Below are 56,463 nucleotides of genomic sequence, written 5' to 3'. Positions count from 1 at the left end.
ACAACGCTGCTGGTGGCTGAGCGTGAGCGCCGACTCTTTCAATTCTACCCGCACCGCCAGGGTATCCAGGTGCCCGGCGCGGCTTACCTGCAGTTGGTAGTGTGGCGACAGATGCTCAAACTGCATAATCTGCTCTTCCACCTGCGATGGGAACACGTTCACACCGCGAATGATCAGCATATCGTCGGAGCGGCCGGTGATTTTGCCCATGCGGCGCATATTGCGCGCGTCTCCCGGCAGCAGGCGGGTGAGATCCCGCGTGCGATAGCGGATCACCGGCAGCGCTTCTTTGGTCAGCGTGGTGAAAACCAGTTCGCCGTGCTCGCCGTCCGGTAGCGTAAGGCCATTGTCCGGGTTGATAATCTCCGGCAGGAAATGGTCTTCCCAGATGGTGGGGCCACCACCGCTTTCCGCGCACTCCATCGCCACGCCGGGGCCCATCACTTCGGAGAGGCCATAAATATCCAGTGCCTTAATCCCCATGCGCGTCTCAATCTCGTGGCGCAGCGCCTCAGTCCAAGGCTCGGCCCCAAACACCCCCAGGCGCAGCGAACAGTTCCGCGCGTCGCCGCCCATTTTGCGCTCCAGTTCATCGATCAGCGTCAGGCAGTAAGAAGGGGTCACCATGATCACGTCGGGTTTAAAATCCAGGATCAACTGCACCTGTTTCTCCGTTTGGCCGCCGGACATCGGGATCACCGTTGCGCCTAAGCGCTCTGCGCCATAGTGTGCTCCCAGCCCGCCGGTAAACAGGCCGTAACCGTAGGCAACGTGGATTTTATCTTTAGCGGTGGCCCCGGCAGAGCGCAGGCAGCGGGCGACAATATCCGCCCAGGTATCGATATCGCGCTGGGTATAGCCCACCACCGTAGGGCGACCGGTGGTGCCAGAAGAAGCATGAATGCGCACCACCTGTTCCATCGGCACGGCGAAGGTGTCGAACGGGTAGTTATCGCGCAGATCCTGTTTGGTGGTGTAAGGGAAGCGTGCCAGATCGCTTAACTGCCGCAGATCGCTGGGATGCACGCCCGCCTGATCGAACTTGCGTCGATACATCGGCACATTGTTGTAAGCATGGTGTAGGGTCCATTGCAGGCGTTCCAGTTGTAATGCTTCTATTTCGTCGCGTGAAGCAAACTCAATCGCGTCGAGTGGCCGTGGATTTGTAGTCATCTTTTTAGCCTCAGAAATTAGACACGTTCAATAATCATGGCAATACCCTGGCCGACGCCGATGCACATGGTGCACAGAGCGTAGCGGCCAGCTCGCCGTTCCAGTTCAAACAGCGCGGCCAGCGCCAGGCGCGCACCGCTCATACCCAATGGATGGCCGAGGGCGATGGCGCCACCGTTGGGGTTTACCTGCTCAGCATCGTCCGGCAGGCCAAGCTGGCGTAATACCGCCAGCGCCTGTGCGGCAAAGGCTTCGTTAAGTTCAATCACATCCATCTGTGCCAGGCTTAATCCGGCGATCTCCAGCACCTTGCGGGTGGCCGGCAGTGGGCCAATCCCCATCAGCCGGGGCTCAACGCCGCAGGTGGCGGTAGCGACAATGCGCGCCCGGGGGGTTAAACCCTGTTGCAGGGCCATGGCTTCGGAAGCGACGATCAGCGCGGCGGCGCCGTCGTTCACGCCAGAAGCATTACCGGCGGTAACGCTGCCCGGTTGGCGGAACGGGGGCCTTAGTTTTTGTAATTGCTCCAGCGTGGTTTCCGCGCGCGGGTGCTCGTCTTCGGCAAACTGGCTAATCACTCCCTTCTTGCTGGTGAGGCTAACCGGGATGATTTCCTGTGCCAGGATCCCTTTCTGTTGCGCCTGTGCGGTGCGTTGCTGGCTGCGTAAGGCAAAAGCGTCCTGATCGGCACGGCTGATAGCAAACTGTGCGGCAACGTTTTCGGCCGTTTCCGGCATGGAGTCGGTGCCGAAAGCGGCGTGCATCTGGGGATTCACAAAGCGCCAGCCAATGGTGGTGTCGAACAGTTGCGCCTGGCGGCTGAAGGCGCTGTCGGCTTTACCCATCACCAGCGGGGCGCGGGTCATCGACTCTGCACCACCGGCCAGCACCAGGCTGGCTTCTCCGGCTTTGATACTGCGCGCTGCCATCGCCAACGCATCCAACCCCGAACCGCACAGGCGGTTGAGGGTGGTGCCGGAAACGCTCAGCGGTAGCCCAGCCAGCAGCGCCGCCATGCGGGCCAGATTGCGGTTGTCTTCCCCCGCCTGATTGGCACAGCCGAGGATCACATCATCCACCCGCGACCAATCGACATGTGGGTAGCGCTCCAACAAGGCGCGCAGCGGCAGGGCGGCCAGATCGTCGGTACGTATATTGGCTAACGCGCCGCCATAACGGCCGATCGGTGTGCGCACGCCATCGCAGATAAAGGCCTGATTCATGGTTGCTCTCCTAAAATGCTGTGGCCCAGGCGATGGGCACGGCCACGGAACCAGGCAACGGTTTTACCCTGTTGATTGACGATCTCGACGTCATATAACCCGGTGGTTTTACCCTGATGGCGCACTTCTGCGCTGGCGGTGAGGCGATCGCCTGCCACTGCCGGGCGGATGAAATCGATGCTGCAGCCAGAAGCCACCGCCGCCAGCCCTTGGCTGTTACAGGCGTAGGCAAATGCGGTGTCCGCTAGGCTGAACAGTTGGCCGCCATGGCAGGTTTGGTGGCCGTTAAGCATTTGTGGGCCGACGATCATGCTGACCTGTGCGAAGCCAGCATCCACGGCGTCCACTTGCATACCCATCGCCTGGGCGCAGGTATCTTGTTTAAACATCTGTTCGGCGCAGCGCTGAGCCAGCGCGCGGGGAGTGTTGGCATTCATCAGCATTCGGCTCCTGAATAATTTGCGGCGTAGCGGCGCAATAACGGCATGGGGCGATAACGCGGCTCGGCGTAATAGCGTTGCAGGTTTTCCAGCGTGGCGAGAATGTGCGGCCAGCCGAGCTTTTCGCCCCAGGCCAGTGGCCCTTGCGGATAGTTGACGCCAAAGCGCAGGGCATTGTCGGTATCGGCAGCGTTGGCGACGCCTTTGTTCACCACGTCGAGCGCCTCATTGCTCAGCATGGCGACGGTGCGCATCACCAACAGGCCAGGGTAGTCCGGCAGGTGGATCACCTGTTTGCCCAGCGACTGCAGCAGGCGGATCACTTTGGCGGTTTGCGGCGCGCTGTTCTGCACCGCGCTGCTGATAGCGATAACCGGTGCGTGCTGATAGTTGACGGACAGATCGAACAACACCACGGGCGCTCCGATGTCTGCGGCAATCCGGCTGGCTGCCTGGCCATTAGTTAACATAAATGTAACATCATCGATGCGCGCTGTCGGGCTGGTCTGGCCAGGATGTTTGATCGCCACGGCATTTCCGGCCAAGAGCTGGGCAAATTCGGCCATGGTTGACCAGTCGCCGTGCAACGTTATTGAACGTGGCAGTTCCCCGCTTTCCTTGGTGGCAAAAGTGGGCTGCGGTGCGGGATGATCGTTGCCATAGCGGTAAAAGCCGCGCCCGCTTTTGCGGCCCAGGTGCCCGGCAGCCACCCGTTCCTGCTGCAGCAGCGAAGGGGTATAACGCCCATCCTGATAGAACGCATGGTAGATCGACTCGGTAACGGCGTAGTTAATGTCTTGCCCGATCAGATCCGTCAGTTGCAGCGGCCCCATGGCAAAACCCCCCGCGTCACGCAGCACGGCATCCAGCGTGGCCGGATCGGCCACCTGTTCTTCCAGCGCCCGCAGGGTTTCGCCATAGAATGGGCGAGCGACGCGGTTGACGATAAAGCCCGGCGTGGAACGGCAATGAACGCTGTGCTTCCCCCAGTGCTGTGCCAAAGCCTGCAGCGTGGCTAAGGTTGTGGCGCTGGTTTCCAGCCCGCTGACGATCTCCACAAGCTTCATCAAGGGAGCTGGGTTGAAGAAGTGCAACCCGGCCATGCGCTGCGGGTGCTGCAACGCGCTGGCAATGGCGGTGATAGACAGCGATGAGGTATTGCTGGCAAACAGCGCGTTCGGGGAGCAGATGGCTTCCAGATCGCGGAACAGGCTCTGTTTGATCGCCAGTTGCTCAGCTACCGCTTCTATCACCAAACCGCTGTCGGCCAGTTCGTTCAATGAGTTGGCCAACTGGATATTGCCCAGTAAAGCCTCTGTGCTGTGGGCATCGGCTTTGCCAGCCTCAACCCGTTGGCGCAGCCGCTGCCCGAGCAGCGCAAGTGCGCGAGCGGCAGCGGGCAGGGCGATATCAAACAGCTTAACCTGATGCCCTGCTGCGGCAGCGACCTGCGCAATACCGATCCCCATGGTGCCTGCGCCAATCACCGCCACTGACATTCCCGTGATATTCATGGTTATTTCCCGCTGAAATTCGGTGGGCGCTTGGCAAAGAAAGCGCTGACGCCTTCGCGATAGTCGGCGCTGCGGCCCCCCAGGCGCTGCAGATCACGCTCTAAATCCAACTGCTGGTCGAGCGTGTTGGTCGCCGAGCTGTAGAGTGCTTTCTTAATCAACCCCAGGCCATAAGTGGGCTGCGTTGCCAACTGTTTGGCCAGGCTTTGCGTGTGTTCGGCCAGTTCTGCGGCGGGCAGCACCTGCCAGATCATGCCCCAGGCCAACGCCTGTTGAGCGCTGATTTTATCGCCCAACAGCGCCATACCCATGGCGCGTGCATGCCCGGCCAAACGCGGCAGGAACCAACTGCCGCCGGAGTCTGGCACCAACCCCAGTTTGCAGAAAGACTGGATAAAGCTGGCATTGTCGGCGGCCACCACGATATCGCAGGTCAGCGCCAGCGCGGCACCCGCACCGGCCGCCACGCCATTGACTGCACAGACTACCGGTTTTGGCAGCGCGGTCAGGCGGCGGATCAGCGGATTGTAGAAACGTTCCACCGACAGGCCAAGATCCGGCGCGGCCTGTTCCACGCTGACGTTGCGATCGTTCAAATCCTGCCCGGCGCAGAAACCGCGCCCGGCACCGGTAATCAGCACGCAGCGCACGCGGTCGTCGCGTTCGGCCAGGGTCAGTGCTTCGCTGAGCTGATGGTGCATCTCATCGTTAAAACTGTTGAGCCGGTCTGGTCGGTTCAGGGTGATGGTGAATACCCCGGCATCGATGTGACTGAGAATTAATGCGTTTTCCATAAATCAGCGCCCTGTGTAATGCGGTGTGCGTTTTTCGAAGAAGGCAGCAATGCCTTCACGGCGATCGTCGGTAGCGGCCAGCGTGACAAACTGCTGGCGCTCCATCTGCAAGCCCTGGCTGAGGCCGATTTCCTGCGCCTGCTTCAGCGCCTGCTTGGCGGCGCGTAGCGCCAACGGGGCCTGCTGGCTGATGCGTTGGGCAATCTGTTGGCTGCGTTCCAGCGTCAGTGCATCAACACAGACTTCGCTCACCAGCCCGGCCTGCTGTGCGCTGCGGGCGTCGATCGCCTCGCCGGTCAGCACCATTTGATAGGCGCGGGACTTGCCCACACAGCGGATCAGGCGCTGCGTGCCGCCTGCACCGGGGATCAGGCCAAGGGTGATTTCCGGCAGGCCGAAACGGGCGCTTTCGCCGCAGATGACGATGTCGCAGGCCAGCGCCAGTTCACACCCGGCACCGAGCGCATAGCCGTTTACTGCCGCCAGCAGCGGTTTGCTGAATTGCGCCAGGCGCTGCCATAACACAGGGCGGCGATCGAGCAGGGCAGCGGCGACGTCCTGCTGTTGCAGTTCGCGCAGGTCGGCACCGGCGGCGAAGAAACGCGCGGCACCGGTGATCACCACGGCACCCACTTCCGCGTCGGCATCGGCCTGTTCCAGCAGGTAAACCAACTGTTCCAGGCATGGGGTGCTCAAGGCATTACGCGCTTCGGGGCGATGCAGCCGCAGCGTTACTACGCGCTGATGCTGTTCACGCAGGATCCAAGGGGTTTCCATGGCAGCTCCTAAACGTCAAAGTCCAGTACCACGCCTTCACCGCGTGGCCAGGACTGGCAGCTCAAGACGTAACCTGCCGCCAACTGATCCGGCTCCAGGCTGTAGTTGATCGCCATATCCACTTCACCGGCTTTCAGCTTGCATTTGCAGGTGGCGCAGACGCCGCCTTTACAGGCGTAGGGCAGATCGGCTCCTTGGCGTAAGGCGGCATCAAGAATGCTGTCATCTTCGGTGCCGACGTCGATCTTCAGGCGGCGGCCATCAAGCTGGATCTCCACCTGAGTGGCATTGCGATTGGCGCTGTTGGCCGGGCGGGCAACGATGCCGCTGGTGTTGAAGCGTTCGCTATGAATGCGTTCGGCAGGCATACCGGCCAGTTCCAGTACCGTATGCGCTTCGTCCATCATCACTTCTGGGCCGCAGATAAAGGCATGGTCGAAGTCGTTGAAGTCCAGCAGCGTTTTACCGATGGCGGCCAGATGTTCACGATCGATACGGCCGCTCAGCAGCGGGCTGTCGAGGCTTTCCTGGCTGAACAGGTACAAGGGCTGAAAGCGCTGCGGATAGCGGTTCTTCAGGTCCGACAGCTGTTCTTTGAACATCACCGAGCGGCTGGTGCGGTTGCCGTAGATCAGCGTGAAGTGGCTTTTCGGTTCTTGCTGCAGCGTGGCCTTGATAATCGACAGCATCGGCGTAATGCCGGAACCGGCGGCTATCGCCAGATAGTGGCCCTGTGTTTGGGGCTGTGGCTGGTAGCCGAAACGGCCTTGCGGCACCATCACGTCCAGTTCGTCGCCCACTTGCAGCCCGTGGTTGATAAAAGAAGAGAAACGCCCCTGGTGAATGGCTTTTACCCCAATCTGCAGCAGGCCTTCCTGCGGGGCACTACAGATGGAATAACAGCGGCGCAGCTCCTCGCCGTTAACCTTGGCTTTCAGCGTCAGGTGTTGGCCGGGGGTATAGCGGTAGTGAGATTTCAATTCATCCGGCACGTGCAGCGTGATGGCTACGGCATCCGGCGTTTCGCGTTCGATGGCTGCGACATTCAGGCGATGAAAGACCGTCATGGTTGCTCCTAAATACACTTGAAGTAGTCGAACGGTTCCCGGCATGCGCAGCAGCGATACAGCGCTTTGCAGGCGGTAGAACCGAACTCACTGATTTTTTCTGTCGTGGTGCTGCCGCAACGCGGGCATTGCACCGGGCCATGAACCAACGGTTTTTCACAGCTTTGCCCCTGCGGTGGCGCAACGCCGTATTCCCGCAGCCGCAGGCGGGCATCGGCATTCATCCAGTCGGTAGTCCAGGCCGGGCTGAGGCTGATCACGATCTTCACCGGGCTGAAACCGGCGGCGGTCAGCGTCTGTTCAATGGCGTTGAGCAGAAACTCGGTGGCCGGGCAACCGGAATAGGTCGGCGTAAAGGTGATGCGCCAACCGGTGCCGTCGTGCTCCACGTTGCGCACCATACCGAGATCGGTAATCGACAGTACCGGTAGCTCCGGATCGCTGATCTGCTGCAGGCAGTGCCAGATCTGCGGAATTTCTGTGGGCTGTAGCCGGGAGATATGCATGTTGGCCTCTACCAGTTACAGTTCGGGTAAGCGCGTTGCAGGAACTGCATTTCTGCCAGCATCAAACCGAGATGTTCACTGTGCTGCCCCTGCTTGCCGCCGTGGCGAAAAGCGGGTTCGGCAGGCAGCGCCAGCGTGGCCTGCTGCAAGGTGCCGTTCACCATCTCTTGCCACGGTGCCTGCAACTGGCGCGGATCGACGGCAATGCCCTGTTCGGCCAGTTCAAGCTCAATCGCATCGGCGTGGAACAGCTCGGCGGTGAAGCGCCACAGATCGTTTAATGATTGCTGGATTTTCTGGTGGCTGACTTCATTACCATCCCCCAGGCGGATCATCCAGCCGCGGCTGAAACGCAGGTGGTATTCGGCCTCTTTCAGCGATTTGGCGGCAATGGCGGCCAGTTGGCTGTCTTTGCTGTGGCTTAACTCACGGTGCAGCAGCACGTGGTAGGCATCCAACAGGAACTGACGCACCAGGGTGTCGTTGAAGCCGCCGTTGGGTTGCTCGGCCAGCAGCAAATTACGGAATTCGCGCTCGTCACGGCCAAATGCCAGGCGATCTTCGCTGTAGCTTGGCCCGGCCAATTGCGCTGCATAACCTAAAAAGTTGCGCGCCTGCCCCAGTAAGTCCAGGCCGATATTGGCCAGCGCCAGATCGATCTCCAGCTCTGGCGCATGGCCACACCAGGCACACAGGCGTTGAGCCAGGATCAGCGGTGTGTCGCCCTGGCGCAGGGCATAGGTGATTTTGGCATCGGTGATCGTTTTCATGGCCTGCCTCTACATGTTCTTGATGCCGTCGGGGATGGTGTAAAACGTCGGATGACGGTAAATCTTGTCATCGGACGGATCGAAGAAGGCATCGCGGTCTTCCGGCTGTGAGGCCACCAGATGGCAGGACTGCACCACCCAGATCGAGCAGCCTTCATTGCGGCGGGTGTAGGCATCACGGGCATTTTCCAACGCCATCTGGTCGTCTGCGGCATGCAGGCTGCCCACGTGTCGATGTGCCAGGCCCTGCTTGCTGCGGATAAACACTTCATACAGCGGCCATTCAGCGTGAGTCATTTCTCTCTCCTCGTTTAAGCAGCGTTTGCCGCACGTTTAGCGGCATGGGCCATCGCGCCATCCCGTACCCAACTGCCTTCATCCCAGGCACGGCGCTTGGCCTGCAGGCGCTCGTGGTTGCACTGCCCGCGGCCTTTGATGACGTCGTACAATTCGTTCCAGTCGATCTCGCCGCAGCGGTAATGGCCCGTGGCCTCATCCCAGGCGAGATCGGGGTCCGGTGCGCTCATCCCCAGAGCCTCTAGCTGCGGCACGGTGTTATCGATAAATTTCTGCCGCAGTTCGTCGTTGCTGTGGCGTTTGATCTTCCAGGCCATGCTCTGCGCGCTGTGGGGAGAATCGGCATCGCTCGGGCCAAACATCATCAGCACCGGCCACCAGAAACGGTTGATGGCATCCTGCAGCATGGCTCTTTGTTCTGCGCTACCTTGCGCCATCGCCATCACGGCTTCGTAGCCTTGACGCTGGTGGAAGCTCTCTTCTTTACAGATTTTCACCATCGCTCTGGCATAGGGGCCGTAAGACGCGCGGCACAGAGCGACCTGGTTGACGATGGCGGCCCCGTCCACCAGCCAGCCGATAACGCCAATGTCTGCCCAGTTCAGCGTCGGGTAGTTGAAGATGGAGGAGTATTTCATCTGCCCGGCGAGCATCTTTTGGTAGATATCCTGGCGCGAGCAGCCGAGGGTTTCCGCTGCGCTGTACAGGTAAAGGCCGTGTCCGGCTTCGTCCTGTACCTTCGCCAATAAAACCGCTTTGCGGCGCAGAGTAGGGGCGCGGGTCAGCCAGTTGGCTTCCGGCAGCATACCGATCACCTCGGAATGCGCGTGCTGGCCGATTTGGCGGATCAGGTTCTGGCGATAGGCATCCGGCATCCAGTCTTTAGCTTCAATCGAGGTATCTGCGGCAATTTTGTCGTCAAAATGCTGTTGATGTTGTGCTTCGGTTATCATGCTTGCCTCTGTTGATTCGTATTTTTTAGTTTAACCGTAAAAATGTGAATCACTTTACATAACCATGAAGTTACAAGTTGGTAACAATAAGATCAAATGGCATAGGTGCGGTTTTGCGATATCCATCACAAGGTTTGTTGTTAAATTATTGTTTTTAAATGATATTTAAATTATGCCGTTGCGAGCTATTTGGAGGGGAAGAGCGATTTTTCTCGGGGGTGTTTTATTTTTGTTAAATTTTAACTTGGCGGGGAGTGAAAAATATGTGATACGTAATTAAGCTTTGTTGAGTCTATTTATGAATTCTGGAGGAGCCAATGCAGCAGTTATACAGTTATCTCTCTGGCGGCTGGATGTACGGCCAAGGAAAAGCCCGTGAAATCCATCATGCTATCACCGGCGAACCTTTGTATCAGGTGTGTTCAGATGGGCTGCCGTTGGCGGCCAGCCTGAATTATGCGCGTGAAACGGGGGGTAAGGCATTGGCACAAATGACCTTCCAGCAGCGCGCCCAGATGATGAAAGCCGTAGCCAAACACCTGTTAGCGCACAAAGAGGCGCTGTATGACATTTCTTACCAGACCGGTGCCACGCGTAACGATAGTTGGGTGGACATTGAAGGGGGGATCGCGACGCTGTTCTCCTATGCCGGGTTGGCCGGGCGTGAATTGCCCGATGACACACTGTGGCCGGAAGATGAGTTGATCCCGCTTTCCAAGCAGGCGCAGTTTGCCGCGCGACATGTGCTGACCTCGCGCCCCGGTGTAGCGTTGCATATCAATGCGTTTAACTTCCCTTGCTGGGGCATGCTGGAAAAACTGGCGCCCACCTGGCTGGCGGGGATGCCCGCGATCATCAAACCGGCTACCGCAACGGCGCAACTGACCCAGGCGATGGTGAAGCTGATGATTGACAGCGGACTGGTGCCGGAAGGGGCTTTGCAACTGGTCTGCGGCGGCGTTGGCGATATGTTCGATCATCTCGATTATCAGGATGCCGTGACGTTCACCGGTTCGGCGCAAACTGGGCAAAAGCTGCGTTCTCACCCGCGCTTGCTGGAAAAATCTATCGCGTTCACCATGGAAGCTGATTCGCTTAACTGTTGCGTGCTGGGGGAAGATGTCACACCAGATATGCCGGAGTTTGCGCTGTTTATCAAAGAAGTCTGCCGTGAGATGACCAGCAAAGCCGGGCAGAAATGTACCGCCATCCGGCGCATTATCGTGCCCGCCGCACGTATCGCCGAGGTACAACAGGCGCTGCTGCAGCGCTTGGCGGGCGTGCAGATTGGCGATCCGCAACTGGAGCAGGTGCGCATGGGGGCGCTGGTCGATCAGGAGCAGCGCGACGATGTGCAGCAGAAAGTGGCGTTTCTGCTGCAAAATGGCTGTGAAGCCTTGTGTGGTGGCGCGTTGGATAAGCTGACGATTGCCGGTGAGCGTGCACAGGAAGGGGCGTTTTACCCAATTACATTGCTGTACTGTGCCGATCCCTTTGCCCATCAGGCAGTGCATGGCACCGAGGCATTTGGCCCGGTGGCAACGCTGATGCCTTATCAGAGTACCCAGCAGGCGATTGAATTGGCACTCTTGGGGCAAGGGAGCCTGGCTGGGTCGCTGATTACCGCCGATGAAGCGCTAGCAACCCGCTTTATCCGCGCTACGGCCTGTGCTCATGGCCGTATGCTGGTATTGGATCGCCATGCTGCGGCCGAATCCACCGGCCATGGTTCACCGCTGCCGCTGTTGGTACACGGTGGCCCAGGGCGGGCCGGCGGTGGCGAGGAGTTAGGCGGTTTACGCGCGGTAAAACACTATATGCAACGGACGGCGATCCAAGGTAGCCCGGCCATGTTGGCGGCAATTGGCCGTGAATGGGTGCGCGGTGCCAAGGTGATTGAGGAACAGGTGCATCCGTTCCGTAAATACTTCGAGCAGTTGCAGATTGGCGAAAGCCTGTTGACCGCCCGCCGTACCATTACCGAAGCCGATATCGTCAATTTTGCCTGCCTGAGTGGCGACCATTTCTATGCGCATATGGATAAGATCGGTGCCGCAGAATCGCTGTTTGGTGAGCGGGTTGCACATGGCTATTTCGTGGTATCGGCAGCGGCAGGGCTGTTTGTCGATCCCGGCGTCGGGCCAGTGATTGCCAACTACGGCATGGAAAATCTGCGTTTTATCGAACCGGTGAAGATCGGTGACACCATTCAGGTGCGGTTAACCTGCAAGAAGAAAATCCGTAAACCGCAAAAAACCGCAGAAGATCGTCCACACGGTGTGGTGGTGTGGGATGTGCAGGTGTTTAACCAGCACCAGCAGGCAGTGGCGTTATACAGCATTCTGACGCTGGTGGCACGGCAGGAAGGGGACTTTCCGGCGGTCGATGTGCCCTGATCCTGCTTGCGCTCACTGAACACGGTGCCTTTCATGTGAGAAAGGCACCGTTTTTGTGGTGCCGCTATTCAACGTTAATCATCCAGTTAACGCCAAATTGATCCGTCAGCATGCCAAAGCCTTTGGCCCAGAAGGTGGGCTGGAACGGCATATTAACGTTGCCACCATCTGCCAGGCGAGTGAATAAATCGCGGCCCTGGCTGACATCATCTAACTTGATCGACAGCGAATAACCTTTATGCGATAGGTCCCCGGGTTCCGCCGGGCAACTGTCTGACGCCATGATGACGTTGTTACCGACCTCCAGCCGTACATGCATGATGGCTTCCGGATCGACATTGGGTGGGCCATTTTGCTGGTCTGCCGCTGGCATATCCTTATAGCGCATCATTACAACGATTTTACCGCCCAGTTGCTGAGCATAGAAATTGATTGCCTGTTCACAGTTACCGGTGAAAAACAGATAGGGTTGAATCAACATGATAATAACCTCGGTTAACGGGGATCGCCCCGAGTGGGGCAGTGGCATCACTAAGTGTAGACGCCCGTAAGCGCGGTCAGGTAGGGCGGGTGAGCGAGAGCAGTCGAGAAGTGGGAGCCATCGTTCATTGAGGGAAATTAGGACGAAAAAACACCCGGTGAATGCTCACCGTAAAGAACAATCCTATCTGGATAGGATCACATAAACAGCAGTGCGGCAGAACCATCCCACACTGCGGCTAGTGCATAGATCACTACCAGAAACAGTATGAAAGATGTGTTACCCATGGCTCAATCCCCATCATCGAGTCCGATGCCCATAAAGCAAGTATAGCTTGTTATACCTGTTAGAAATGACAACAAGATGACATTAGCATAAATTTTGTACAACCAAAATCTGTCGTCGATAACTGAGTAAAGTGCTGATTTTTTACTATAGTAATAACATGCAGATACGAATTATTGCAGATACGCACCTGTTTAATTGGCTGCCTGGAGGTGCCGTTAGCGGGGAACACCAGTAGGCAAGGCTTGGCCTGTATTGGCCCTGTATGGCGTTTTGCCAGCGGCCTTCAGACTGCGTCACGTTAATGATATGAAATATTTGTGAATTGTTCCTAAATAACAGACAACCGATGGGTTAGTGTCGGTGCTAATGTTGGTTTGGTGATTGGTTTTTTTTTAGTCAGAAAATAAATCGGGAGAGTAAAAATGGGTATCATTTCCTGGATCATTTTTGGGTTAATCGCCGGTATTCTGGCTAAGTGGATCATGCCAGGCAAAGATGATGGCGGTTTTATCATGACCGTCATCTTGGGGATCGTCGGGGCGGTTGTCGGTGGCTATATCAGTACCTTCTTCGGTATGGGCCGAGTCGATGGTTTTAATCTGGGCAGCTTTGTGGTGGCCGTTGTTGGTGCTTTGGTGGTGCTGCTTATCTACAGAAAAGTCAGAAGCTAGCCAGATAGTGATTACAGGGTCGCTGTGGCGGCCCTTTTCTCTGCCCATTGGCCAGAAAGTGAATGTCGAAACTTATGCTGTTGATGTTCCCTGCAGACGGAGGCCCGCAGGGATTGGTTTTCAGGGCACCAAGACGATCTTGCCAATATGAACGCTGGACTCCATCAGCGCATGGGCCTGTGCGGCTTGTTCCAGTGGGAACGTCTTGAAAATCTGCGGTCTTAACGCACCGCGTTCCAATAATGGCCACACCTTTTGCTCTAATTCGGCGGCGATCTGCGCTTTATCTTCCACGCTGCGTGCCCGCAAGGTCGAACCGGTGTGGGTGAGGCGTTTAAGCAGCAATGGCATCAGATTAAGTTCTTTGATCACACCGTGCTGGGTTCCGATCTGCACAATACGGCCATCCATTGCGGCGGCCTGATAATTCTTGGCGACATAATCACCGGCAATCAGATCGACAATCACGTTCGCGCCTTTGCCATCGGTGGCGCGTTTCGTTTGCTCAACGAAATCTTCGCTATGGTAATTAATGGCTACGTCGGCTCCGAGCGCCAGACTGGCCTGGCGCTTCTCCTCCGAACCTACCGTGGTGATGACGTGCGCACCGAACGCTTTCGCCAACATGGTGGCCACTGTGCCGATCCCGGAAGTCCCGCCATGAATCAGTACCGTTTCCCCGGCTTGCAGATGGCCGCGTTGAAAGACATTCACCCAAACGGTGAAGAAGGTTTCTGGGATAGCGGCGGCCTCAATCATACTGAAACCCCTCGGCACCGGTAACGCATTGCTCTCATGTACTTTGCAATATTGCGCATAGCCGCCCCCGGCGATCAACGCACAAACCTGATCGCCAGCTGCGTAGCGCTGCACTCCGCTGCCGACCGCAATCACATCCCCTGCTACCTCCAGCCCTGGAATATCAGTGGCACCCGGTGGTGGCGCATATTGCCCGCGGCGCTGCATGACATCTGGGCGGTTGACCCCGGCTGCGGCAACTTTCACCAATATTTCACCGGGTGCCAGCGCAGGGAGCGAGCGCTCTGCGAGCACGAGAACCTCTGGCCCACCGGGCTGGCTGATTTCGATAACTTTCATGGTATTAGGCAGTGGTGCACTGGTTGACATGCCATTCTCCTTGTATGGGGAATCGGGAAGATGCCCGATTCAGGGATACACCTGCGGAACGGTATTATTTTATAGGAATAACCGCTGCGGTATGTAGGAGATAGGGCGGAGCTACCCAAAGAGGGGCTGCGTCAGTCGTTCGGCGGAATGCGAAAACCTTTTAATGAGATGATAAAGTGTTCTTTCCCCTTGGAAATTTTGGCACCTTGATCACACCACAAGCTGGCGAGCTGGAAGAAATCGTCGCTGTCAATGTTATAGGCCAGCTCGATTTTTTTTGCGCTCCCTGAGCGGATCAGGGTTTCTGCTTCTTGATGATTGGCTGCTTTAACCATGGTCATAAACGGAATCCTTGGTGTTAACCGAATGAGGATAATCGCTGATTATCTTATGGTGGTATTGTGACGTTCTTGTGATGGAAACATGACACCAAACTAAAGTGTGCGCTAGCGCAAGGGGGTATCAGCTCTGTTGCTGCAACAGCCTTCATCCACACTATTGCCAAGGAAAGTGCCTATAATTCCGACTGATGGGAGCAAATACTGTGCAGTCGCCCCGGTTTCTGCTCTTGTAAGGCAAAAAAGAGTTGCTATTCAACGCCGGTCATGAGGTAATGCTTACCGGCCTGTGGTACAGACCTATTTATGCACGACATTTTGAGTAAAGTAGTTCAAATTTAAAGCGTTATCCTAGATAGCTCTTCTCTGACGAATTTCCTTTCTAGTGCCTCCATAAGTAACTGATGACCGGCTATAACATGCCCATGGCGGCTTAAATTTATTATTGAAGGAATTAGACATGTCTAACATGATCAAAGGTCAAGTGAAGTGGTTTAACGAATCTAAAGGTTTCGGTTTCATCACTCCTGCAGACGGCAGCAAAGATGTATTCGTACACTTCTCTGCTATCCAGGATCAAGGTTTCAAGACCCTGGCTGAAGGCCAGAACGTACAGTTCTCTATCGAGAACGGTGCTAAAGGTCCGTCAGCGGCTAACGTTACCGCTATCTAATCGGCATTGCTGATTGATAAAAACCCGCCAAGGCGGGTTTTTTTGTGCCTGTAATTTGCTGGGCAGAATGTCAGAACAGTGAGAATCGTGTGGCGGTGCTCTGCTAAGCTTTAACGGTTTAGAATAACTGCTTGGGTGGGGCGCAACCCGAAGAAGTGTGCTTACGGTGTTTCTCTTCTTATTCTGCCATGCGCTGATAATCGCGACAAATGATGAGGTAAATCATGAAGGTTAACGATCTAGTGACGGTGAAAACCGACGGTGGCCCACGCCGTGAAGGCGTTGTGTTGGCAGTAGAGGTATTTAATGAAGGCACCATGTATCTGGTGGCATTGGAGGATTATCCTGCCGGTATATGGTTCTTCAATGAGATCGACAGTCGTGATGGGACTTTCGTTGAATTGCGTTCCGCAGAACAGAAATAACTCCCCGGTTCATGGCCAATTTTTAGCTGAAAGACACCATCTTGGCGGATATCGGCATTAGCAATTAAACGGGAATACCCGTTGCGACAGGACAAAACGTGTCGATGCGAACAGGTATTTCGGTTTCGCTGGAGAAAGACTCCAGTAGAGCGCTTGTTTGGCCTCACAGTGAAACAACCTGTGAGATTGTGGCGCGAGTTAGGTCAGCGGTTGTTAACGAATATGCCATTGGTCAGTGTGTCGGTTAAGCGAACAACATGATAAATAATCTGTTTGTTGTGCGTTTTGATTTTTCTTTTGATATTGCCCTTATGGGAAGAGACCGTTTTTGCTTTGATCTGCATCTGATCGGAGATTTGAATGGTTCCCTGGCCGGACATCCACATGCGTAACATATTGGACTCGGTCTGGCTGAGTGTCACCGGAGTTTGGTCGAGTGAGTTTTTTTCAAGGCGGGCTGTTTTTTTCTCAAGGTAGTGAGTGAGCAGCCGACTCATTGTTTCTGGCTTGATGGACTTTGACGAGATGATAACGTTTTTACGTACGTATAAATAATCGTCGAAATGGACATTGGTGATCGCCATGAAGATAAAGAATAACGTATCAGGGTGCTGAGAAATAACCCGTTTTATTCTTTCCGTCGCATCTGCTTCATGTATAAAGCAATCTTCATTCAAAAAAACCAGGTTCGGCTTAAGCTTGGTACATTTTTCATTCAAACAATCGATATCGGTGACAGCACTAATATGGCGTTTTTTCATACCATGTGCGGCCAGATAATCCGTCAGTCCTAGTTTAGTATAACTACATGAATCCATGATAATTGTTGGCATTTGAAACTCCCCACTTAAACCCGTTTACTGCGGTAGTAATAAGAAAAGCCTGATTTTCAAGGCTGAAAAGGTACAAAAAAATTGCATTTTATGAACGCCAAGTTCTATCAATAAAACTAACACTACTCAATGCCTTTTCTGACTAAATTTTTTAATCCTAACAATCCATCAGTTTAGCTTAAGTTGGATTATTATACCTGCTGGTTGAATCATCATTGGTAATCACACCATATACCACTTAATTGGTTGGTTCAGTGTCGTTAACTTGTTCTAGCTTAGCACAAGGCCTGTTTATGCCGTTGTAGGATAACTATTAAACAGTACTTAAACATTAACTTTCATTTTGTATTTGCTTGTTTTTTGATCGTCATGTGTGGGTTGCCTGTATCATTAATTTGAATTTAACATTCAAATTCAATTCGTTGCATAAATTAATTGGTTTTGTTGATGATGATAATCATTTGGATAATTTCCCGCCAAGCAAGAAGGGGACGGATTGAAGTTATGATTTTTTCTTTATTAACATATAGTTAATTTGTTTTTATCCTGCGGCCCATCGGCTTTTTCAATGGTGATACCGCATTCAGCATAGCACTTTACCTGATTATTGTAGGTGTACGTTGGCTGTAACAGAAAGGAGCGGGTGAAATAGAAAATCAGATTTTTCTTAACAATTTACAGGCTGTAGGACTGAGCGTGCTTGTGAACTGCTGCACGATAGCGGTATGGCTAAACGCTGGGTAATACGCCGTTACGCTATCACAACGGCGTCATTTCGCCCGACGGTTAAATAGCTTCTGACCGGCAGGTACGCATTGATTCTAATGCCAAGATGATATCCCGCTCCTCGGTCATCCAGTTTACCAGTGCAGCACGAATGCCAGGCTGACCGGCATAGTGAGTGGGTGTACAGCGCACTACTCCATGCTGATCCAGACGTGCGAGAAAACGGTCACGCGCGGCTTCTGCTTCACCTTCAATCTCTGTCAAGGCAAAGCACAGGATGTTCAGGTTGACCGGGGCCAGCAGGCGGAATCCTTTACTGGCCGCTAACCCCTCCCCCAAACGGCGTGCTAGTGTGACGTTTCGCTCCACAATCTCCCGCATGCCGTTGCGGCCGTAAGCCTTCAATGCCATCCATAATGGCAGAGCGCGAAAACGCCGTGAGTTCTCTGGCGTCAGGTGCAGATAGTTATCTGGGCGCAAGGTCGGGGCTTCCAGATAAACTGAGTGATTCTGGAATACCTGCATTTGCAGCGCCAAATGACGGGTGAACTGAATCGCGCTGTCATAGGGGACGTTCATCCATTTGTGCGCATCGACGGTGATCGAGTCGGCTTGTTGCCAGCCTTGCAGCAAGTGTTCATAGCGGGTGGAACAGGCGGCCACGCCGCCGAATGCGGCATCTACATGCAGCCAGAATGGATAGCGTTCGCGTAACGCCAGCAAACCAGGCAGATCGTCGAAGGTGGCGGTGTTCACCGTACCGGCGCTGGCTAATACCATCGTCGGTCTGCCCTGCGTCGCGGCAAGATGCTGTTCCAAAGCGGTGATGTCGATCGCTTCCGAGTTGGCCTGCTGAGAGATGCTTTGCAATGCATCACGCCCGATACCGAGCATGCTGAGTGATTTCACACTGCTGGAGTGTGCATTGGCTGAAAGTACCTGAATTGGGCCCAAGGCTGCCAGCCCTTGCTGTGCCACATCAATTCCGCGCTGCAGCCCAAGCCATTGGCGGCCGATAGCGATACCGACAAAATTGGCCATAGTGGCTCCGCTGACAAAGCTACCGCTGAAATCAGCCGGCAGATGCAAGAGTGCTTTGAGTTGCTCAATCGTGGCCAACTCGATGGCTGCAGCAATGGTATCATGGCTGAGTTGGCTGTTCTGGTCTGTAATACTAACCAGCCAGTCGGCTGCCAAGGCCGCCGGGGTGTTACCGCCGGTGACAAAGCCAAAGTAGCGTGGTCCGGCGCTAGCGGAGAGCCCGGTGGCATAACGCTGCCAAAAATCGTCCAGAGCTGCTAGCGCTCCGTGGCCTTCTTCCCGCAGTATTTTATCCTCGGCGTTAAGCTGTTGTGCGGCCAATGGCGGGCATACTGGGCGCTGCTGCAGCCCTGCGAGAAACCCTTTTGCCAACTGATTGGTGTGGTCAAGTATGCCAGGAAGATCGTCAAGATCCTGTTGCAAACGCGGGTGCATGTATTTTTCCTTAGTGCCAATAAGTTAGGATGACAGGATAGAGGATTTGCATTGGCATCGATATCGATGAAAAATAGCCTTTTTGGATAATAAAGCTAACCAGAAATGAACGATCGTCTGCCTATTCATCTTTTACCAACGTTTATTATTGCTGCTCGGCTGGAGAATCTGCGCGCAACCGCGCAACAGATACACCTGACTCATGGCGCCGTCAGCCAACAGATTCAGCAACTCGAACAGGCCATTGGCTGTCCGTTATTTGAGCGTAATGGGCGTGGGGTGCGGCTGAATGCTGCCGGTCGTGAACTGCTGGCCGTGGCTGAGCCCGCGTTGGTAGCCTTGCAGCAAGGTATCAGCCGCGTCAGACGGATTGCGGCAAGCCAGACGTTGCGCATCAGCGTACTGCCTTCTTTTGCCCATTATTGGTTATTGCCTCGATTGGCAGAGTTCCATCGTGCTTGCCCTGGGATTCGGTTGGATATTGACGCTACCCTGGTCGTACAGGATTTGGCTCGTAAAGGTTTTGATGCGGCGATTCGCCTGGGGCAGGGAACATGGCCAGGTGTGCAAGCACAGCGAATTGCCACAGGTGAAGTGGTGCCGGTTGCCACCCCGGCGTTGGCCTTGCAGTGGCAGCAGGCTTTTGCCCGTGCTGAGGCCACGCTTCCCCTGCTTGAACATGATGTCACGCCTTGGCGTACCTGGTTTCAGGCACAAGGGTATGCCAGCGGTGGTCAGCAAGTGGCGCTATTTAATGATGCAGGTTTGCTGATCCGCGCTGCTGAACAGGGGTTTGGCATTGCCTTGGTGAAAGCGGTGCTGGTCGGCGACTTGATTGCTGAGGGCCGGTTGGTGCCGTTAGCAGCGGCACAGCGTTTGGGGAATGACGATACTTATCTGGTGTGGCCGCAGGCCACGGGTTTGCAACCTGCGGTTGAAGCACTACTGCATTGGTTACAGCAACAACTCGGGTGAATCAGGGGGGCTTACCTTTCTGTCACGCAAATTATTTAGGGGAGATTATTACCGACATAATTAAATAACGAGGATATTCAGTTTAGTATTCGTTTAATAAATTAGTCTTTACTTCATAGGGCCATATAACTATACTTCAGCCAAAATTTCAGCGGAGAAAATCAATTGGACAGTTGTAGTAGCAGCGAAATAATTAAGGCAAGCTGACCGATCTCCTTCTGATTTGTTGCTTGCCGAACACGGCGGGCAGCACCCTCTCTCGTTATTGCGAGTTGTGCCAACCCGAACATCATTGTTGTACCTGAGGCTGAATGGCTTCGGGAGATTTGATTCGGATATTATTATGGTCTTTCATCGCTACAACCTTTTCCCTCCAGGCATTCAACGCTAATCCGCTGATTTATTGTCAGCGCAATCTTGCGTGTGCTTAACAGCACATGATTCACCCTCCTGCTGTTTATTAAGGGGAAGATCATGGCTATGACTCCTTTTGTCTTAAATTTATTACTGGCGATGAGCCTGGGCGCAATTATTGGGGCCGAGCGGCAATGGCGGCAACGTATGGCCGGCTTACGTACCAATGCGTTAGTGGCGACTGGTGCTGCGGTATTTATCCTGAGTTCGTTTACCACGGAACCCTCTAGTGCTGGGCGTATCGCTGCGCAAATTGTTTCCGGGATCGGCTTTCTTGGCGCTGGCGTCATTATGCGTGAAGGTCTCAATATTCGTGGGTTGAATACGGCGGCGACACTGTGGTGCTCTGCGGCGATCGGCGTGTTGTGCGGCCTAGGGCAACATTGGGAGGCCGTACTGGCGACGCTGGTGATCCTGTGTGCCAACATCCTGCTACGTGAAGCGGCGCAGCGTATTAATCTGCAACCGCAACAACAGGCGGTTGATCTGGAATTACGCTACCGCATCATGGTGACCTGTGGCGAACAGGATGAAATATTGGTACGCACGTTAATTCTGCAAGCGTTGAACGGCGTTGCATTACGTTTGCAATCGCTGCGCAGTGCCGATATTGCCATTCCTGGTCAGTTAGAAGTGTGTGCGGAAATTATCGCCAATCCCGTTGCACAGAAAGATATTGAAAGTATTGTCTGCCGCGTCAGTCTGGAAAGAAGCGTCAGTGCGGTGCATTGGCGAGTCGCTTCTGAATTGCCGGTTTAATTATTATCAACATTCACCTACTTGGTGATAAGGAGCCGTTATGGACGAGCACCCCGGAGCGTTTATTATTCTGCGTTGTTAGCGCAATAATAATGACGTTAACAACGCTAATTCAATAAATTCCACCTTGCGCATGTTCACCTGTTAATCCGGGCGGGATCCCCCTGTGCGCAGAGTAAAATAAGAGAATAGCGTCATGACCTATATTAAAGAAAAAGCACGCCGCCGTGATAAAAGCAGCGCGCCCTATGCCATCGCTCTTGAGGCAAAGAACAGCCTCGATCAGACGTTGGCAAATTTAAACTGTAGCCGCATTGGATTAACCCAGGAAGATGCACAAGAACGTTTGCAACACTTTGGCACCAATCAGGTTGCTCATGAGAAGGCCCCCCATGCGTTGGTGCAGTTAATCAGCGCATTTAATAACCCGTTTATTTTTGTTCTGATGGTGTTGGCGGGGATCAGTTTCTTTACCGACTATTGGCTTCCGGCCCGGCACGGTGAAGAAACTGAGCTCACCGGCGTGATCATTATTCTGGTGATGGTGACGTTGAGCGGTTTGCTGCGTTTCTGGCAGGAATATCGTACCAACAAAGCTGCCGAATCGCTGAAATCGATGGTACGTACGACCGCGACGGTGCTGCGCCGCAGCAGTTTCAGCGCTCAGGCGTTGGCGGTGGAAATCCCGATCCGGGAACTGGTCCCGGGCGACATTATCCAACTTTCCGCTGGGGATATGGTGCCTGCGGATGTGCGGTTGCTCAGTTCCCGTGACTTGTTTATCAGCCAGGCCATCTTGACCGGTGAAGCGATCCCGATCGAGAAATATGACGCGCTGGGTAACGTTAGTCAGAAATCGACTGAAATCGATGCCTCCAGCGAAAGCGAGTTGCTTGAACTGTCGAATATTTGCCTGATGGGAACCAACGTGGCCAGCGGCACCGCCTCGGCGGTAGTGGTCGCGACCGGGGGCCGCACCTACTTTGGTTCTCTGGCCAAGTCGATTGTCGGTTCCCGCTCACAAACCGCGTTTGATCGGGGGGTGAACAGCGTCAGTTGGCTGCTGATCCGCTTTATGCTGGTGATGGTGCCCATCGTCCTGCTGATCAATGGCTTCACCAAGGGCGACTGGACGGAGGCCGCGCTGTTTGCATTAGCGGTGGCCGTTGGCCTGACGCCAGAAATGCTGCCAATGATTGTCAGTTCCAACCTGGCCAAAGGCGCGATCGCCATGGCGCGCCGCAAAGTGGTGGTCAAGCGTCTGAATGCCATTCAGAACTTTGGCGCGATGGATGTGCTTTGTACCGATAAAACCGGTACCTTGACGCAGGATCGTATCATCCTAGAGCATCATCTGGATGTGAACGGTAACAAAGACAGCCACGTACTGCATCTGGCCTGGTTGAACAGTTTCCATCAAAGCGGAATGAAAAACCTGATGGATCAGGCAGTGATCCGTTTTGGGCGTGGCAAACCGGGCGTTGAGGCACTCGGGCGTTATAGCAAGGTGGATGAACTGCCGTTTGATTTTGTACGCCGTCGCCTGTCGATTGTGGTGCAGGATGAAGAGCAGCGCCAGTTGCTGATTTGTAAAGGTGCCGTGGAAGAGATGCTGGCAATTGCTACCCACATGCGCGAAGGGCAGCAGGTACGGGAGATTGATGACGCGCGCCGTGCTGCTTTGCAGGCACTGGCCTGCCAGTACAACGAAGATGGTTTCCGTGTGCTGGTGCTGGCCACGCGCGATCTGGGGCAGGAAGGCTGCACGCTGCCACTCAGCGTGGCGGATGAGCGCGATCTGGTGATTGAAGGGCTGCTGACCTTCCTCGATCCGCCGAAGGAAAGTGCGCAGGAAGCGATTGCGGCATTGCAGGAAAATGGCGTAGCGGTGAAAGTGCTGACCGGTGATAACCCGGTGATCACCTGCAAAATTTGTCGTGACGTTGGCTTGGAACCTGGAGAGCCGCTCTCTGGTTTGGAAATCGAACAGATGGATGATGTACTGCTGGCACGTGAAGTGGAGCAGCGCACGGTATTCACTAAACTGACGCCATTGCAGAAATCACGTGTGCTGAAGATGCTGCAGGCCAACGGCCATACGGTTGGTTTCCTGGGGGATGGCATCAATGATGCTCCGGCGTTGCGCGATGCTGACGTAGGGATTTCCGTTGATACCGGCACCGATATTGCCAAAGAATCGGCCGATATCATTTTGCTGGAAAAGAACCTGATGGTGCTGGAAGAAGGGGTCATCAAAGGGCGCGAAACCTTCGGCAATATCATCAAATACCTGAATATGACCGCCAGTTCCAATTTCGGTAACGTGTTCTCTGTTCTGGTTGCCAGTGCCTTTATTCCTTTTCTGCCGATGCTGGCGATCCACCTGCTGTTACAGAACCTGATGTATGACATTTCCCAATTGTCGCTGCCGTGGGACAAGATGGACAAAGAGTTCCTGCGTAAACCGCGCAAATGGGATGCCAAAAACATTGGCCGCTTTATGCTGTGGATTGGGCCGACATCGTCTATTTTCGATATCACCACCTATGCCCTGATGTGGTTCGTATTTGCCGCCAACAGTGTGGAACATCAGGCGTTGTTCCAGTCTGGCTGGTTTATCGAAGGGCTGTTATCACAAACGCTGGTGGTGCATATGCTGCGAACCCAGAAGATCCCATTCATCCAGAGCACGGCCGCGTTGCCAGTGTTGCTGACCACCGGGATTATCATGGCGCTCGGTATTTATATTCCGTTCTCGCCGCTCGGCGCTTGGGTTGGCTTACAGCCACTGCCGTGGGAATACTTCCCTTGGTTGGCAGCAACCTTGGTCAGTTACTGCGTCGTGGCGCAACTGATGAAGCGTTTCTACATTCGCCGTTTCGGGGAGTGGCTATAATAATTTCTTGATCATCAGCCCCAGCATGATGGTCAGCGTAAAAGAAAACAGCGTACCGAGTAGCACATACTCGGTACGCATTTTATCCCCAGTTTGCCGCAGATCGCCAAAACGGAAAATGGACTTGGCTGCCAGCAGAAAACCGATGGCGGGAATCTGCCCAATCAGCACAAACGTCAGGAGCAGCGTCCTCTCCAGATAACCAATCTGTTTACCCGCCCGCAGCAGTGAGTCGTTATCAGCTTTGGCACTGAGCGGCATTTGTGGTGCCCAGTGCGCCAGCAACTGCCCGATCAGAATGCCCATGGGCATATAAATCAGCAGGTAGGCCAGTAAAGTCAGGCTGAGTTGCCAACCGGACGCCTGTTGCCATATGACATATAGCAATTCTCCAGCATGCGGGCTGAGATACAGCCACAGGCAAAGGATAACGGCCATATGTAACCCCTGATCCAGCAAGAGACTGTTCACTGAGCTTATCCGAGTGAACCAGGTCACTTTCATCAAGTCGATCAGGTAATGGCTGATGCTGATTATCAGCAGTGCGCTCAACACGTTTAGGGCCGATAATCCGCTATGCATTAAGCCAAATAGGGAGAGAGCAAAAGCTGCCAGCACGCCATGCAGCAGGGCATGTAACAGTAGAAAACGCGAACGGCGGCGATTCTGGGCCTTATCCTGCACCCAACTGAGTGGTTGCAGAGGAAAATCGGCAACCAGATGGACGACCAGCATCCAGATCAACAGTGAGGCATAGGTTAAATCCGTCATGAGGTGATCCTGTTTATTGCCGTGATAAATCGCATCATCTCGTCAAAGGCTGCCCGTTTTAAGGTGGCAGAGACCGTTGAGGTCGCTTTCTGCAACGCTGCGGCTACGCTTTTGTTGGTGCCGGTAAACATCCTGGCCTGGACGATCTTGGCTTCAGACTGTGACAAACGGCCGATGACATGATCTAACATCGGCAGCAGATCGCTGACAATGCCGTTGATTTTTTCATTGTCGGTTTTCAGAGCCAGATAGCAATTTTTTGCCATGTTATCCAGCGAGTTGCCGGAATTAAGGAATGCGCTGCCATAACCGGTGTTTTTTGCCTGTTGGGTACCCAATCCTATGGCTAAACGAGCATCCCAATGAGCTGCATTGGCTGCCCGTAGTGCGATGCGGATATACACAGCCAAGAGTAATCCCTGCTCTGGCGTAGAGACGATCTGGAAACTGTCACCGCGAAAGATATCGTATTGTTGTAGGCGCTTGGCTTGTTGTAACTCGGAGAGCAACTTATCGAGATGTGCAATATAGCTGGCCGTATCAACCTGCTGTGAATTTGCCAAATCGCCGGTGATGACGCTGATTTTTGCCTTCATTTTTTTGGCCAACATGGGAGGACGGTGTCATAGTAAATTCGCATCCAAAGACGAATTTGTCAAATATTCGTATCCAGATACGAATATCATAAAAATTCGCACCTGGATGCGAATTTTGATGAGCGGTTGCTAAAAGCCAGGCGAGCCTTTTAATGTTGATTTAACTAAACAGGGCTATAGTAGGCGTAGGTTACATATTGAGATGAAAGGGGGAAGCATGAACCGGAAGTTTGCACCGAGTCAGATCTTTTTCCATTGGGTAATCTTCATTTTGGTCGTGCTCACTTATGCTGTGATGGAACTGAAAGGGATTGCCCCCAAGGGCAGTAATCTCAGGGAGTGGATGAAAACGCTGCATTACACCTTTGGGGTCACGATATTGTTCCTGATGTTAATTCGGGTTGTCCTCAAGTTTGCCTATAAAGATCCAGAGATAATCCCAACGCCTCCACGCTGGCAGATTCGTCTGGCCAAAGCGACCCATGGCATTCTTTACCTGATGTTCATCAGCCTGCCCTTGTTGGGGGGCTTGTCGCTGTATTACGGCAATGTGGAATGGTCATTTTTCTCATATCCTATGCCGATTGCGGGCCAGCCGAATGCTGACGTACAACATAATCTGAAAGAGCTCCATGAGCTGATTGCCGATGTTGGGTACTTTATTGTCGGTATTCATGCGGTTGGGGCACTGTTTCATCACTATATTATGCTGGATAACACCTTGATCAGAATGATGCCGGGCAAAAAACGGCATCCATAAAGGCACTGTGGGTTTGATGCGTGGAAGAGGCAGGCATGTGATCTGCAGAACATCTTTGGTTAATTGTTGCCTATATGTTACGTAAATGAACTATTGTTTTCTCTCATTTTGCCAACCAGCAGCGCGTTTCCCCAGAACGGAGCGCCGGGAGAGAAAAGATGAATCAGCGGGAATTAGAAGGCACCATCGTCACCGATTTTTCTAAACGTATGAGTTACGGTGATTACCTGTGCCTGGATCGGTTACTGGTCTGCCAACAACCTCTTTCCAACCCTCAGCATCATGATGAGATGCTGTTTATCGTGCAGCATCAAACGTCGGAATTATGGATGAAATTGATGCTGCACGAATTGCAGGCCGCGCGGCTTCTGGTTCAGCAGGATCAACTTAGCCATTGTTTTAAGATTCTGGCCAGGGTAAAGCAGATCCAGCGCCTGTTGTTTGAGCAGTGGGCGGTATTAGAAACGTTGACACCCTCGGAGTATGCAGAGTTTCGTGAGGTACTTGGCAGTTCTTCTGGCTTTCAATCCCATCAGTATCGTTCAATCGAGTTTTTGCTGGGTAACAAGAATGCGGCGATGTTGGCGGTTTTCAGCGCTGATGCAGAAAAACATGCGGCGTTAAAAATGCTGCTGGAAGCCCCTAGCTTGTACGACGAATTCCTGCTTTACCTTTCCCGCCATGGTTTACCCATTCCACAGGCGAGCATTGAGCGTGACTGGACGCAGCCATACCAGCGCAACCCGGATTTGTTGCCAGTGTTCAAGCTGATCTACAACAATCCTCAAACCTATTGGGAAGCCTACGAAATGGCAGAGAAACTGGTGGATATTGAAGAAAGCTTCCAGCTGTGGCGCTTCCGCCATATGAAAACGGTGGAAAGAATCATCGGGTTCAAATCAGGAACCGGGGGCTCCAGCGGCGTCAGCTTCTTAAAAAAGGCTTTGGAACTGACCTTTTTTCCCGAACTGTTGGACGTACGTACCGAGATTGGCATCTAGTCCGTTAATGAAAGGGGCGCCTGCCGGAGCCGTGCGCCCTAACCGGATTATTACTCGTTGCCGACGCGGATCACCAGCTTGCCGAAGTTTTTCCCCTGCAGCAGACCAAAGAATGCCTGAGGCGCGTTTTCCAGCCCATCGACGATATCCTCGCGGAATTTGATTTTACCTTGGCTAACCCATTCCCCCATTTGCTGCAAAAACTCACCAAAACGCGGGGCATAGTCATCGAAGATGATAAAGCCCTGCATCTTGATGCGCTTGCGCAGAATCAGGCTTTGCAGCAAAGGTAAGCGATCTGGGCCTGCAGGTAATTCGGTGGCATTGTATTGGGCGATGATGCCACAGACCGGGATACGTGCCTTGGTGTTTAGCAATGGAATAACCGCATCGAATACCGCACCACCCACGTTTTCATAGTAAACGTCAATACCTTGCGGGCAGGCGGCGGCCAGTTTTGCTGCAAACTGAGGGGCGCGGTGGTCGATACAGGCGTCAAAACCCAGCTCATTGACAACGTAACGGCATTTTTCTTCCCCACCGGCAACGCCTACCACGCGGCAGCCTTTTAGTTTGGCGATCTGCCCAACCACCGAACCTACGGCACCGCTGGCGGCGGCAACCACAACCGTTTCCCCCGCTTGTGGCTGGCCAATATCCAGCAGCCCCATGTAAGCGGTAAATCCTGGCATACCTAAAACGCCAAGCAGCCGGGAAGGGTGGTCCAGCTTGGAGCCCAGATTGCGCAACCCTTGGCCATCCGACAGCGTGTACTCTTGCCAACCCTCGTAGCCCAACACCCAATCGCCGGTTTTGAAGTCAAGATGCAGTGATGAAACGACGCGGGATAGGGTGCCCCCGACCATAACCTGCCCGATTTGCACCGGTGCTGCATATGAAGGAGCATCACTCATACGGCCACGCATATAAGGATCAAGCGAAAGGTAGACGGTACGTAACAATAACTGGCCTACCTTAGGCTGGGGGATCTCGACAGTTTCCAAGCGGAAATTTTCAGCCAGTGGCTCGCCATGTGGGCGAGAGGCCAAAACGAAACGGCGGCTATAATGCGGTTGCTGGGACATCGGATTCTCCTGAACGGCAGGGTGAGTAATCTAGTCTACCCAATATGTGGCATGAGAAAATAACGTTATGTGCGCATAGGCATATGGCAGACAGACAACTTTCATTCTAAAGAAAAATAATAAACGTGTATTTTTCATGTCACTTAATGAGCGATTCTTTACATCGCTCATTAAGTGAGTTGAATATCAATTTTATCAGGGGGTAATATTTTCAGATAAGTGATTTCCATTGGGAATTATTTATTGTGGCAGGATGATTCTGATCATTTGACGTGGCTTAATTTACATTATGAAATAAGCGTTAGCCAAGCCTGGCCTGGAAAACGTAAACGTAAGTCAGCGGAAATGATACGGCGATTGCCCGTTCGTCATAGTGGTATGATCAATACATCAATGCTGCTGGTATTAATAAAACGCGCAGCGGAGCAGGTCACTTTGTTCAGCATACTGTCACTGTGGTTGCCGCAAATAACCAGATCAAAGGGTTGCCGCTGATTGGCATAAGTCAGGCAGTCGCCCAGCTCACCGTGGATAATACGGGTATTGCTGATGGGGTAATCGGTGCGCGAGCGCAGCTCTTCCATAAACAGCAATGTCTCTTCTTCCATCAAGGCACGCAGATCGCCGAGCATTGGGCCAGCGAAGTTATTATAGATCTCGGGGTTGGCGATCATACTCACCAGTGTGATTTGGCCATTGTAGGGGCGCACAATAGAAACGGCTTTTTCTACCAGCCGGTGACTGTCTGCCGCCACTGCTACTGCAACTAAAACGTTGTAGTACCCCATATTCCACTCCTGTAGCTTGATGATTTGCTAAAAGGGTAGAGCTTTGGCAACCCAATAAATGTGTTTCGTATCACGCGCGGCAGCAAATCTTGAGCTAGGCAAGGGGATCAGCCATAAAAGATAAAAAAGAAGCGCGCGCGTAATCGTGGGGGAGTTAAAGAACCTGTGCCCACAGTGACTTCGGTACTTTTCCTAGGTCGAACAGCTTTCCTGACACCAATTCTGCGCGGCGATGATCGGCTGCGCGGTACATGTTACTCATTTCGCCATCGTTGGTGATGGAGTAATTAAGCTTGTCATAGACTTTTTCTAAGCTGTCCAAACTGGAGCATTTACGGAATGTCATCAGATAATCGATGGTATTGGTCATGGTTGAAATGTAGCCTGTTAATTATTTTAAACCAGTAAGAGAAACATCACCTGTTTACGGGGTAACCGCGAACTGAGATGCACCGCCGGACACAAACGAAGGAAAAGAACAAACGAATCACGCGACAACAAAATAAACCCAATGGCGTTGTGAGCGCATAGGGAATGATAATATGTGCTAGCCATATCGGCAATATTCCTGAGCGTGCAAAGCATTAATTAGGGATATTCTTAGGGGGAGAGCTTGGGAAACTATTTTCTTTGCCATTTTGAACAGGTGCAATACTCAGGCAGGATGAGGTTTTCGGAGGTAACGGCTTGTGCACTTTGCTTATCCGTATCGCGATATCTCGCGGGCCTGCAGTTACTATATTTGTTGGTGTAAGCATCTGGTCTGATGACTTTAGCTGCCAAACACTCTTTGCGGTTCAATTTTTCTCCTGAATAACGGTTTGAACGCGACGCTTCTGTCATTGAAACGATTATCTCAGCGCGAAGTTACAGTAAATTATCTCATTACCGGAATGAAAATCATCTGCGTTAAGGCGAGCCATCGAATAACAACAGGTGAATTATTTACTGAGAAGGTGAGAGGTGTGGCTAGAATAAGGTGAGAAATACCCAAGTTAGGGGCTGAGTGAAAGGCCACTTTCTCTATGCCGCCTCCTTCTTAAAATAAAGTAGAGTATTAGGGGGGGCGCGCTTGGAATAACACTATGCCACGTAGGCGATCAGGTAATTAAATAAAAATAATGTTTTAATCATTTGTGACGATAACCATTCTAGTCTTTTTCTATTGGGGATTTTTCTGATGTCAGCAATGGTACTTTTCATTGTTTTTGAAACATCATGTTACGTTTGTTTTGTTGTTAAAAGTCATAAAGAACGGTTGGAACTCTTTAGTCAAAAATTAAAACAGCGTTCTTTTTTCGATTATTAAGTCAATTCTGAAATGTTAAAACCCTATAGTTTACATGTGTTATTTTATCTTCATGAGGATTTTTTAGTCTAACTGGTTGTTAATAATTAATTTATTGTGAATTTGCAGATTTTTGTTCTGTTATTTGGCTTTGGTGATGCATTTGTTCGAATTGATCTAAAAAAGTGTGTTTTTAAGCGAATAAACATTATTTTTAAGACTCTTTCTTACTTGTGGTTACTTTTTGAACTATAATGAATCAAAAAACAGTCACACATCCTGATGCTTTTCTTAAATATTTTTTATTTTTGTGACTTGCGTAGCACTTTTTTTAAAATAGCCTGTAGCTCTCGTTGTGTATGCTAAAGGTTCAGAGGTAGAGTTATATTGATATCCGGAATAATCCTAACAATTTGTAAAATAGTTTTATGGCGAAAGTGTCATAAAGCGGGGTTGCTGTATATCTAGAGCGATTGGTTCATATACGTACCAAATACTGAGTAACGCGGCCCTAATGGAGTAAGGCTTCAGCATTGTCATGGTTGACATGAAGAGATCTGTTTGCCAACTTCGGGAATAAACCCAAATCACGGGCGATAAGTTTATCACCCAGCGTATGTTTTTAAACATAGTCTGTCGGGATGGGGAATATGGGTACGTCTGAACTACTTAAACATATTTATGATATCAACTTGTCATATTTGCTTTTGGCGCAACGTTTGATAAATGACGAGAAGGCGTCTGCTATGTTCCGCTTGGGGATCGACGAAACTATGGCTGATGCCTTGTCGCAACTCACGTTGCCACAAATGGTCAAATTGGCAGAAACCAATCAATTAGTCTGCCATTTCCGCTTCAACGATCACAATACTATTGAACGTTTGACCAAAGAGTCCCGCGTGGACGATCTGCAGCAAATCCATACCGGGATTTTGCTATCAAGCCATTTACTGCAAGAGCTATCGGGTAAGAACGGTAGTGCGACAAAGAAAAGGGCCTGATGATGAGCGATAAAAGTATTGTGCAGGAAGCGAAAGATATTCAACTCGCAATGGAGTTGATCTCTTTGGGGGCTCGTTTGCAGATGCTGGAAAGCGAAACGCAACTCAGCCGTGGGCGTTTAATCAAACTTTATAAGGAGTTACGTGGCAGCCCACCGCCTAAAGGCATGCTGCCGTTTTCTACTGACTGGTTTATGACGTGGGAACAGAACATCCATTCATCCATGTTTTACAACGCCTATCGTTTCCTACTGAACAGCGGGCAATGCCGGGGTGTGGAAGCAGTGATCAAGGCTTATCGCCTGTACCTGGAACAGTGTCCGGAGCAGCCAGGTAAAGCGCCATTGTTGGCCTTGACCCGCGCCTGGACGCTGGTTCGTTTCGTCGACAGCGGCATGTTGCAGCTTTCCGCCTGTAATTGCTGCCATGGCACCTTTATTACTCATGCTTACCAACCACTTAACAGCTTTGTTTGCAGCTTATGCCAACCACCTTCCCGTGCAGTAAAAAAACGTAAACTTTCGCCGCAACTGGCCGATATTATTCCTCAACTGCTGGACGAGCAGGTTAAACGCGCAGTTTGAGTCTGCAGTAATGCCGATTTACTGAAACCAAAAACAGACAGTAAAACGCAGGAGCCCGGCACACCGGGGCCATGGAGTGGCCCGTGCTGTGTTTTATGTTATTCCTCCGCGCTGACCCCAGCTTCCATCCACATTGTGAATTTAAGGAATACGTGTGTTAGTTATTTTGGGTTATCTCGTGGTCTTGGGTGCGGTATTTGGTGGCTATATGATCGTTGGTGGCCATCTTGGCGCCCTCTATCAGCCAGCAGAATTCCTGATTATCGGTGGGGCGGGTATTGGCGCATTTATCGTCGGTAACAACGGTAAGGCGATCAAGTCCACGCTGCGTGCCATTCCCAAACTGATGCATCGTTCTAAATACAGCAAAGAGCTGTATATGGATCTGATGGCATTGCTGTATCGGTTATTGGCCAAATCCCGCCAGCAAGGCATGTTATCCCTCGAATTTGATATCGATAACCCACAGGAAAGTGAAATTTTCTCTAATTATCCGCGCATCCTTGCCGATAACCATTTGGTGGAATTTATTACCGACTATTTACGGCTGATGGTGAGCGGCAACATGAACGCATTTGAGATTGAAGCGTTGATGGACGAAGAGATTGAAACCTTTGAACAAGAGAGCGAAGTGCCTGCGGGCAGCCTGGCGATGGTTGGCGACTCGTTACCGGCCTTTGGCATTGTGGCTGCCGTGATGGGCGTTGTCCATGCGCTGGCTTCGGCCGATCGCCCGGCGGCTGAATTGGGTGCGCTGATCGCCAACGCCATGGTAGGAACCTTCCTCGGGATTCTGCTGGCCTATGGGTTTATCTCGCCGCTGGCCACGCTGTTGCGCCAGAAAAGTGCTGAAACCACCAAAATGATGCAGTGCATCAAAGTGACATTGTTGTCGAGCCTGAACGGTTATGCCCCGCAGATTGCGGTCGAGTTCGGCCGTAAGACACTGTACACCACCGAACGGCCTTCGTTTGTTGAACTGGAAGAACATGTGCGCCGGGTGAAAGCGCCGGCTGCGCAGGCGGCGGAAGAGCAAGACGCATGAAGCAAAACCACCCGGTGATTCTGGTCAGAAAGCGCAAAGCCCAGCATGCCGCTCATCATGGGGGTTCCTGGAAGATTGCTTACGCTGATTTTATGACGGCGATGATGGCGTTTTTCCTGGTGATGTGGCTGTTGGCGATTGCCAGCCCGCAGGAGCTGACGCAGATTGCCGAATATTTTCGCACGCCGCTGAAAGTGGCGCTGACCAACGGTAACAAAAGCAGTGCTGAGAGCAGCCCGATCCCAGGTGGCGGTGACGATCCCACTCAACAGGACGGATTGGTGAGAAAAAAGGCGGAGTCGTCTGAGGAACGAGCGGAAGAGCTGCGCTTGAACAAGCTGCGCGATAAGCTGAATGAACTGATTGAGTCCGATCCACGCCTGAAGGCGCTGCGCCCGCATTTGCTGATCAACATGATGGACGAAGGGCTGCGTATCCAAATTATCGACAGCCAGAACCGGCCGATGTTCAAGTCTGGCAGTGCGCAGGTGGAAAGCTATATGCGCGATATTCTGCGTGCCATTGCTCCGGTGCTGAACGACTTGCCGAACCGGATCAGCCTGGCGGGGCATACTGACGATCTGCCTTATGCCACAGGCGAACGCTATTACAGTAACTGGGAACTGTCAGCCGATCGCGCCAATGCCTCACGGCGGGAACTGATCGGTGGCGGCTTGGCGGAAGGAAAGGTGCTGCGAGTGGTCGGCATGGCGTCCACCATGAGCCTGAAGCAGCACGGTGCTGAAGACGCCATTAACCGGCGTATCACGATCCTGGTCTTGAACAAAGAAACCCAGCAGGGCATAGAACACGAAAATGCGGAGAGCAATGCGATGGAAATCGGCCAGCCTGAAGGCGTGCGGCAGTTGCTGCCGCAGGCGGCGGTAGCGACAGTGGAACCGGTGGCCCCGCCAGCAGTGGAGCCCGCGGCAGGCCCGACCCCGGTAGCGCTTCCGGCCACGCCGGCAGCTCGCCCGGCGCAGCCCAGCCCAACCACGGCGATTCCGGCGGCCCCTTCCGCCACTTTACCGACTAACAGTGACTCGCAAGCCGAGGTGACCCCGTGAGCATGGACATTAGTGCTTTTTATCAGACCTTTTTTGATGAAGCCGACGAGTTGCTGGCCGATATGGAGCAACATCTGCTGGAGTTGGACCCGTTGGCTCCAGATATTGAGCCGCTGAATGCAATTTTTCGCGCTGCGCACTCAATCAAAGGCGGTGCAGCCACTTTCGGTTTCTCCGTACTGCAGGAAACTACCCACCTGCTGGAGAATCTGCTGGATGGTGCCCGGCGTCAGGAAATGAGCTTAAGCACCGAGATTATCAACCTGTTTCTGGAAACCAAAGACATTATGCAGGAGCAACTGGACGCCTACAAAACGTCGCAACAACCTGATACCGAGAGCTTTGAGTATATTTGTCAGGCACTGCGGCAACTGGCTTTGGAAGCACAGCAGCAGGGTACGCCCGCAGCGGCTCCAGCCATAGAAACCCCCATCGTGGAGTCAACTGCGGCGAGCGACGAGGGAATGTGTATCCGCCTGAGCGGCCTGAAACCGAGCGAAATTCCGCTGATGCTGGAAGAGCTGGGTAATCTGGGGGAAGTCCAGAATCCGCAGCAGAGCGAAAATAGCCTGGAAGTGACGTTGCTGACCTCAGCCAGCGAAGAGGCGATCAGCGCAGTGCTGTGTTTTGTGCTGGAACCGGAACAGATCGCATTCACCGCGCCCGCGCAGCCAGCCGCCCCGCTCAACGAAGCGCAGCCGGAAGCACCGCCTGCCAGCGTACCCCAGACCGTTGCGGCAGAAGTACCGAAAGCCCGTGCCAAGGCCAGTGAATCCAGCAGCATTCGCGTGGCGGTAGAAAAGGTCGATCAACTGATCAATCTGGTGGGCGAACTGGTGATCACCCAGTCGATGCTGGCACAGCGTTCTGGCTTGCTGGATCCGGTGAATCATGGCGACCTGCTCAACAGCATGAGCCAGCTGGAGCGCAACGCCCGCGATCTGCAGGAGTCGGTAATGTCGATCCGCATGATGCCGATGGAGTATGTGTTCAGCCGTTTTCCGCGTCTGGTGCGCGATCTGGCCAGCAAGCTAGGTAAGCAGGTGGAACTGACCCTGCAAGGCAGCTCTACCGAATTAGATAAAAGCCTGATTGAACGCATTATCGATCCCCTGACGCATCTGGTGCGTAACAGCCTGGATCATGGCATTGAAGAACCGGCCATGCGCCTGGCGGCGGGCAAACCCGCGGTGGGTAATCTGATCCTGTCGGCAGAACATCAGGGGGGCAATATCTGCATTGAGGTCACCGATGACGGCGCGGGTTTGAATCGCCAGAAAATCCTCGCGAAAGCCGCTTCTCAGGGGCTGACGGTGAGTGACAGCATGAGTGATGAAGAGGTAGGGATGTTGATCTTCGCACCGGGTTTCTCCACCGCCGAGCAGGTGACCGACGTTTCTGGCCGTGGCGTTGGGATGGACGTGGTGAAGCGAAATATTCAGGAGATGGGCGGCCATGTTGAGATTCATTTTCAGGCAGGCAAGGGCACCTCGATCCGTATTCTGCTGCCGTTGACGCTGGCGATCCTCGACGGCATGTCGGTCAAGGTTAATGAAGAGGTCTTTATTCTGCCGCTGAATGCGGTGATGGAGTCGCTGCAGCCGCAGGAGGAAGACTTACATCCACTGGCCGGTGGGGAACGCGTGCTGCAGGTGCGCGGAGAATATCTGCCGTTGGTAGAACTGTACCGGGTGTTCGACGTTGCCGGGGCAAAAAGCGAAGCCACGCAGGGGATTGTGGTGATCCTGCAAAGCGCGGGCCGCCGCTATGCGCTGCTGGTGGATCAGTTGATCGGCCAACATCAGGTGGTGGTGAAAAACCTGGAAAGCAATTACCGCAAAGTGCCGGGGATCTCCGCCGCCACCATCCTGGGTGATGGCAGCGTCGCGCTGATTGTCGATGTATCAGCGTTGCAGACCTTGAACCGTGAACAGCGTCTGACGGACGTGGCCGCATAACGATTAACGGGTTTTATTAAGGGGGATCATATGGCAGGACTGGCAGCCGTCAGCAAACTGGCTGGCGAAACGGTAGGTCAGGAGTTCCTGATCTTTACCTTGGGTAATGAAGAGTACGGTATTGATATCCTCAAGGTGCAGGAGATCCGCGGTTACGATCAGGTAACGCGTATCGCCAATACCCCAACGTTTATCAAAGGGGTGACCAACTTGCGCGGTGTGATCGTGCCGATTATCGATCTGCGCGTGAAGTTTGCCCAGCAAGGGGTGTCTTATGATGAAAACACCGTGGTGATCGTGCTGAACTTTGGGCAGCGAGTCGTGGGGATCGTGGTGGATGGCGTTTCTGACGTCCTGTCGTTGACCACCGAGCAGATCCGCCCGGCCCCCGAATTTGCGGTAACATTGGACACCGAATACCTCACTGGCCTGGGGGCGCTTGGCGAGCGCATGCTGATCCTGGTGGATATCGAAAAGCTGCTGAGCAGCGAAGAGATGTCGCTGATGGATAACGTAGCGAAAAGTGCCTAAACACAATCGAATACCAGAGCGCAGCCTGCTGCGCTCCGTCTCCAGCCCCGCAAATTAGTTTCCCTTCGCCATAAAGTTCCCTGCAACTGCGCCGATAACGTTGAAAGTTAACGTAGATAACGTTGGTCTGTGCCAGTTTTAATAAGGGTAAACATGTTTAATCGTATGAGGGTAGTTACCAGCCTGTTGCTGGTATTAGTGCTATTTGGCGCCTTGCAATTGATTTCCGGCGGGCTGTTTTTCTCCTCGCTTAAAAATGACAAAGAAAACTTCACCGTATTACAGACGATCCGACAGCAACAGTCCGAACTGAACGCAAGTTGGGTGAACCTGCTGCAAACGCGCAATACCCTCAACCGTGCCGGCATCCGTTACATGATGGATGCCAGCAAGATCGGCAGCGGTGCCAGCGTCAATGAACTGTTGGCCGCAGCGAAAAACACGCTGACCGTGGCGGAGCAGCATTATGTGGCCTATGAAAAAATCCCGCAGGATACCCGCCAGGATGCGCAGGCGGCAGAAAAACTCAAGCAGAACTACGGCATTCTGCATGATGCCCTGTCCGATCTGATCCAACTGCTGGGTTCCGGCAAAATCAACGAGTTCTTCGATCAGCCCACCCAGAGTTATCAGGATGGGTTTGAGCAGGTTTATAACACCTATCTCCGGCAGAACGACCAGCTCTACCTGAACGCCGTCGAAGACAGCCACCGCTCTTTCAGCTTCGCCATCTGGACGCTGCTCATCATGCTGATCGTCGTGCTGGCGGTGATTGTCCTGGTCTGGCTCGGTATTCACCATATCCTGATCCGCCCACTGAATCGCATGATTGCGCATATCAAACAGATTGCCGCAGGCGATCTGACGCAGCCGATCGACGTTATCGGCCGTAACGAAATGGCGGTTCTGGCGGCCAGCCTGAAACATATGCAGGGTGAACTGATCGAAACCGTCGGCGGTGTGCGTCAGGGGGCCGATGCGATCTACAGCGGCGCTTCCGAGATCGCTGCCGGTAATAACGATCTTTCTTCACGCACAGAACAGCAGGCCGCCTCGTTGGAGGAAACGGCCGCCAGCATGGAGCAACTGACCGCCACGGTGAAACAGAACGCCGAAAATGCCCGTCAGGCGAGCCAGTTGGCGCTGAGTGCGTCTGAAACCGCGCAGAAGGGTGGCAAGGTGGTGGCCAACGTGGTGCAAACCATGCAGGACATTGCCGGCAGTTCGCAGAAAATTGCCGACATTACCAGCGTGATCGACGGTATTGCTTTCCAGACCAATATTCTGGCACTGAATGCCGCAGTGGAGGCCGCTCGCGCCGGTGAGCAGGGCCGTGGCTTTGCCGTGGTGGCCGGGGAAGTGCGCAATCTGGCCAGCCGCAGTGCGCAGGCGGCCAAAGAGATCAAAGGCCTGATCGAAGACTCCGTCAGCCGTGTGGACATGGGCTCTGTTTTGGTGGAAAGCGCCGGTGAAACCATGGGCGATATCGTCAATGCCGTCACCCGTGTGACCGACATCATGGGCGAGATTGCCTCGGCTTCTGATGAGCAGAGCCGCGGTATCGATCAGGTCGGGCAGGCGGTGGCCGAAATGGATCGCGTAACTCAGCAGAACGCCTCGCTGGTGGAAGAGTCCGCTTCGGCAGCGGCGGCGTTGGAACAGCAGGCCAGCCTGCTGACCCAGTCGGTGGCGGTATTCCGCTTAAAGGCCGAGGGCCAGGGGGAGTTCAACGCCCCTGTTACGGGGAAAGCCGTTACTCCAGTTGTTAATCATAAAAAAACCAACGCCAGCGATCTGCAGGAGAACTGGGCAACGTTCTAACCGGCAATGGGCAGCGGCATCTCCACCGGCAGGCCGCGCCCTTTTTTCCGTCGTGAGCCGGTCGACGACCGGCTGTCAGGAGGCTTAGCGTGTTTAACCGAATCCGTATCTCTACCAGTCTGTTTCTGTTACTGCTGACGTTTTGCTTGATGCAACTGATCAGCACGGGCTTGTCGTATACCGCTTCCCGCTCTGATCACCATAATCTGAACCTTATCAGCCAGGGCAGCCAACAGCGCGATGCACTCAGCCTGAGCTGGGTCTCGCTATTACAGGCCCGTAATACCCTCAACCGCGCCGGGACTCGTGCCGCGCTGAAAGTGCCCCAGGAGCAGGTCAATGCGCTGATGGGCAGCGCGCGCAGCTCATTGCTGAAAGCCGATCTCTATTTCAATCAGTTTCTCGCCTTGCCCAGTGAGCAACAACAGCTGACGGCAAGCACCAAAGCCAGCTATGAGCGGCTACGCGGCGCTCTGCGTGAATTGATCGGGTTTCTGGAAAAGGGCGATCTGCAGGCGTTTATGGATCAACCAACGCAAAAGACCCAAGACCTGTTTGAAGCCGACGTTATCCAGTACCTGCAACGCGTTAACGAGAATATCAACCAGGCCAATGCGGCCAATCAGCTTTCCTTTACGCTGGCCGGTTGGCTGGTATGTGGTGCCGTCCTGATGCTGATCGTGGTAACGGGCAGTGCCATGTGGTGGCTGCGCAATATGCTGATCGGGCCACTGGGTATTATGCGCAGCCATTTCGAGCGGATCGCCAGTGGCGATCTGGCAACGCCGGTTAAGGTGGTGGGCCGTAACGAGATCAGCCAACTGTTTGCCAGCCTGCAACGCATGCAGAACTCGCTGATTGGCACCGTAGGCGCGGTGCGTGAAGGGGCGGAATCGATCCTGATTGGGCTGCAGGATATCTCGGAAGGCAATAACGATCTCTCTTCACGCACGGAGCAGCAGGCCGCTTCGCTGGAGGAAACCGCGGCCAGCATGGAGCAGTTAACCGCCACGGTGAAACAGAATGCCGATAACGCACGCCAGGCCTCGTTGCTGGCGCGTGAAGCCTCTGCTACCGCGGTTAAAGGTGGAGCACTGGCGGGTGATGTGGTTACCACCATGCACGATATTGCCAGCAGTTCGCAAAAAATCGGCGCAATTACCAGCGTGATCGACGGAATTGCCTTCCAGACCAATATTCTGGCACTGAACGCCGCCGTCGAAGCTGCCCGTGCCGGTGAGCAGGGGCGCGGCTTTGCCGTGGTGGCCGGTGAGGTACCCAATCTGGCCAGCCGCAGTGCGCAAGCGGCCAAAGAGATTAAAGGGTTGATCGACGAATCGGTGGATCGGGTGAAGCAGGGATCGATGTTGGTGGAAAGCTCCGGCACCACCATGCAAGACATCGTGCACTCCGTGACGCGAGTAACCGACATCATGGGCGAAATCGCCTCAGCCTCAGACGAGCAAAGCCGTGGTATCGAGCAGGTTTCGCAGGCGGTGACCCAGATGGATCAGGTCACGCAGCAGAATGCTGCGTTGGTCGAAGAAGCGGCTTCGGCAGCGGTGGCTCTGGAGGATCAGGCTATTACGCTGGCGGACGCGGTATCGGTGTTCCGGTTGGCGGACGATAACGTGACGCTGCCAGAAAATCGTAACAACGGCGTGTCGCCAATAAAAGAGGGCTCAGCAGATTGTCAAATCGCATAAATCGTATGAATTCCCCAGGTGCCAGGGTATGAAAAATACGCTTCCAGTCCCTAACCGAGAACCGACGTCGATACTGGCGCAGATGGTGCAACGGTTGCCGCTGTCGGATGTGCATTTCCGGCGCATCAGCCAGTTGATCTACCAGCGTGCTGGCATCGTGCTGGCGGAACATAAGCGCGAAATGGTTTACAATCGCCTGGTCCGCCGCTTGCGCCTGCTCGATCTGCAAGGGTTTGGTGATTACCTGGCATTGCTGGAAAGCGACCCGAACAGCGCCGAATGGCAGGCTTTTATCAATGCTCTGACCACCAACCTGACGGCCTTTTTCCGCGAGGCGCACCATTTCCCTATTCTGGCTGAACATGCGCGTTCCCGGCCAAACGGTTACAGCGTATGGAGCACCGCCGCCTCTACCGGGGAGGAACCCTATTCGATCGCCATGACCTTGAACGACGCGCTGGGATCGCGGGCTACGGGCACCTTGGTGTGGGCCAGCGATATTGATACCCAGGTGCTGGAAAAAGCTGAAGCAGGGGTTTACCGCCAGGAGGATCTGCGCACCCTGACGCCAGAACAGCTGCAACGCTATTTTCTGCGCGGCACCGGGCCGCATCATGGGTTGGTGCGGGTGCGGCCTGAACTGGTGGCGCAGGTGCATTACCAGCCGCTGAATCTGCTGGCAGCAGAATGGGAATTACCGGGGCCGTTCGACGCCATCTTTTGCCGTAACGTCATGATCTACTTCGATAAGGCGACACAAGAGCGCATTCTGCGCCGCTTTGTGCCGCTGCTTAAGCCAGGGGGGCTGCTGTTTGCCGGGCATTCCGAGAACTTCAGCCAGCTCAGCCGGGATTTCTACTTGCGTGGGCAGACCGTATATGGCCTGACCAAGGAGAGGTAATGAATAAAATCAGCGTATTAAGCGTAGATGACTCGGCCCTGATGCGGCAGCTCATGACCGAAATTGTCAACAGCCATCCCGACATGGAGATGGTGGCGACCGCGCCAGACCCGCTGGTGGCGCGCGATCTGATCAAAAAATTCAACCCGCAGGTGCTGACGCTGGACGTTGAAATGCCGCGCATGGACGGGTTGGATTTTCTTGAAAAGCTGATGCGCCTGCGCCCGATGCCGGTGGTGATGGTGTCCTCGCTGACCGGTAAAGGTTCAGAGATTACCCTGCGCGCGCTGGAACTGGGGGCGATTGATTTTGTCACCAAACCCCAGTTGGGGATCCGCGAAGGCATGCTGGCTTATAGCGAATTGATTGCCGAGAAGATCCGCACGGCGGCGAAAGCCCGCCTGCCGCAGCGCTCCTCCACCCCGGCACCGGAGATCCTCAGCCATACGCCGCTGTTGAGCAGTGAAAAGCTGATTGCCATCGGGGCATCCACCGGTGGCACCGAAGCCATTCGTCAGGTGCTGCAACCGTTACCGGCCACCAGCCCGGCGTTGCTGATCACCCAGCATATGCCACCGGGTTTTACCCGCTCGTTTGCCGAACGGCTTAACAAGCTGTGCCAGATCACGGTGAAGGAGGCTGAAAACGGTGAGCGGGTGCTGCCGGGCCATGCCTATATCGCACCGGGCGATCGCCACTTGGAGTTGGTGCGCAGCGGGGCCAACTATCAGGTCAAGTTGCACGACGGCGCGCCGGTTAACCGCCATCGTCCTTCGGTGGATGTTTTGTTTCACTCGGTGGCGCAGTTTGCCGGGCGCAATGCGGTAGGCGTGATTCTCACCGGAATGGGGAATGACGGTGCGGCAGGAATGCTGGAGATGCACCGTGCCGGGGCTTATACCCTGGCGCAAAACGAAGCCAGTTGCGTGGTGTTTGGCATGCCACGTGAGGCGATCGCCACCGGAGGCGTCAACGAGGTGGTGGAACTGGAGCGCATGAGTCAACGCATGCTGGCGCAGATCGTTGGGGGCCAGGCGTTACGCATCTGATGCGGGTGAATGATAAAGATATATACCGCCCTGTAATTTGAAGTACGGCGGGCATAAATGGTTAAAACCTTAGGAGTGAGTATGGCAGATAAAAATCTCAGATTTCTGGTGGTGGATGACTTTTCCACCATGCGACGCATTGTCAGAAATTTGCTGAAAGAGTTGGGTTTTAACAACGTGGAAGAAGCGGAAGACGGAGCAGACGCGTTGAATAAACTCCGTGCGGGTGGTTTCGATTTCGTGGTGTCGGATTGGAATATGCCGAACATGGATGGCCTCGAATTGCTGCAAACGATCCGCGCTGACGGCACATTGGCATCGATGCCGGTATTGATGGTGACGGCAGAAGCCAAGAAAGAGAACATCATTGCTGCGGCCCAGGCGGGAGCCAGTGGTTATGTGGTGAAACCCTTTACGGCGGCGACACTGGAAGAGAAGCTCAACAAGATTTTTGAAAAACTGGGTATGTAAAAGGAGAGGGCAATGAGAGACATTCCAATGCCTGCCAGCGATGCAGCGACAGCGGGTGAGATCATCTTCCGTATCGGCCAACTGACCCGCATGCTGCGTGACAGCATGCGGGAACTGGGGCTCGATCAGGCGATCGCCCAGGCGGCTGAGGCGATCCCGGATGCGCGTGACCGTCTTGACTACGTTGTCACCATGACGGCGCATGCGGCGGAGCGTGCGCTCAACTGCGTAGAGGCGGCTCAACCGCGTCAGGCAGAGCTGGAGTCAGAGGCCAAAGCGCTGAAAGGGCGCTGGGACGCCTGGTTTGCCGATCCGATTGAGTTGGCCGATGCCCGTTCATTGGTCAGCGACACGCGCCAGTATCTGGATCGGGTGCCGGAGCATACCGCCTTCACCAACGCCCAGTTGCTGGAAATCATGATGGCGCAGGATTTTCAGGATCTGACCGGCCAGGTGATCAAACGCATGATGGACGTGGTGCAGGAGATTGAAAAACAACTGCTGATGGTATTGATGGAAAATATCCCTGAGCAGCCAGCCAAAGAGAAAAGGCCGAACGACAACCTGCTCAATGGCCCGCAGCTCGATCAGCATGGCGTTGGGGTGATCGCTAATCAGGCGCAGGTGGATGACCTGCTCGATAGCCTCGGGTTCTGATGCCATACGCTTGCCCGGCTGTGGGGCGCGGTCACTGCGCGTGACAGCCGGGCTTATCACCCATGCCGCAAATAACCGGCCTTTTCCCCCGTTGTTCCTGCAATGAAATCAGCATTTTTTTGCCATGCTGATGGCAATTTTATTCCTTTGCGCTAAACAGGAACCCTTTCCTTGGCTGAAGACAGCGATCTGGAAAAAAGCGAAGCCCCTACACCTCACCGCTTGGAAAAAGCCCGTGAGGAAGGCCAGATTGCGCGATCGCGCGAACTGACCTCGATACTGATGCTGATCGCCGGGCTAGCCATTCTCTGGGTGGCCGGGAGCCACATTGCTCAGCAACTGGCGCGTATGCTGAGTGAAGGATTGCATTTCGACCATAACATGGTCAGCAATGACAAACAGATGCTGCGGCAGTTTGCCATGCTGCTGCGTCAGGCGATGTGGGCGCTGATGCCGATGATGGCCGGCTTGGTATTGGTGGCGCTGGCCGCCCCGATGCTGCTGGGGGGCGTGGCCTTCAACGTCAAATTTGATGTGAAGCGCATGAACCCGATCGCCGGGCTTAAACGCATGTTCTCCACCCAGGTGTTGGCGGAACTGCTGAAAGCGATCCTGAAAGCGTTCCTGGTGGGGTGGGTGGCCGGCCTGTATCTGTGGCACAACTGGGCGGCGATGCTGCATCTGGTGACCCAGCAGCCGCTCGAGGCACTGGGCAATGCGCTGCAGATCGTCATCTTTTGCGGCATGTTGATCGTGCTCGGCCTGGTGCCGATGGTAGCGTTCGATGTGTTCTATCAGCTCTGGAGCCATTTCAAGAAGTTGAAGATGACCAAACAGGAGATCCGCGACGAATACAAACAGCAGGAAGGCGATCCGCATGTGAAAGGGCGGATCCGCCAACAGCAGCGGGCGATGGCGCGCCGCCGCATGATGGCCGATGTGCCGAAGGCCGATGTGATCGTTACCAACCCGACGCATTACGCGGTGGCGTTGCAGTACAACGATAAAAAAATGAGTGCCCCCAAAGTCTTGGCAAAAGGTGCCGGCGACGTGGCTCTGCGCATTCGTGAACTGGGGGATCAACACCGTATTCCCTTACTGGAAGCACCGCCATTGGCCCGTGCGTTGTATCGCCACAGCGAGATTGGGCAAGCGATTCCAACCACCCTGTATGCCGCCGTGGCCGAGGTGCTGGCCTGGGTTTACCAGCTACGCCGCTGGCAGCGCGAGGGTGGCTTGATCCCGAAAAAACCTGAACGTTTACCGGTGCCGGAAGCACTGGATTTTGGCTTGAGAGAGTAACCATGATGGCTAATTTGGCCTCCCTGCTTCGTTTGCCGGGTAATGTTAAAGATACACAGTGGCAGGTGCTGGCCGGCCCGATACTGATCCTGATGATTTTGTCGATGATGGTGCTGCCATTACCGGCGTTTATCCTCGACCTGTTGTTTACCTTCAATATCGCCCTGTCGATTATGGTGCTGCTGGTGGCGATGTTCACCCAGCGCACGCTGGAGTTTGCCGCTTTCCCCACCATCCTGCTGTTCTCTACTTTGTTGCGCCTGTCGCTGAACGTGGCATCGACGCGCATCATTCTGCTGGAAGGGCACACCGGCTCGGCGGCGGCGGGGCGGGTGGTTGAGGCCTTTGGCCACTTCCTGGTTGGCGGTAATTTTGCCATCGGCATCGTGGTGTTCATTATCCTGGTGCTGATTAACTTTATGGTGATCACCAAGGGGGCCGGGCGTATTGCGGAAGTGGGCGCCCGCTTTGTGCTCGACGGTATGCCCGGCAAGCAGATGGCGATCGACGCCGATCTCAACGCCGGGTTGATCGGCGAGGACGAAGCCAAGAAACGCCGTGCCGAGGTGACGCAAGAGGCGGATTTCTACGGCTCGATGGACGGTGCCAGCAAGTTCGTGCGTGGCGATGCGGTAGCGGGCCTGATGATCATGGTGCTGAACGTGGTGGGTGGGCTGCTGGTGGGGGTGATCCAGCACGGCATGGCCTTGGGCACCGCGGCGGAAAGCTATACCCTGCTGACCATTGGCGACGGCCTGGTGGCACAGATCCCGGCGCTGGTGATTTCCACCGCCGCTGGGGTGATCGTCACCCGCGTGGCGACCGATCAGGACGTTGGCGAGCAGATGGTGGGGCAACTGTTTAATAACCCGCGTGTGATGCTGCTGAGCGCCGGGGTGCTGGGGTTGCTGGGGCTGGTACCCGGTATGCCAAACCTGGTGTTCCTGCTGTTTACCGCCGCCTTGCTGGCGCTGGCCTGGTGGCTGCGCGGGCGTGAACAACAACCACCGAAAATAAAAGCCCCGCCGGTAGCCCAGGAGAGCCCGCAGGCGGTGGAGGCCAGTTGGTCGGACGTACAGTTAGAAGACCCGCTAGGTATGGAAGTGGGGTATCGCCTAATCCCGATGGTGGATTTTCAGCAAAATGGTGAACTACTGGGGCGTATCCGCGGTATCCGCAAGAAATTCGCGCAGGACATGGGCTATTTACCGCCGGTGGTGCACATTCGTGACAACCTGGAACTGCCGCCAGCCAGCTACCGTATTCTGATGAAAGGGGTAGAAATCGGCAGCGGCGAGGCGCACCCGGGCCGTTGGCTGGCGATCAACCCGGGTAATGCGGTGGGGGAATTGGCGGGGGATAACACGGTCGATCCGGCGTTTGGTCTGGCAGCGGTGTGGATCGACAGCGCACTGCGTGAGCAGGCACAAATCCAGGGTTTTACCGTGGTTGAAGCCAGTACGGTGGTGGCTACCCATCTCAATCATCTGCTTGGCCAGTTTGCCAGCGAGCTGTTTGGCCGCCAGGAAACCCAGCAGTTATTGGATCGCGTTGCGCAGGACATGCCAAAACTGACGGAAGACTTCGTGCCGGGCGTGGTTTCACTGACCATCCTGCATAAGGTGTTGCAGAACCTGCTGGCGGAGCGGGTTTCTATCCGCGATATGCGTACCATTATTGAAACGCTGGTGGAACATGCACCGAACCAGAGCGATCCTTACGAATTAACCACCGTGGTGCGTGTGGCGCTGGGGCGAGCCATCACTCAGCAATGGTTCCCCGGCGGCGGTGAAATTCAGGTGATCGGCCTGGATACCCCTCTTGAGCGCCTGCTGCTGCAAGCGCTGCAAGGGGGGGGCGGCCTTGAACCGGGGCTGGCGGACCGCTTGCTCGATCAGGCCAAAGAGGCGTTGCAGCGGCAGGAAATGCTCAGTGCACCGCCGGTGTTGCTGGTGAATCATGCGCTGCGCGCGCTGCTGGCGCGCTTCCTGCGCCGCACATTGCCGCAGTTGGTGGTGCTGTCGAATTTGGAAATAAATGACGATCGCCAAATCCGTATGACGTCCACGATCGGAGCTGCCTGATGAAAGCCGGTTTAGCCCTGTTTTTAGGATTAGCCTCGTTGGCTGCACAAGCGGCATCCGGTTCCTGGGTGGCGAGTAATGACGGCGTAGAGTTGCAGCACGGCCTGGTTCGTGCTGAATCCCAGGTATTGCGCCCGGTTACCCCTCTGCCGGGCCAACCTGCGCGCATTACCAGCATCAGTTGGCGCTATCAATTATTGTCTGCTGAACCGGCCGGGTTGCGGGTGCAGCTATGTACAGTGGCACGTTGCATCACGCTTGATGCGGGCAGTGGGCGCAGCGAGGCGATGAACGGCCAACCGGCTGACAGTGAATTCCGCTTTGTGTATTACGTGCAGGCACGTGGGGCATTAAACCCCGCACTGCGGGTGATCGGTAATCAGATTATCGTGAATTATGAGTAGTGCATCTGCAGGTGATGGCAATGGGGACGGGGGAGGTTTTTTGCCGCCGGGCGTTTGAGTTTGGCCAAAACGCCCGTACTCCTCGCCGTTGAGCAAGGGGCTGTGAGGCAACAAATGCAATGAAGGGGGCCGTTGTTTAAACCCCGATCTTGCGCCCCAACAGGCTGCCGGAGCGTGCCTGGCCGTCGGGGCCATACAGCGCTTGGTTCTGTTTACTCAATACGGCCAACGCCTGGGCGTTGTGATCAATATGGTGCTTGAGCAACAGCCCGTTGTGCTGATTCTGTTCACGCAGCTGCTGGCCTAGTTGCTGCACGCGTTGCCAATCGGCGGCAAGCTGTGGGTGACGCGCGTAAGGAGCCTGAACCCCATAGGGCCGCTCTGCGCTTACCCGCTGTTTTTCGAGATAATTGACCGTGGCCAGCAGTTGGCTTTTGGTATCGGTGACGCGCTGTAATGCCACACCGTCCAGCGAATTTGCACACAACAACGTATGTTCTTGTGCGATCACCGTGTCTAATGCATTCAGCGTTTCCAGCAGCTTATCCAGCAGTTGTGCCAAGTTTTCCATTGGGACTCTTTACCTTCTGTTAGCTGTCGCCTGATATCCACTGGGCATTGTTTTGCATGTCCTGCAACAGCGCATCGGCAATTTTGCCAGCGTCCATTTTCAATTCACCGTTGCGGATCGCCTGTTTAATGGCTTCCACCCGGTTCATGTCAATATCCTGCGTGCCTGGTTGCATCAGGCGTGCCTGCGCGTCGCTCAGCTTAACCTGAGTGCCGCTGACGGCAGGTTGCGGCTGCACGTTTTTACGCGCGGGTAGCGCGCTTTCGCTGGTGGTTTCCCGCGGTTGTACCGCCGGAACCGGTTGCAGCCGCTGGGTGCGATCGATACTCATGTTCAATCTCCGTTTTTTACCACTTTCTGTGGCTTATATAGTGTATTGCCCTGGTGCTCCTTTCTTTCACTGTGAAGTTGGGAGAGGCGCTATATATACCCTTATTACTTGGAGCCGCAGCGTTGTTGGCTACGGGCGTTCGCCCAACCTAAGCTCATGGGGATTCACGCCCTTGCCGCCTAGCGGCAACTCCAGGTCCGTTGTGTATATAAAAAATATTTTATAGCTCTGTTATCGGCAAGCAGCAGCAAACCTTTATTTTTTTATAACGCAATCTGAATGGTGCCGTCATGACGGGCAATACCGCTGACGATATGCCCGGAAAGCATCCGTACCCGCACGTTGTCTTCCGCCGCCGCGTTGTTCATCGCCTTGCCTGCACCGCTGATATTAAACCCCTCACCCTGCGCCATTACCTGCACTGGTTGCCCGGCCTTGATCACCCAATCGCGCCTGAGCATCGCCAGGTTCAGCGGTTGCCCCGGGCTGATATTGCGCAGGCTGACGGTACCGATCGCCTGCTCGGTTTGCGTCAGCGTGCGCGGTGGCAGGGTGTCCAGCCGCCCGGTTTTCAGGGTGACATCGGCGGCGGTCAGCTTGCTGCCAGCACCGATCCCGCGAACTGAAACCAGATAGTGGCCAATGGCCTGCACCTGAACCTGGATAAAGCGCCGTTCCTGACCACAGCGTGCCGAAATGCTGAGATTGCCCCAGCGTCGGGAATTGGGGGGGAATGAAAGCTGTGGCTGCTCACACTGCGGCCATTGTTTAGCCGGAGTACGCACATGTACATCGATCTCGACCGAACTACTGGCGAATTGCAGCTTGATAAAACGGTCAATCTGCGCAGCCAGATCGTCGGCCTGCGCGTGATGGCTGAACAGCAGGGCGGTAAACAGTAGGGCGGGGATACCTGACAAGTGACCTTTCATTTTCGCCTTCGAATACAACAACGGTTCGTCTCAGTGTAACCAGAGCGCACGCAGACTAAGCAGACAAATAGCGACGCATTTTGCCCTTATTCCTGCGATCGACGGGTAATAGTGACGTTTATGCTGTCGGCTCCAAACTCTAACCTCACGGAGGGAGCATGCTCGACAAACTGGACGCCGCCCTGCGTTTTGGCCAGGAAGCGCTGAACCTGCGCGCTCAGCGGCAGGAAATTCTGGCCGCCAACATTGCCAACGCCGATACGCCGGGTTATCAGGCGCGCGATATCGATTTTGCCAGCCAACTGCACAAAGTGATGGCGCAGGGGCGGGTGAGCGGCGGCGGGATTGCGTTGAATCTGACCTCAGCCCGCCATATTCCAGCGCAAAACGCACAACCCCCGTCGCTCGATCTGCTGTTCCGCGTGCCGGATCAACCTGCGCTGGATGGCAATACGGTGGATATGGATCGCGAGCGTACCCATTTTGCCGATAACAGCCTGAAATATCAGACCGATCTGACCCTGATGAACGGGCAGATCAAGGGCATGATGTCCGTGCTGCAAGGAGGATAATGTGCATGTCGTTACTGAATATTTTTGATATCTCTGGTTCTGCGCTGTCGGCGCAGTCCCAACGGATGAACGTCAGCGCCAGCAATATGGCGAACGCCGACAGCGTCACCGGCCCAGACGGCCAGCCGTACCGTGCCAAACAGGTGGTTTTTCAGGTCGCAGCCGCCCCAGGGCAGGCTACCGGCGGCGTGCGTGTCGCCCAGATCGTGGACGATCCGGCTCCCGATCGCCTGGTGTTTCAGCCCGGCAACCCGCTGGCAGATGCCAAAGGCTATGTACGTATGCCTAACGTTGATGTGGTGGGGGAAATGGTCAATACCCTTTCCGCCTCACGCAGCTATCAGGCCAACGTCGAAGTGCTCAACACCACCAAATCCATGATGATGAAAACCCTGACGCTGGGTCAGTAACCGGAGCCTGTTATGGCGATTGCCGCAACCACGAACGAATCATTGGACAACAGCATTGCCGGAGCCAACAGTCGCGTTGGCGGCAACAGCACCAGCGATGATTTACACAACAACTTCCTGACGCTGCTGGTGGCGCAGTTGAAAAATCAGGATCCAACCAACCCGATGCAGAACAACGAACTGACCACCCAGTTGGCGCAGATCAACACCGTCAGCGGCATTGAAAAGCTGAACACCACGCTGGGGGCAATTTCTGGCCAGATCAACGGTAATCAGTCAATCCAGGCCAGCGCCCTGATTGGCCATGGAGTGATGGTGCCGGGCAACGAGATCCTGGTGGGTAATGAAGGGGGCAAGGTGAGCACCACGCCTTTTGGCATTGAACTGGAGCGCACCGCCGATGCGGTGACCGCTACCATCAGCGATGCTACCGGCAAGGTGGTGCGCACCATTGAGATCGGTGGGCTGACGGCGGGCGTGCATTCGTTTGCCTGGGACGGTTCGCTGGAGGATGGCACCAATGCCCCAGACGGAGCCTACAGCGTGGCGATCAACGCCAAAAACGGCAGTGAACAACTGGTGGCACAACCGCTGCGCTTTGCCATGGTCAACGGCGTTACGCGCGGGGCGGATGGCGCAAAACTGGATCTGGGCATGGCGGGAACAGCAACGCTGGACGATGTGCGCCTGATCTTATCCAAACTTGGGGCTGCGGAAAAAACGGAATGATCTCCCTCGTCGGCAACGGACTGCTGAGCCAATTCTGAACATATTCTGTACTCGATTTATTCGGAGCATAACATGGCTTTTTCTCAAGCAGTCAGTGGGTTGAACGCGGCAGCGACCAACCTGGACGTGATCGGTAATAACATTGCCAACTCTGCTACCTTCGGCTTCAAATCCGGCAGCGTTTCCTTTGCGGATATGTTTGCGGGCTCACAGATTGGGCTAGGGGTGAAAGTGGCGGGGATCACCCAGAATTTTAACGGCGGCACCACCACCAATACCAACCGTTCGCTGGATATTGCCATCAGCCAGAATGGCTTCTTCCGCATGCAGGATGCTGACGGCGGGATCTTCTACACCCGCAACGGCCAGTTCAAGTTGGACGCAAACCGCAACATTACCAACATGCAGGGCCTGAGTCTGACCGGGTATCCAGCGGGCGGTACGCCGCCAACGATCCAGCAAGGAGCCGATCCGGTGCCGTTGAGCATTCCGGAAGGGATGATGGTTGCACGTGCCACCACCTCCGGCAACATGGTGATCAACCTGAAATCCACCCACCAGGTTCCGGATGTCACGCCGTTTGATCCGAGCAAAACCGACTCGTTTAATTACGTCAACACCATCACGACCTACGACTCATTGGGTAATGCCCACAATATCAACGCCTATTTTGTTAAAACGGCGGATAACCAGTGGGATGTTTATACCCAGGACGGCAGCGTGGCAGGTTCCCCAGCCGCCAAAGCCGGTAGCCTGAATTTCAACACCAGCGGCGTTCTGACCGATACGCAAGATGCGGCGGGCAACCCCAGCGCCACACCGTTCAACCTGGTGGTGCCAATGTCGGCCAAAGATGGCGCACCGGCGCAAACCTTCAACCTGAGCTTTGCTGGCAGCCTGCAACAGAACGTGGGCAGCGATTCCGTCAGCAAGATCGTACAGGATGGCTATACCACCGGCGAATACAAAGGCTTTGAGATCAACAAAGACGGTACCGTGGTGGGGGTGTATTCCAACCAGCAGACCCAACTGCTGGGCCAGATCGTCCTGACCAACTTCTCTAACCCGGAAGGGCTGGCGTCGCAGGGGGATAACGTGTGGAAGGCCACCGGTGCTTCAGGGCAGCCGCGCGTTGGTTTGGCTGGCGGTGGCGGTTTTGGCACGCTGACCAGCGGTGCGCTGGAGTCTTCTAACGTCGATCTGAGCCAGGAGTTGGTCAACATGATCGTGGCGCAGCGGAACTACCAGTCGAACGCGCAGACCATCAAAACCCAGGACTCGATCTTGCAGACGCTGGTCAGCCTGCGTTAATAGGACTGAATTATGGACCACGCGATCTATACCGCCATGGGCGCCGCCCGCCATACGTTAGAACAGCAGTCGGTTACGGCGAATAACCTGGCCAATGCCTCAACGCCAGGGTTTCGTGCGCAACTGTTGGCGCTGCGTGCGGTGCCGATTGACGGGCCGAGCCTGCCGACGCGCACCTTGGTAACGGCCTCCACGCCGGGTGCCGATGTCAGCCAGGGGCCGCTGAATTACACCGGCAGGCCACTGGATGTAGCGCTGCAACAGGACGGTTTTCTGGCGGTCAGCCTGCCGGATGGCAGCGAAGCCTACAGCCGCAACGGCAGTATTCAGATCTCCCCCACCGGGCAACTGACGGTGCAGGGGCTGCCGCTGATGGGGGACGGCGGGCCTATCGAAGTGCCGCCTCAGGCGCAACTTACCATCGCGGCAGACGGCACCATTTCAGCGCTGAATGCGGGCGATCCGCCGAATACCGTGGCGCAAATTGGCCGCCTGAAGCTGGTGAAGGCCGAGACGCGTGACGTGGTGCGCGGTGATGATGGCCTGTTTCACCTGACCGCCAGCGCCCAGCAGCAGCGGGGCAATACGTTGCCAAACGATCCGCAGGTGCGGGTGATGCCGGGCGTGCTGGAAGGCAGCAACGTTAAACCGATGGAAACCATGGTGGAGATGATCGCCAACGCCCGTCGGTTCGAAATGCAAATGAAGGTCATCCACAGCGTGGATGAAAACGCACAGCGCGCCAACGCATTGCTGTCAATGAGTTAAGTGCAGAGGAATAAACCATGATCCCATCGTTATGGATTGCCAAAACCGGTCTGGATGCGCAGCAGACCAATATGGACGTGATCGCCAACAACCTGGCCAACGTCAGCACCAACGGTTTTAAGCGCCAGCGTGCGGTGTTTGAAGACCTGTTGTACCAAACCATGCGCCAGCCGGGAGCGCAGTCTTCCGAACAGACTACGCTGCCTTCCGGTTTGCAGATCGGCACCGGCGTGCGCCCGGTAGCGACCGAACGCATCCACAGCCAGGGCAACCTGTCGCAGACTAACAACAGTAAAGATGTGGCGATCAAGGGGCAGGGCTTTTTCCAGGTCATGCTACCGGATGGCAGCCAGGCGTATACCCGCGACGGTTCGTTCCAGATCGATCAGAACGGCCAACTGGTGACGGCCAGCGGTTTTCAGGTGCAACCGGCGATCACCATTCCCGCCAATGCCCTGAGCATCACCATTGGCCGTGACGGGATCGTCAGCGTCACCCAACAGGGGCAAACCGCGGCTCAGCAGGTGGGGCAACTGACCCTGACCACCTTTATTAACGACAGCGGCCTGGAGAGCGTGGGGGAAAACCTGTATCAGGAAACCGAAGGCTCCGGCGCGCCGAATGAAAGTACACCCGGCCTGAACGGTGCCGGTCTGTTGTATCAGGGGTATGTGGAAACCTCTAACGTCAACGTGGCGGAGGAGTTGGTCAATATGATCCAGACCCAGCGGGCCTATGAGATCAACAGCAAAGCGGTATCGACGTCCGATCAGATGCTGCAAAAACTGACACAACTGTAACGGGTAGGAGAGTGCTGTGGTAAGCACAGATTTAACGGTGGGCCGCAGGTTGCCAGCGATGTGGGCCATGGTGCTGCTGACGCTCAGCGGTTGCGCCTATATTCCGCGCACGCCGCTGGTGGACGGGGCGACCACGGCGCAACCGGCACCGGCGGGGGCTCCGGTGCCAAACGGCTCGATTTTCCAGGCGGCGCAGCCGATGAATTACGGCTATCAACCGCTGTTTGAAGATCGCCGCCCGCGCAATATTGGCGATACCCTGACCATCGTGCTGCAGGAAAACGTCAGCGCCAGCAAGAGTTCATCGGCCAATGCCAGCCGCAATGGGGCGAGTAAATTTGGCGTTGCAACCTCGCCGCGTTATCTCGACGGCCTGCTGGGCAATGCGCGCGCCGATATGGATATCTCTGGTGACAGTACCTTCGGCGGCAAAGGCGGGGCCAACGCCAACAACACCTTTAGCGGCACCATTACCGTCACCGTCGATCGGGTTTTGGCCAACGGCAACCTGCACGTGGTGGGAGAGAAACAGATCGCTATCAATCAGGGTACCGAATTTATCCGTTTTTCCGGCGTGGTTAACCCGCGCACCATCAGTGGCAATAACTCGGTCACCTCGACACAGGTGGCGGATGCCCGCATTGAATATGTTGGCAATGGCTACATTAATGAAGCGCAGACCATGGGCTGGTTGCAGCGTTTCTTCCTGAATGTTTCACCGTTTTAAACAGTGGCTGTATTACCGCCTGCGGCAATCACGTTTTTCAGCAAGGCCAGCGAGGGCAGGATGTTAAAGAAAATTGTAATGGTGCTGCTGATGGGCGCACTGACGTTGCCAGCTCACGCCGAACGCATCCGTGACCTGGTGACGGTGCAAGGGGTGCGTGACAACGCCCTGATCGGCTACGGGCTGGTGGTCGGGTTGGACGGTTCCGGCGATCAGACCATGCAGACCCCGTTCACTACCCAAAGTATGAGCAATATGCTGTCGCAACTGGGGATCACCGTACCGCCCGGCACCAACATGCAGCTGAAAAACGTGGCGGCGGTGATGGTGACCGCCAAGCTGCCGCCGTTTTCCCGTGCAGGCCAGAACATCGACGTGGTGGTGTCCTCGATGGGTAACGCCAAAAGCCTGCGCGGTGGCACGTTGTTGATGACGCCGCTCAAAGGCGTGGATAACCAGGTTTACGCGCTGGCGCAGGGCAACGTGCTGGTGGGCGGTGCCGGTGCGGCGGCGGGCGGCAGCAGCGTGCAGGTCAACCAACTGGCGGGTGGCCGTATCAGCAACGGCGCGATTATCGAGCGTGAACTGCCTACCACCTTTGGTCAGGACGGGGTGATCAATCTGCAGTTGAAGGACGATGATTTCACCTTAGCGCAGCAGATCAGCGATGCCATCAACCGCCAACGCGGCGGCGGCACGGCATCACCGCTGGATTCGCGCACCGTGCAGGTGCTGGTGCCGCGCGGCAACAGTTCGCAGGTGCGTTTTCTGGCGGATATCCAGAATATCAGCATCAATATAGGGACGATGGATGCCAAGGTGATCATCAACTCACGTACCGGTTCGGTGGTGATGAACCGTGATGTGGTGCTCGACTCCTGTGCGGTGGCGCAGGGCAATCTGTCGGTGGTGGTCGATCGCCGGGAAATTGTCAGCCAGCCGGATACCCCGTTGGGCGGTGGCCAGACGGTGGTGACGCCGGATACCCAGATCTCGCTGCAACAGCAGGGGGGATCGCTACAGAAAGTCAACGCCAGCGCCAACCTGAACAATGTGATTCGGGCCTTGAATGCGCTGGGGGCCACGCCGATCGATCTGATGTCGATTCTGCAGGCGATGCAGAGTGCGGGCTGCCTGCGTGCCAAGCTGGAGATTATCTGATGAGCAGCGATCTGCTGACGATGTCGGGCGCGGCGTATGACGCGCAGGCCTTGAACGGGTTGAAACGCCAGGTCACCGCCGATCCGCAAGGCAATCTCAAGCAGGTCGCTCAGCAGGTTGAGGGCATGTTCGTGCAGATGATGCTGAAGAGCATGCGTGCCGCTTTGCCGCAAGACGGCGTATTGAGCAGCGATCAAACCCGGCTGTACACCTCGATGTACGATCAGCAGATTGCCCAGCAGATGACGCAGAAAGGGCTCGGTCTGGCGGAGATGATGGTCAAACAGCTTGCTGCGGCGGAGAGTGAGCCGAGCGAAACGGCGGGCACCGCGCCGATGTTGCTGGATAATCAGGTGCTGCAACGGTTGCCGGTTCAGGCGCTGGAGCAAATGGTGCGCCGTGCGCTGCCCAAACTGCCACCGGTCGCCACGGCGCCGCTCAACAATGGCAACTTTGTCGCGCGGCTATCGGTTCCGGCCAGGGTAGCCAGCCAGCAGAGCGGCATTCCGCACCAGTTGATTGTGGCGCAGGCGGCGCTGGAATCTGGCTGGGGCCAGCGTGAAATCCCGACTGCCGACGGAACGCCGAGTTACAACCTGTTCGGTATCAAAGCGGGCAGCAGTTGGGACGGGCCGGTGACGGAAATTACCACTACCGAATATGAGCAGGGGGCCGCGAAGAAGATTAAAGCCCGTTTTCGCGTTTACAGCTCTTATGTGGAAGCGATCGGTGACTACGTCAAGCTGCTGACCAATAACCCCCGCTATGCCAATGTGGCCGCTGCGCGTAGCCCGGAGCAGGCTGCCCACGCGCTGCAGCAGGCCGGTTATGCTACCGATCCGCACTATGCCAGGAAGCTGGTGAATGTCATTCAGCAGATGAAAAGTGCGGGTGAGCAGGTGGCGAAAGCATACAGTCAGGGGGCGGAGGAGTTGTTTTGAGGGGATTTTCATCAGTTGGGCTGTCTCTTGTTCACATCTTGAGATTAGGGCATGAGTGTTTATTTCGGTCGCTTAACATGTTGTGCTCACTTAGCTATGTGGCGAAAGCGCCCGAGCAGGGGGCTCAAGAGCCAGCCCCCTGCACCCCGGCCCTTGCCATATCGGGCGGCCGCTGCGCGACTCCCCTCACTCCACCACGGCGCATCACGGCCGGCTACGACAGGCGTATATGGACCCTCCCGATGATGCCAGTGTTTTTCTTGAATAAAGTGAACAGGTATTGCAGCCATATATCCGGTTTTTTTCTGGGCCTTTCTGTGGCCCGAACCATGATGAAATCCGCCAGG

The 56,463-nt window shown here is 54.9% G+C and carries 57 protein-coding genes (1 of these 57 only partly in view); 33 read left to right on the top strand and 24 right to left on the bottom strand.

Translation table 11 applies throughout. From position 1 onward, the window contains the following. The 11 genes in view from paaK to paaA are tightly spaced (at most 17 nt apart) and all read right to left on the bottom strand, a layout consistent with a single transcriptional unit that may run on beyond the window. Positions 1-1,173, bottom strand: the 5' portion of a protein-coding gene (gene paaK / locus WG891_RS19805; protein WP_337261652.1) for a phenylacetate--CoA ligase PaaK. It extends 135 nt beyond the left edge of the window; only the first 1,173 of its 1,308 coding nucleotides appear in the window; the start codon lies at positions 1,171-1,173; its stop codon lies beyond the left edge, outside the window. Between the two features lie 17 nt (positions 1,174-1,190). Next, positions 1,191-2,396: a 3-oxoadipyl-CoA thiolase gene (pcaF, locus tag WG891_RS19800; RefSeq protein ID WP_337261651.1), complete on the bottom strand. Its 1,206-nt coding sequence runs from the start codon at positions 2,394-2,396 to the stop codon at positions 1,191-1,193. Beyond that, entirely contained in the window at positions 2,393-2,833 is a 441-nt protein-coding gene (paaI, locus tag WG891_RS19795; protein ID WP_076941683.1) for a hydroxyphenylacetyl-CoA thioesterase PaaI, read from the bottom strand. The genes pcaF and paaI overlap by 4 nt, the downstream gene beginning before the upstream one ends. Then, positions 2,833-4,350, bottom strand: coding sequence for a 3-hydroxyacyl-CoA dehydrogenase (locus WG891_RS19790; RefSeq protein WP_337261650.1), 1,518 nt, complete (start codon positions 4,348-4,350; stop codon positions 2,833-2,835). Before WG891_RS19790 ends, paaI begins: the two co-directional genes overlap by 1 nt. Positions 4,351-4,352: 2 nt before the next feature. Next, positions 4,353-5,144, bottom strand: coding sequence for a 2-(1,2-epoxy-1,2-dihydrophenyl)acetyl-CoA isomerase PaaG (gene paaG / locus WG891_RS19785; RefSeq protein WP_337261649.1), 792 nt, complete (start codon positions 5,142-5,144; stop codon positions 4,353-4,355). Positions 5,145-5,147: 3 nt separating this feature from the next. Next, entirely contained in the window at positions 5,148-5,921 is a 774-nt protein-coding gene (gene paaF, locus WG891_RS19780) for a 2,3-dehydroadipyl-CoA hydratase PaaF (RefSeq protein ID WP_337261648.1), read from the bottom strand. Between the two features lie 8 nt (positions 5,922-5,929). Continuing rightward, positions 5,930-6,988, bottom strand: a complete 1,059-nt coding sequence (gene paaE / locus WG891_RS19775; protein WP_337261647.1) for a 1,2-phenylacetyl-CoA epoxidase subunit PaaE — start codon at positions 6,986-6,988, stop codon at positions 5,930-5,932. An 8-nt stretch (positions 6,989-6,996) separates the two neighbouring features. Continuing rightward, positions 6,997-7,494 (bottom strand): 1,2-phenylacetyl-CoA epoxidase subunit PaaD, encoded by a 498-nt coding sequence (paaD, locus tag WG891_RS19770; RefSeq protein WP_337261646.1) that lies wholly within the window; start codon positions 7,492-7,494, stop codon positions 6,997-6,999. 8 nt (positions 7,495-7,502) lie between these two features. Beyond that, a complete protein-coding gene (paaC, locus tag WG891_RS19765; protein WP_337261645.1) occupies positions 7,503-8,264 on the bottom strand; it encodes a 1,2-phenylacetyl-CoA epoxidase subunit PaaC in 762 nt (253 codons plus the stop codon). A 9-nt stretch (positions 8,265-8,273) separates the two neighbouring features. Then, the gene (gene paaB / locus WG891_RS19760) at positions 8,274-8,561 is read right to left on the bottom strand and encodes a 1,2-phenylacetyl-CoA epoxidase subunit PaaB (protein ID WP_337261644.1); all 288 of its coding nucleotides are present in this window, start codon (positions 8,559-8,561) and stop codon (positions 8,274-8,276) included. Between the two features lie 14 nt (positions 8,562-8,575). Next, entirely contained in the window at positions 8,576-9,514 is a 939-nt protein-coding gene (gene paaA / locus WG891_RS19755; protein ID WP_337261643.1) for a 1,2-phenylacetyl-CoA epoxidase subunit PaaA, read from the bottom strand. 317 nt (positions 9,515-9,831) lie between these two features. Between paaA and paaZ the strand changes: the two genes are divergently transcribed. After that, a complete protein-coding gene (gene paaZ, locus WG891_RS19750; RefSeq protein WP_337261642.1) occupies positions 9,832-11,910 on the top strand; it encodes a phenylacetic acid degradation bifunctional protein PaaZ in 2,079 nt (692 codons plus the stop codon). Between the two features lie 64 nt (positions 11,911-11,974). Here the strand turns inward: paaZ and WG891_RS19745 are convergent, their stop codons facing one another. Next, positions 11,975-12,391: a VOC family protein gene (locus tag WG891_RS19745; protein ID WP_337261641.1), complete on the bottom strand. Its 417-nt coding sequence runs from the start codon at positions 12,389-12,391 to the stop codon at positions 11,975-11,977. 710 nt (positions 12,392-13,101) lie between these two features. On the opposite strand from WG891_RS19745, the gene WG891_RS19740 reads away from it, so the two are divergent. Then, on the top strand, positions 13,102-13,350 hold the full coding sequence (locus tag WG891_RS19740) for a GlsB/YeaQ/YmgE family stress response membrane protein (RefSeq protein ID WP_337261640.1): 249 nt from the start codon (positions 13,102-13,104) through the stop codon (positions 13,348-13,350). A gap of 120 nt (positions 13,351-13,470) precedes the next feature. Here WG891_RS19740 and WG891_RS19735 read toward each other — a convergent pair whose 3' ends face one another. Both WG891_RS19735 and WG891_RS19730 read right to left on the bottom strand, forming a co-directional pair. Beyond that, entirely contained in the window at positions 13,471-14,478 is a 1,008-nt protein-coding gene (locus WG891_RS19735; RefSeq protein ID WP_337261639.1) for an NAD(P)H-quinone oxidoreductase, read from the bottom strand. A 131-nt stretch (positions 14,479-14,609) separates the two neighbouring features. Further along, positions 14,610-14,819, bottom strand: coding sequence for a hypothetical protein (locus tag WG891_RS19730; RefSeq protein WP_337261638.1), 210 nt, complete (start codon positions 14,817-14,819; stop codon positions 14,610-14,612). Between the two features lie 457 nt (positions 14,820-15,276). On the opposite strand from WG891_RS19730, the gene cspE reads away from it, so the two are divergent. Further along, entirely contained in the window at positions 15,277-15,489 is a 213-nt protein-coding gene (cspE, locus tag WG891_RS19725; RefSeq protein ID WP_004946278.1) for a transcription antiterminator/RNA stability regulator CspE, read from the top strand. 224 nt (positions 15,490-15,713) lie between these two features. Beyond that, positions 15,714-15,914: a protein DsrB gene (gene dsrB, locus WG891_RS19720; protein WP_337261637.1), complete on the top strand. Its 201-nt coding sequence runs from the start codon at positions 15,714-15,716 to the stop codon at positions 15,912-15,914. Between the two features lie 203 nt (positions 15,915-16,117). Here dsrB and rcsA read toward each other — a convergent pair whose 3' ends face one another. After that, positions 16,118-16,747, bottom strand: coding sequence for a transcriptional regulator RcsA (rcsA, locus tag WG891_RS19715; protein WP_337261636.1), 630 nt, complete (start codon positions 16,745-16,747; stop codon positions 16,118-16,120). Positions 16,748-17,533: 786 nt separating this feature from the next. Beyond that, positions 17,534-18,949 carry a pyridoxal phosphate-dependent decarboxylase family protein gene (locus tag WG891_RS19710; protein ID WP_337261635.1) on the bottom strand — a complete coding sequence of 472 codons (1,416 nt, stop codon included), beginning with the start codon at positions 18,947-18,949 and terminating at the stop codon, positions 17,534-17,536. Positions 18,950-19,054: 105 nt separating this feature from the next. Here WG891_RS19710 and WG891_RS19705 point away from each other — a divergent pair, with 105 nt between their 5' ends. The 3 genes from WG891_RS19705 to mgtA all read left to right on the top strand — a co-directional run bounded on the left by WG891_RS19705 (position 19,055) and on the right by mgtA (position 23,993). Beyond that, positions 19,055-19,924, top strand: a complete 870-nt coding sequence (locus WG891_RS19705; protein ID WP_337261634.1) for a LysR substrate-binding domain-containing protein — start codon at positions 19,055-19,057, stop codon at positions 19,922-19,924. Positions 19,925-20,398: 474 nt separating this feature from the next. Further along, on the top strand, positions 20,399-21,097 hold the full coding sequence (locus tag WG891_RS19700) for an MgtC family protein (RefSeq protein WP_337261633.1): 699 nt from the start codon (positions 20,399-20,401) through the stop codon (positions 21,095-21,097). A gap of 196 nt (positions 21,098-21,293) precedes the next feature. Continuing rightward, the gene (gene mgtA, locus WG891_RS19695; protein WP_337261632.1) at positions 21,294-23,993 is read left to right on the top strand and encodes a magnesium-translocating P-type ATPase; all 2,700 of its coding nucleotides are present in this window, start codon (positions 21,294-21,296) and stop codon (positions 23,991-23,993) included. On the opposite strand, the gene WG891_RS19690 is transcribed toward mgtA, so the two are convergent. Then, on the bottom strand, positions 23,988-24,764 hold the full coding sequence (locus WG891_RS19690) for a DUF3307 domain-containing protein (RefSeq protein ID WP_337261631.1): 777 nt from the start codon (positions 24,762-24,764) through the stop codon (positions 23,988-23,990). The two genes, mgtA and WG891_RS19690, sit on opposite strands and share 6 nt — an antisense overlap. Then, positions 24,761-25,360 carry a hypothetical protein gene (locus WG891_RS19685; protein WP_337261630.1) on the bottom strand — a complete coding sequence of 200 codons (600 nt, stop codon included), beginning with the start codon at positions 25,358-25,360 and terminating at the stop codon, positions 24,761-24,763. Before WG891_RS19685 ends, WG891_RS19690 begins: the two co-directional genes overlap by 4 nt. Before the next feature lie 217 nt (positions 25,361-25,577). Here WG891_RS19685 and WG891_RS19680 point away from each other — a divergent pair, with 217 nt between their 5' ends. Both WG891_RS19680 and kynA read left to right on the top strand, forming a co-directional pair. Beyond that, positions 25,578-26,120 carry a cytochrome b gene (locus WG891_RS19680; RefSeq protein ID WP_337261629.1) on the top strand — a complete coding sequence of 181 codons (543 nt, stop codon included), beginning with the start codon at positions 25,578-25,580 and terminating at the stop codon, positions 26,118-26,120. Between the two features lie 158 nt (positions 26,121-26,278). Then, positions 26,279-27,121 carry a tryptophan 2,3-dioxygenase gene (gene kynA / locus WG891_RS19675; protein ID WP_337261628.1) on the top strand — a complete coding sequence of 281 codons (843 nt, stop codon included), beginning with the start codon at positions 26,279-26,281 and terminating at the stop codon, positions 27,119-27,121. 50 nt (positions 27,122-27,171) lie between these two features. Here kynA and WG891_RS19670 read toward each other — a convergent pair whose 3' ends face one another. From WG891_RS19670 to ydgT, 3 genes are all read right to left on the bottom strand, one after another. Next, the gene (locus WG891_RS19670; protein WP_337261627.1) at positions 27,172-28,206 is read right to left on the bottom strand and encodes an NADP-dependent oxidoreductase; all 1,035 of its coding nucleotides are present in this window, start codon (positions 28,204-28,206) and stop codon (positions 27,172-27,174) included. 368 nt (positions 28,207-28,574) lie between these two features. Next, positions 28,575-28,994 (bottom strand): universal stress protein UspC, encoded by a 420-nt coding sequence (uspC, locus tag WG891_RS19665; RefSeq protein ID WP_337261626.1) that lies wholly within the window; start codon positions 28,992-28,994, stop codon positions 28,575-28,577. Positions 28,995-29,148: 154 nt separating this feature from the next. Further along, positions 29,149-29,364, bottom strand: coding sequence for a transcription modulator YdgT (gene ydgT, locus WG891_RS19660; protein WP_337261625.1), 216 nt, complete (start codon positions 29,362-29,364; stop codon positions 29,149-29,151). Between the two features lie 1,568 nt (positions 29,365-30,932). Here ydgT and flhD point away from each other — a divergent pair. The 15 genes from flhD (at position 30,933) to WG891_RS19585 (ending at position 46,863) form a co-directional block, all read left to right on the top strand. Next, a complete protein-coding gene (flhD, locus tag WG891_RS19655) occupies positions 30,933-31,283 on the top strand; it encodes a flagellar transcriptional regulator FlhD (protein WP_337261624.1) in 351 nt (116 codons plus the stop codon). Further along, positions 31,283-31,867, top strand: coding sequence for a flagellar transcriptional regulator FlhC (gene flhC, locus WG891_RS19650; RefSeq protein WP_337261623.1), 585 nt, complete (start codon positions 31,283-31,285; stop codon positions 31,865-31,867). The genes flhD and flhC overlap by 1 nt, the downstream gene beginning before the upstream one ends. A gap of 154 nt (positions 31,868-32,021) precedes the next feature. Next, on the top strand, positions 32,022-32,912 hold the full coding sequence (motA, locus tag WG891_RS19645; RefSeq protein WP_337261622.1) for a flagellar motor stator protein MotA: 891 nt from the start codon (positions 32,022-32,024) through the stop codon (positions 32,910-32,912). Then, on the top strand, positions 32,909-33,979 hold the full coding sequence (motB, locus tag WG891_RS19640) for a flagellar motor protein MotB (protein ID WP_337261621.1): 1,071 nt from the start codon (positions 32,909-32,911) through the stop codon (positions 33,977-33,979). The genes motA and motB overlap by 4 nt, the downstream gene beginning before the upstream one ends. Next, complete coding sequence (gene cheA, locus WG891_RS19635; protein WP_337261620.1) at positions 33,976-35,937, top strand: chemotaxis protein CheA; 1,962 nt, start codon at positions 33,976-33,978, stop codon at positions 35,935-35,937. The genes motB and cheA overlap by 4 nt, the downstream gene beginning before the upstream one ends. Before the next feature lie 30 nt (positions 35,938-35,967). Further along, entirely contained in the window at positions 35,968-36,468 is a 501-nt protein-coding gene (gene cheW, locus WG891_RS19630) for a chemotaxis protein CheW (RefSeq protein WP_337261619.1), read from the top strand. A gap of 153 nt (positions 36,469-36,621) precedes the next feature. Next, complete coding sequence (gene tsr, locus WG891_RS19625; RefSeq protein WP_337261618.1) at positions 36,622-38,289, top strand: methyl-accepting chemotaxis protein; 1,668 nt, start codon at positions 36,622-36,624, stop codon at positions 38,287-38,289. Positions 38,290-38,378: 89 nt separating this feature from the next. Then, entirely contained in the window at positions 38,379-39,995 is a 1,617-nt protein-coding gene (locus WG891_RS19620) for a methyl-accepting chemotaxis protein (RefSeq protein ID WP_337261617.1), read from the top strand. A 28-nt stretch (positions 39,996-40,023) separates the two neighbouring features. Next, positions 40,024-40,896: a protein-glutamate O-methyltransferase CheR gene (cheR, locus tag WG891_RS19615; RefSeq protein WP_337261616.1), complete on the top strand. Its 873-nt coding sequence runs from the start codon at positions 40,024-40,026 to the stop codon at positions 40,894-40,896. Continuing rightward, positions 40,896-41,945, top strand: a complete 1,050-nt coding sequence (locus tag WG891_RS19610; RefSeq protein ID WP_337261615.1) for a protein-glutamate methylesterase/protein-glutamine glutaminase — start codon at positions 40,896-40,898, stop codon at positions 41,943-41,945. Before cheR ends, WG891_RS19610 begins: the two co-directional genes overlap by 1 nt. 81 nt (positions 41,946-42,026) lie before the next feature. Continuing rightward, a complete protein-coding gene (gene cheY / locus WG891_RS19605; protein ID WP_337261614.1) occupies positions 42,027-42,416 on the top strand; it encodes a chemotaxis response regulator CheY in 390 nt (129 codons plus the stop codon). A 12-nt stretch (positions 42,417-42,428) separates the two neighbouring features. Further along, the gene (gene cheZ, locus WG891_RS19600) at positions 42,429-43,073 is read left to right on the top strand and encodes a protein phosphatase CheZ (RefSeq protein ID WP_337261613.1); all 645 of its coding nucleotides are present in this window, start codon (positions 42,429-42,431) and stop codon (positions 43,071-43,073) included. Positions 43,074-43,244: 171 nt separating this feature from the next. After that, positions 43,245-44,375, top strand: a complete 1,131-nt coding sequence (flhB, locus tag WG891_RS19595; RefSeq protein WP_443006198.1) for a flagellar biosynthesis protein FlhB — start codon at positions 43,245-43,247, stop codon at positions 44,373-44,375. A gap of 5 nt (positions 44,376-44,380) precedes the next feature. Then, positions 44,381-46,459, top strand: a complete 2,079-nt coding sequence (flhA, locus tag WG891_RS19590) for a flagellar biosynthesis protein FlhA (RefSeq protein WP_337261826.1) — start codon at positions 44,381-44,383, stop codon at positions 46,457-46,459. Next, positions 46,459-46,863, top strand: coding sequence for a flagellar protein FlhE (locus WG891_RS19585; protein WP_337261612.1), 405 nt, complete (start codon positions 46,459-46,461; stop codon positions 46,861-46,863). Before flhA ends, WG891_RS19585 begins: the two co-directional genes overlap by 1 nt. A gap of 136 nt (positions 46,864-46,999) precedes the next feature. Here WG891_RS19585 and WG891_RS19580 read toward each other — a convergent pair whose 3' ends face one another. The 3 genes from WG891_RS19580 to flgA form a co-directional block, all read right to left on the bottom strand. Further along, entirely contained in the window at positions 47,000-47,434 is a 435-nt protein-coding gene (locus tag WG891_RS19580; RefSeq protein WP_337261611.1) for a flagella synthesis protein FlgN, read from the bottom strand. Between the two features lie 19 nt (positions 47,435-47,453). Continuing rightward, positions 47,454-47,765, bottom strand: a complete 312-nt coding sequence (gene flgM / locus WG891_RS19575) for a flagellar biosynthesis anti-sigma factor FlgM (protein ID WP_337261610.1) — start codon at positions 47,763-47,765, stop codon at positions 47,454-47,456. A 263-nt stretch (positions 47,766-48,028) separates the two neighbouring features. Continuing rightward, on the bottom strand, positions 48,029-48,697 hold the full coding sequence (gene flgA, locus WG891_RS19570; RefSeq protein ID WP_337261609.1) for a flagellar basal body P-ring formation chaperone FlgA: 669 nt from the start codon (positions 48,695-48,697) through the stop codon (positions 48,029-48,031). A gap of 158 nt (positions 48,698-48,855) precedes the next feature. Here flgA and flgB point away from each other — a divergent pair, with 158 nt between their 5' ends. From flgB to flgJ, 9 genes are all read left to right on the top strand, one after another. Continuing rightward, positions 48,856-49,269, top strand: coding sequence for a flagellar basal body rod protein FlgB (flgB, locus tag WG891_RS19565; RefSeq protein ID WP_337261608.1), 414 nt, complete (start codon positions 48,856-48,858; stop codon positions 49,267-49,269). Between the two features lie 5 nt (positions 49,270-49,274). Further along, positions 49,275-49,679, top strand: a complete 405-nt coding sequence (flgC, locus tag WG891_RS19560; protein WP_337261607.1) for a flagellar basal body rod protein FlgC — start codon at positions 49,275-49,277, stop codon at positions 49,677-49,679. 12 nt (positions 49,680-49,691) lie between these two features. Beyond that, a complete protein-coding gene (gene flgD, locus WG891_RS19555; RefSeq protein WP_337261606.1) occupies positions 49,692-50,408 on the top strand; it encodes a flagellar hook assembly protein FlgD in 717 nt (238 codons plus the stop codon). A gap of 72 nt (positions 50,409-50,480) precedes the next feature. Continuing rightward, the gene (gene flgE / locus WG891_RS19550; protein WP_337261605.1) at positions 50,481-51,719 is read left to right on the top strand and encodes a flagellar hook protein FlgE; all 1,239 of its coding nucleotides are present in this window, start codon (positions 50,481-50,483) and stop codon (positions 51,717-51,719) included. 12 nt (positions 51,720-51,731) lie between these two features. Further along, a complete protein-coding gene (locus WG891_RS19545; protein ID WP_337261604.1) occupies positions 51,732-52,487 on the top strand; it encodes a flagellar basal body rod protein FlgF in 756 nt (251 codons plus the stop codon). Positions 52,488-52,504: 17 nt separating this feature from the next. Further along, the gene (flgG, locus tag WG891_RS19540) at positions 52,505-53,287 is read left to right on the top strand and encodes a flagellar basal-body rod protein FlgG (protein ID WP_337261603.1); all 783 of its coding nucleotides are present in this window, start codon (positions 52,505-52,507) and stop codon (positions 53,285-53,287) included. A 58-nt stretch (positions 53,288-53,345) separates the two neighbouring features. Further along, complete coding sequence (flgH, locus tag WG891_RS19535; protein ID WP_337261825.1) at positions 53,346-54,014, top strand: flagellar basal body L-ring protein FlgH; 669 nt, start codon at positions 53,346-53,348, stop codon at positions 54,012-54,014. A 60-nt stretch (positions 54,015-54,074) separates the two neighbouring features. Further along, on the top strand, positions 54,075-55,175 hold the full coding sequence (locus WG891_RS19530) for a flagellar basal body P-ring protein FlgI (protein WP_337261602.1): 1,101 nt from the start codon (positions 54,075-54,077) through the stop codon (positions 55,173-55,175). Beyond that, positions 55,175-56,116, top strand: coding sequence for a flagellar assembly peptidoglycan hydrolase FlgJ (gene flgJ, locus WG891_RS19525; protein ID WP_337261601.1), 942 nt, complete (start codon positions 55,175-55,177; stop codon positions 56,114-56,116). The genes WG891_RS19530 and flgJ overlap by 1 nt, the downstream gene beginning before the upstream one ends. The last annotated feature ends 347 nt before the right edge of the window (positions 56,117-56,463 follow it).

Source organism: Serratia sp. MMO-28 (assembly GCF_037199905.1).
Lineage (GTDB): Bacteria > Pseudomonadota > Gammaproteobacteria > Enterobacterales > Enterobacteriaceae > Chania > Chania oryzae.
Note: the sequence above shows the minus strand (reverse complement) of the source record. Positions and strands in the feature narration are given on the sequence as shown.

What these genes read in the sequence shown, in the direction of transcription:
- flgB (WP_337261608.1), top strand. Translation starts at nt 48,856, where the DNA reads ATGCTCGACAAACTGGACGCCGCCCTGCGTTTTGGCCAGGAAGCGCTG.
- WG891_RS19610 (WP_337261615.1), top strand. Translation starts at nt 40,896, where the DNA reads ATGAATAAAATCAGCGTATTAAGCGTAGATGACTCGGCCCTGATGCGG.
- ydgT (WP_337261625.1), bottom strand. Translation starts at nt 29,364, where the DNA reads ATGACCAATACCATCGATTATCTGATGACATTCCGTAAATGCTCCAGT.
- paaC (WP_337261645.1), bottom strand. Translation starts at nt 8,264, where the DNA reads ATGAAAACGATCACCGATGCCAAAATCACCTATGCCCTGCGCCAGGGC.
- WG891_RS19745 (WP_337261641.1), bottom strand. Translation starts at nt 12,391, where the DNA reads ATGTTGATTCAACCCTATCTGTTTTTCACCGGTAACTGTGAACAGGCA.
- flgE (WP_337261605.1), top strand. Translation starts at nt 50,481, where the DNA reads ATGGCTTTTTCTCAAGCAGTCAGTGGGTTGAACGCGGCAGCGACCAAC.
- WG891_RS19685 (WP_337261630.1), bottom strand. Translation starts at nt 25,360, where the DNA reads ATGAAGGCAAAAATCAGCGTCATCACCGGCGATTTGGCAAATTCACAG.
- WG891_RS19585 (WP_337261612.1), top strand. Translation starts at nt 46,459, where the DNA reads ATGAAAGCCGGTTTAGCCCTGTTTTTAGGATTAGCCTCGTTGGCTGCA.
- cspE (WP_004946278.1), top strand. Translation starts at nt 15,277, where the DNA reads ATGTCTAACATGATCAAAGGTCAAGTGAAGTGGTTTAACGAATCTAAA.
- WG891_RS19580 (WP_337261611.1), bottom strand. Translation starts at nt 47,434, where the DNA reads ATGGAAAACTTGGCACAACTGCTGGATAAGCTGCTGGAAACGCTGAAT.
- flgM (WP_337261610.1), bottom strand. Translation starts at nt 47,765, where the DNA reads ATGAGTATCGATCGCACCCAGCGGCTGCAACCGGTTCCGGCGGTACAA.
- uspC (WP_337261626.1), bottom strand. Translation starts at nt 28,994, where the DNA reads ATGGGGTACTACAACGTTTTAGTTGCAGTAGCAGTGGCGGCAGACAGT.
- flgC (WP_337261607.1), top strand. Translation starts at nt 49,275, where the DNA reads ATGTCGTTACTGAATATTTTTGATATCTCTGGTTCTGCGCTGTCGGCG.
- paaZ (WP_337261642.1), top strand. Translation starts at nt 9,832, where the DNA reads ATGCAGCAGTTATACAGTTATCTCTCTGGCGGCTGGATGTACGGCCAA.
- paaD (WP_337261646.1), bottom strand. Translation starts at nt 7,494, where the DNA reads ATGCATATCTCCCGGCTACAGCCCACAGAAATTCCGCAGATCTGGCAC.
- WG891_RS19530 (WP_337261602.1), top strand. Translation starts at nt 54,075, where the DNA reads ATGTTAAAGAAAATTGTAATGGTGCTGCTGATGGGCGCACTGACGTTG.
- kynA (WP_337261628.1), top strand. Translation starts at nt 26,279, where the DNA reads ATGAATCAGCGGGAATTAGAAGGCACCATCGTCACCGATTTTTCTAAA.
- cheW (WP_337261619.1), top strand. Translation starts at nt 35,968, where the DNA reads ATGGCAGGACTGGCAGCCGTCAGCAAACTGGCTGGCGAAACGGTAGGT.
- pcaF (WP_337261651.1), bottom strand. Translation starts at nt 2,396, where the DNA reads ATGAATCAGGCCTTTATCTGCGATGGCGTGCGCACACCGATCGGCCGT.
- paaA (WP_337261643.1), bottom strand. Translation starts at nt 9,514, where the DNA reads ATGATAACCGAAGCACAACATCAACAGCATTTTGACGACAAAATTGCC.
- paaE (WP_337261647.1), bottom strand. Translation starts at nt 6,988, where the DNA reads ATGACGGTCTTTCATCGCCTGAATGTCGCAGCCATCGAACGCGAAACG.
- cheR (WP_337261616.1), top strand. Translation starts at nt 40,024, where the DNA reads ATGAAAAATACGCTTCCAGTCCCTAACCGAGAACCGACGTCGATACTG.
- WG891_RS19545 (WP_337261604.1), top strand. Translation starts at nt 51,732, where the DNA reads ATGGACCACGCGATCTATACCGCCATGGGCGCCGCCCGCCATACGTTA.
- flgA (WP_337261609.1), bottom strand. Translation starts at nt 48,697, where the DNA reads ATGAAAGGTCACTTGTCAGGTATCCCCGCCCTACTGTTTACCGCCCTG.
- WG891_RS19735 (WP_337261639.1), bottom strand. Translation starts at nt 14,478, where the DNA reads ATGTCAACCAGTGCACCACTGCCTAATACCATGAAAGTTATCGAAATC.
- dsrB (WP_337261637.1), top strand. Translation starts at nt 15,714, where the DNA reads ATGAAGGTTAACGATCTAGTGACGGTGAAAACCGACGGTGGCCCACGC.
- flgH (WP_337261825.1), top strand. Translation starts at nt 53,346, where the DNA reads ATGTGGGCCATGGTGCTGCTGACGCTCAGCGGTTGCGCCTATATTCCG.
- flhA (WP_337261826.1), top strand. Translation starts at nt 44,381, where the DNA reads ATGGCTAATTTGGCCTCCCTGCTTCGTTTGCCGGGTAATGTTAAAGAT.
- rcsA (WP_337261636.1), bottom strand. Translation starts at nt 16,747, where the DNA reads ATGCCAACAATTATCATGGATTCATGTAGTTATACTAAACTAGGACTG.
- cheZ (WP_337261613.1), top strand. Translation starts at nt 42,429, where the DNA reads ATGAGAGACATTCCAATGCCTGCCAGCGATGCAGCGACAGCGGGTGAG.
- mgtA (WP_337261632.1), top strand. Translation starts at nt 21,294, where the DNA reads ATGACCTATATTAAAGAAAAAGCACGCCGCCGTGATAAAAGCAGCGCG.
- WG891_RS19670 (WP_337261627.1), bottom strand. Translation starts at nt 28,206, where the DNA reads ATGTCCCAGCAACCGCATTATAGCCGCCGTTTCGTTTTGGCCTCTCGC.
- WG891_RS19690 (WP_337261631.1), bottom strand. Translation starts at nt 24,764, where the DNA reads ATGACGGATTTAACCTATGCCTCACTGTTGATCTGGATGCTGGTCGTC.
- WG891_RS19680 (WP_337261629.1), top strand. Translation starts at nt 25,578, where the DNA reads ATGAACCGGAAGTTTGCACCGAGTCAGATCTTTTTCCATTGGGTAATC.
- WG891_RS19710 (WP_337261635.1), bottom strand. Translation starts at nt 18,949, where the DNA reads ATGCACCCGCGTTTGCAACAGGATCTTGACGATCTTCCTGGCATACTT.
- flgD (WP_337261606.1), top strand. Translation starts at nt 49,692, where the DNA reads ATGGCGATTGCCGCAACCACGAACGAATCATTGGACAACAGCATTGCC.
- paaG (WP_337261649.1), bottom strand. Translation starts at nt 5,144, where the DNA reads ATGGAAAACGCATTAATTCTCAGTCACATCGATGCCGGGGTATTCACC.
- flgG (WP_337261603.1), top strand. Translation starts at nt 52,505, where the DNA reads ATGATCCCATCGTTATGGATTGCCAAAACCGGTCTGGATGCGCAGCAG.
- motB (WP_337261621.1), top strand. Translation starts at nt 32,909, where the DNA reads ATGAAGCAAAACCACCCGGTGATTCTGGTCAGAAAGCGCAAAGCCCAG.
- paaB (WP_337261644.1), bottom strand. Translation starts at nt 8,561, where the DNA reads ATGACTCACGCTGAATGGCCGCTGTATGAAGTGTTTATCCGCAGCAAG.
- WG891_RS19730 (WP_337261638.1), bottom strand. Translation starts at nt 14,819, where the DNA reads ATGACCATGGTTAAAGCAGCCAATCATCAAGAAGCAGAAACCCTGATC.
- flhD (WP_337261624.1), top strand. Translation starts at nt 30,933, where the DNA reads ATGGGTACGTCTGAACTACTTAAACATATTTATGATATCAACTTGTCA.
- WG891_RS19705 (WP_337261634.1), top strand. Translation starts at nt 19,055, where the DNA reads ATGAACGATCGTCTGCCTATTCATCTTTTACCAACGTTTATTATTGCT.
- cheY (WP_337261614.1), top strand. Translation starts at nt 42,027, where the DNA reads ATGGCAGATAAAAATCTCAGATTTCTGGTGGTGGATGACTTTTCCACC.
- paaF (WP_337261648.1), bottom strand. Translation starts at nt 5,921, where the DNA reads ATGGAAACCCCTTGGATCCTGCGTGAACAGCATCAGCGCGTAGTAACG.
- WG891_RS19790 (WP_337261650.1), bottom strand. Translation starts at nt 4,350, where the DNA reads ATGAATATCACGGGAATGTCAGTGGCGGTGATTGGCGCAGGCACCATG.
- WG891_RS19740 (WP_337261640.1), top strand. Translation starts at nt 13,102, where the DNA reads ATGGGTATCATTTCCTGGATCATTTTTGGGTTAATCGCCGGTATTCTG.
- tsr (WP_337261618.1), top strand. Translation starts at nt 36,622, where the DNA reads ATGTTTAATCGTATGAGGGTAGTTACCAGCCTGTTGCTGGTATTAGTG.
- flgJ (WP_337261601.1), top strand. Translation starts at nt 55,175, where the DNA reads ATGAGCAGCGATCTGCTGACGATGTCGGGCGCGGCGTATGACGCGCAG.
- WG891_RS19700 (WP_337261633.1), top strand. Translation starts at nt 20,399, where the DNA reads ATGGCTATGACTCCTTTTGTCTTAAATTTATTACTGGCGATGAGCCTG.
- paaI (WP_076941683.1), bottom strand. Translation starts at nt 2,833, where the DNA reads ATGAATGCCAACACTCCCCGCGCGCTGGCTCAGCGCTGCGCCGAACAG.
- flhC (WP_337261623.1), top strand. Translation starts at nt 31,283, where the DNA reads ATGATGAGCGATAAAAGTATTGTGCAGGAAGCGAAAGATATTCAACTC.